This is a genomic window from Streptomyces sp. RK62 (genome assembly GCF_018070255.1).
Lineage (GTDB): Bacteria > Actinomycetota > Actinomycetes > Streptomycetales > Streptomycetaceae > Streptomyces > Streptomyces nigra.
In genome coordinates this window covers 339,896-395,320 of sequence record NZ_JAGPYD010000007.1, presented here as the reverse complement: position 1 = coordinate 395,320, position 55,425 = coordinate 339,896, and the positions used below count along the sequence as shown (strand labels likewise).

Below are 55,425 nucleotides of genomic sequence, written 5' to 3'. Positions count from 1 at the left end.
ACTGCTGTCGCCCGTTACCCCCAGCCCCCCGCACGCGCCCAGCGCGAGGGTCATCGTGGAAGCGGCGGCCACGGCGGTGGCGGTACGGCGCAGAGAGCGCAAGGGACGCATAGAGAAGCTCACTTCTGGTGCCTTCGGGACACGGGCGCTCCATTGCGCCCCAATGTCTGAAAAGACAACGCGCCGACGCCCCCCAGCGTCAAGCGGAACCACTTAACGAGTGCGCAACACTACGCTCCGTCGATCATGTAAAGACATTGCGGAACTTCGCGATTCACCTGTTACACCCCCTCCACCGGATCCCACACGGCCGGCAAGCGGAGGCGGTAGCGGAATCCGTACAACCAACCCCGTTCGTGATGAGTCCTGTTCAGGACGGCTCGCACCGCCGTCCCGTACTCGACCAGAGGATCGAATGAACCCAGCCAGACGCGCGACCGCCGCCGCGGCGACGACGGTCGCGCTCGCCACCGCGGGCACCCTGCTCACCACGGCCACCCCGGCGTCGGCCGCGGTGACCTGCACCTCGCCGGTCTTCAAACGGCAGTTCTTCGCGAACACGTCCTTCTCCGGGACCGCGAAGAAGACGGACTGCGACAGCGCGATCGACCAGAGCTGGACCGGCGCCCCCATCACCGGCCTGCCCAAGGACAACTTCGGCGTCCGCTGGAGCGTCACCCGCGACTTCGGCTCCGGCGGCCCCTTCACCCTCACCGCCTCCGCCCTCGACGGCATCCGTGTCTACGTCGACGGCACCCGCAAGATCGACCTGTGGAAGAACACCTCCACCACGGTCACCAAGACCCTGAACCTCACCATCCCCTCCGGCACACACACCCTGCGCGTCGACTACGTCAACTGGACCGGCAGCGCCAAGGTGAAGTTCACCTACACCCCCCGCACCACCGCCTCGGTGGACAAGACGAAACCCCTCGCCCCCACCGGCGCGAAAGCCGTCTACGACACCACCACCGGCAAGACGAAACTCACCTGGACCGCCAGCAAGGAGATGGACCTCTCCGGCTACCGCGTCTACCGCCGCCTGAAGGGCGCCTCGTTCGCCGCCACGCCCCTCGCGACGACCACCTCCACCTCGTACACGGACACGACCCTCCCGAAGACGGGCGCGACCTACTACTACGAGGTCCGCGCCAGGGACAAGGCGGGCAACGAGAGCACGGGCTCGACGGACCAGCCGGTGACGACCGTGGACCTGACGGCGCCGGCCGCGCCCACCGGGCTGACCACCTCGTCCGAGGAAAATGGCCTGCTGGTCGCCTGGAAGGCCGTCGACGGCGCCACGTCGTACCGCCTCTACCGGGCCGCGACCGCGGACGGCACGTACACGCGGGTCGCCACCACCTCCAAGGCCTCCTCCGTCGACACGACCGCCGTCGAGGGCACCACGTACCACTACCGGGTCACGTCGCTGGACGCCGCCGGCAACGAGTCGGCGCGCTCCGCCCCCGTCAGCGGCAAACGCCGCGACATGACGCCGCCCTCCCTCGTCACCGGGGTCACGGTCGCGCCGACCGACTACGGCTTCGAGGTGCGCTGGGACGCCAACCCGACGCCCGACCTGCGCAGCTACGTCGTACGCCGCGGCGAGCTGTGGGGCGACGAGGAGGAGCAGGTCTGCTCCCTCTACCCGGGCTACTACGTGTCGGCCGACACGACGTCGTACGCCTACACCACGCTCCCGGACGGCGAGGAGTCCTGCTTCATCGTCGACGCCGTGGACGACGCCGGGAACTCCGCCTTCCAGTGGACCGGCGACGCCCAGATCGTGGTGGCGACGGAACGGGACACCACCCCGTCCGTCGAGACGCCCGAGGGCTCCCCGCTCACGCTGGAGGCCACCGGCGCCGAGGGCGACGAGGGCAACCGGCTCACCTGGTACGGCCTCGGCGAGGACTCCCCCGAGCAGGCGGCCGGCTACCGCGTCTACCGCTGGAACCCCGCCGCCTCGGCCTACGAGCGCATCGCCGAGGCCGACCCGGGCGCCGTGGACTACTTCGACACCGGCGCCGCGCGCGGCACCACGTCCTACTACTGGGTCACCGCCGTCGCCGCCGACGGCACGGAGTCCCTCCCCACGGGCGACTACGCCATCACGGCCCCCGCCCAGTGACCGCGCGAGAACGGACCGAACGGATCCCATGAACCCAGCCAGACGCGCGACGGCGGTGACTGCCAACGCCGTCGTGCTCTCGTACGTCACCGTCACCGAGCCCGTCACCGGGCCTCCCGACGAGTGACGCCGTAGCACACACGAAAAGGGACCCGGAGAAGATCTCCGGGCCCCTCTTCCGTTTTCGTGGCTGTGCGTGGCCGGGCTAGTCCTTCGCGCGTTTCGGGCGCCAGACAACCAGGGCGCTGGTCTGCTGGACCTCCTGGTACGGGACCAGGTCGCGGCGGTACGACGCGTGCACCGCCGCCTCGCGCTGGCGCATCGTCGCCGCCGCGCCGTCCAGGGCCGACTGCAGTTCGGCGACGCGGGTCTGGAGCGCGGCGACCTGGTTCTCCAGTTCGATGATGCGCTTGATGCCGGCCAGGTTGATGCCCTCGTCCTGCGACAACTGCTGCACCTGGCGGAGCAGTTCGATGTCGCGGGCCGAGTAGCGCCGGCCCCGCCCGGGCGTGCGGTCCGGGGAGACCAGGCCGAGGCGGTCGTACTGACGGAGGGTCTGCGGGTGCAGGCCGGACAGCTGGGCCGCCACCGAGATGACGTAGACCGGGGTCTCCTCGGTCAGTTCATACGGGTTGCGCCGACGACCGTCCATCTGTCTCATGCTCCCTTCGCGGCCTGGAACAGCTCCGCCCGCGGGTCCTCGCCCGCGGTCGCCTCGCGATACGCCTCCAGCGCTTCACGAGCCTTCCCCGTCACGTCCTTCGGGACACTCACCTCGACGGTGATCAGCAGGTCCCCGCGGGTGCCGTCCTTGCGGACCGCGCCCTTGCCCCGCGCCCGCATGGTGCGCCCGTTGGGCGTGCCCGGCGGCAGCTTCAGGGTCACGGCGGGTCCGCCCAGGGTCGGGACCCTGACCTCCCCGCCGAGGGCCGCCTCCGCGAACGTCACGGGGACGGTCACCGTCAGGTTGTCGTCCTTGCGCCCGAAGACCGGGTGCGGGTCGACATGGACGGTGACGTACAGGTCACCGGCGGGGCCGCCCCGCTCGCCGGGCGCGCCCTTGCCGCGCAGCCGGATGCGCTGCCCGTCGGACACCCCGGCGGGGATGCGGACCTGCATCGTCCGGGACGACTTGGCCCGGCCGCTGCCCTTGCACTCCGCGCACGGGTGCTCGGCGATCAGACCCCGGCCCTTGCAGTCCGGGCACGGGTCGGTCAGCGAGAAGCCGCCGCCCGAGCCGCGGGCGACCTGGCCGGTGCCGACACAGGTCGGGCACACACGCGGGGTGCCGTTCTTGTCGCCGGTGCCGGCGCACGCCTTGCACGGCGACTGGGAGGACATCCGCAACGGGACCGTCGCACCCTCGATCGCCTCGGTGAAGCTGAGGCTGACCTCGGTGTCGATGTCCTGGCCGCGCCGGGGCTGGGTACGGGTCGTCCCCGGCCCGCCCCGGTTGAACAGGCCGCCGAAGACATCGCCCAGCCCGCCGCCGAAGCCGCCGGCTCCGGCCTGGCCGCCGCCCTGGGCGCCCCCGAAGAGGTCGCTCAGGTCGAAGTTGAACGAGCCGCCCGCGCCGCCCGGGCCCGGGCGGAAGCCGCCGTTGCCGAACAGGGCGCGGGCCTCGTCGTACTCCTTGCGCTTCTTGGGGTCGCCGAGGATGTCGTTGGCCTCGGAGATCTCCTTGAAACGCTCCTCGGCCTTGGCGTTGCCCTTGTTGGCGTCCGGGTGGAACTCGCGGGCGAGCTTCCGGTACGCCTTCTTGATCTCGGCCTCGGTGGCGTCCTTGGGGACGCCGAGGACCTTGTAGTAGTCCTTCTCGATGAAGTCCTTGGTGCTCATCCTCGACGTCCCTCCTTCCTCATCGGTTCAACGTCAGCCCTCGTCCGGGCCACCGCTCTCCTTGTCGTCGGCCGCCTCGGCGGACTCCTCCTTGACGGTCTGCGCGCCCGGCTGGGGCTCGGCGACGGCCACCCGCGCGGGGCGGATGGTGCGTTCGCCGATGCGATACCCCGGCTGGAGGATCGCGACGCAGGTCGTCTCGGTGACGTCCGGCGCGTAGCTGTGCATCAGCGCCTCGTGGATCGTCGGGTCGAAGGGCTCGCCCTCCTTGCCGAACTGCTGGAGGCCCATCTTCGCCGCGACGGTCTCCAGCGACTCCGCGACGGACTTGAATCCGCCGACGAGCTCGCCGTGTTCCCGCGCGCGGCCGATGTCGTCGAGCACGGGCAGGAGCTCGGTCAGGAGGTTCGCGACGGCGATCTCCTTGACCGTGATCCGGTCCCGCTCCACGCGGCGGCGGTAGTTCTGGTACTCGGCCTGGAGCCGCTGGAGGTCCGCGGTGCGCTCGCCGAGCGCGGTGCGCACCTGGTCCAGCTGGGCCACCAGGCCCGGGTCTGCGTGTCCGTCCCCGGCCGGGGCCGGCCCCTCCTGGGGGGCGGCCTTCGGCTCGGCGTCGTCAGGGGTGGCGCCGGAGGGGACGTCGGGCTTCTCGTCGAAGCCCGGGGTCTCCTCCGTCATTACGCGGCACCGTCCTTACGCTCGTCGTCCACGATCTCGGCGTCCACCACGTCGTCGTCGGCGGCCTTGGCGCCACCGGCCTCGGCACCCTCGGCGCCGGCACCGGCGGCCTGGGCGTCGGCGTACATGGCCTGGCCGACCTTCTGGGAGACCGCGGCGACCTTCTCGGTGGCCGTGCGGATCTCCGCGGTGTCCTCGCCCTTGAGCGCGGCCTTCAGCTCCTCGACAGCGGACTCGACCTCGGTCTTGACCTCGGCCGGGACCTTGTCCTCGTTGTCCTTGAGGAACTTCTCCGTCTGGTAGACGAGCTGCTCGCCCTGGTTGCGCGCCTCGGCGGCCTCGCGGCGGGCGTGGTCCTCCTCCGCGTACTTCTCGGCCTCTTCGCGCATCCGGTTGACCTCGTCCTTCGGCAGCGAGGAGCCGCCGGTGACGGTCATCTTCTGCTCCTTGCCCGTGCCCAGGTCCTTGGCGGTCACGTGCATGATGCCGTTGGCGTCGATGTCGAAGGACACCTCGATCTGCGGGACGCCACGCGGCGCCGGCGGCAGACCGGTCAGCTCGAACATCCCGAGCTTCTTGTTGTACGCCGCGATCTCGCGCTCGCCCTGGTAGACCTGGATCTGCACGGACGGCTGGTTGTCCTCGGCCGTCGTGAAGATCTCGGACCGCTTGGTCGGGATCGTGGTGTTGCGCTCGATGAGCTTGGTCATGATGCCGCCCTTGGTCTCGATACCGAGGGACAGCGGGGTCACGTCGAGGAGCAGGACGTCCTTGACCTCACCCTTGAGGACACCGGCCTGGAGCGAGGCGCCGATGGCGACGACCTCGTCCGGGTTCACACCCTTGTTGGCCTCCTTGCCGCCGGTCAGCTCCCTCACGAGCTCGGCGACGGCGGGCATACGGGTGGAGCCACCGACGAGGACGACGTGGTCGATCTCGTTGATGGAGACGCCGGCGTCCTTCATGACGTTGAAGAACGGGGTCTTGCAGCGCTCCAGCAGGTCGGCCGTCAGCTGCTGGAACTGAGCCCGGGTGAGCTTCTCGTCCAGGTGCAGCGGGCCTTCGGCGGAGGCGGTGATGTAGGGCAGGTTGATCGAGGTCTCGGTGGACGAGGACAGCTCGATCTTCGCCTTCTCCGCAGCCTCACGCAGACGCTGCAGAGCCATCTTGTCCTTGGACAGGTCCACGCCGTGACCGGACTGGAACTGCTTCACCAGGTAGTCGACGACACGCTGGTCCCAGTCGTCACCACCGAGGTGGTTGTCACCGTTGGTGGCCTTCACCTCGACGACGCCGTCGCCGATCTCCAGGAGGGACACGTCGAAGGTGCCGCCACCGAGGTCGAAGACGAGGATCGTCTGGTCGTCCTTGTCGAGGCCGTACGCCAGCGCGGCCGCGGTGGGCTCGTTGACGATGCGCAGGACGTTCAGACCGGCGATCTCGCCGGCCTCCTTCGTCGCCTGGCGCTCGGAGTCGTTGAAGTAGGCGGGGACGGTGATGACCGCGTCCGTGACCTTCTCGCCCAGGTACGACTCGGCGTCGCGCTTCAGCTTCTGGAGGATGAAGGCGGAGATCTGCTGCGGGTTGAAGGGCTTCCCGTCGAGCTCCATCTTCCAGTCGGTGCCCATGTGACGCTTCACGGAACGGATGGTCCGGTCCACGTTGGTCACCGCCTGACGCTTGGCGACCTCGCCGACGAGCACCTCGCCGTTCTTGGCGAAGGCGACGACGGACGGCGTGGTCCTGGCGCCCTCGGCGTTGGTGATGACGGTGGGCTCGCCGCCCTCCAGAACGCTGACGACGGAGTTAGTCGTGCCCAGGTCGATGCCGACCGCACGTGCCATGGTTGATTCCTCCAGCTGACTTGAGTGGAACGGACTCAAGTGTGCATGACGGCTCGCGACGGGTCAACAGAGCTGAGTCGACCTCACTCAAGTCTTATCCGTTCCTTACACGCAACTGCGCGCCTACCTGCGAGGATGCCATACGCCGGGATGCACGGACGGAGTCCTGCACCGGCACGCGAGGTTGACGCCTGGGGCCGTAGGGCTTGATGTGCAGCAGCGCGAGGACGACGAGGGCGGACCCCGCCCCGACCCACCACGCGGCCGTCGCGCCGAGCCGCCCCAGATGCACCAGGACGCCGACGACCACCCCGGGCAGCGCGACGGCGCCCAGCAGGACGGTCGTGCCCTGCGGGGTCAGCCCGGCCCGGCGCAGCCGGTGGGCCAGATGGTCCGGCGCGCCCCGCAGCAGCGGCCGTCCGGCCAGCCGGCGGGAGACGGCGACCAGGACCAGATCGGTGACGGCGAGCGCGGAGAGCCCGTAGAGGACCCCGGCGCTGGCGGCCGGGTCGTGCCCGGCGCGGGTGATCACCGCCGACGACGCCAGTACGAACCCGACGAAGAGCGAGCCGGTCGCGCCGAGCCCGACCCGCGCGGGATGCCAGTTCGGCAGCAGGAAGCCGGTCAGGGCGGCGGCCAGCACGCTCAGCAGCACCGCCAGCTCGTCCATCACCTCGGCCGCCGCGCAGACGCCCACCCCGAAGGCGGTGAGCACCCCGACGGTGCCGGCGAGCGCGTCGGCGTGGTCCAGCGCCTTGAAGCCGACGGCGACCAGGACGATCCAGGCGACGGCCGGCACCCCCAGCCAGAACCCCGTGTCCCCGTACGGCACCACGCAGGCCGCCGCGACGGCCGTACCGCCGACGAGGAACCGCGCCTTCACCCGCCGTACGTCGGCGACGAGCCCGAGCAGGGCGACGGCGCCCGCGGCGACCAGCAGCCGCATGGTCTCGGAGCCCAGCCGGGCGTAGCCGGTCCACTCCCCGGCGGCGGCGACCAGGCAGGTCACCAAGGCGACCGCCACTCCGCCGAGCAGAGGCAATGGGCGCTGTCGGCGCCGGTCGAGAATGCCGAACCGCAGAGCGGGCAGACGGAGCAGCGCCGCCAGCAGGGCGGTGACCAGGAGCGCGGTGGTGGCGGCGGTGATCCCGTAGAGCACGGAGTTAGATTAGTGCCGTATATACCATTTCGGGATGAATAACACGATCGGTTCATGATCGGATCGCAATCGGTTCCCGATCGGGAACCGATCGGTTCTTAAGGCAAGCCTCAGCGATCCAGATCACCCCGCCCCTGGCTACAGTGCGGCGGAGGATGCGGGTAGTCTCAGAGGACTGCATAAGTTACCGCTTAGTAATGTAGCCAGTAATGTCGAGGGACCCCCTCGAACCACCCCTCGCAGGCCCGAGGAGCCCCGAAATGCAACTCGCCGCGATCATCGTGTCGCTGGTGCTGACCGTGGTCGGCGTTGCGCTGCTCGCACGCGCCATCGGCCAGTTCGTCCGGTACTTCAAGCTCGGCCAGCCGGTCCCGGCCGGCAGCCGCACCGACAACCCCTACGCGCGCAGCGTCACGCTCGTGAAGGAGTTCCTCGGCCACACCCGGATGAACCGCTGGGGCATCGTCGGCGTCGCCCACTGGTTCGTGGCGGTCGGCTTCCTGACGCTCCCGCCGACCCTCGCCCAGGCGTTCGGGCAGCTCTTCCAGGCCGACTGGACGCTGCCGGTCATCGGCACGTTCCTGCCGTTCGAGATGTACATCGAGTTCATCGGCCTGATGACGATCCTCGGCATCGCCGTGCTCATCGTGATCCGGCTGCTGAGCCTGCCGTCCCGCCCCGGCCGCAAGTCCCGCTTCGCCGGCTCCAAGGCGGGCCAGGCGTACTTCGTCGAGTACGTCATCCTCACCATCGGCCTCGCGATCTACGTCCTGCGGGGCCTCGAGGGCGCGCTGCACCACGTCGACAGCTACGAGCCGGCGTACTTCGCGTCGTACCCGCTGGTGCTGGCCTTCAAGGGGCTGAGCGTCACCACGCTGCAGAACCTCGTCTACTTCGTCGCGATGATCAAGATCGGCACGTCCTTCGTGTGGATGATCGTCGTCTCGCTGAACACCAACATGGGTGTCGCCTGGCACCGCTTCCTGGCGTTCCCGAACATCTGGTTCAAGCGCAACGCCACCGGTGAGACCGCGCTCGGCGCCCTGCCCGCGATGACCTCCGGCGGCAAGCCGATCGACTTCGGCGACCCCGGCGAGGACGACGTCTTCGGCGTCTCCCAGGTCGAGCAGTTCTCCTGGAAGGGCCTGCTGGACTTCTCCACCTGCACCGAGTGCGGCCGCTGCCAGTCGCAGTGCCCCGCCTGGAACACCGGCAAGCCGCTCTCCCCGAAGCTCCTCATCATGTCGCTGCGCGACCACGCGCACGCCAAGGCGCCCTACCTGCTCGCGGGTGGCGGCAAGACCATGGAGGGCGAGGAGAAGGCGTCCGAGGAGCAGCTGAAGGACGTCCCCGCCGCCGCCCTCGCGGAGGCCGAGCGCCCGCTGATCGGCACCGCCGAGGAGAACGGCGTCATCGACCCGGACGTCCTGTGGTCCTGCACCACCTGCGGCGCCTGTGTCGAGCAGTGCCCGGTCGACATCGAGCACATCGACCACATCGTCGACATGCGCCGCTACCAGGTGATGATCGAGTCGGCGTTCCCGTCCGAGGCGGGCACGATGCTCAAGAACCTGGAGAAGAAGGGCAACCCCTGGGGCCTGGCGAAGAAGCAGCGCCTGGAGTGGCTCAAGGAGGTCGACTTCGAGGTCCCGGTCGTCGGCAAGGACATCGAGGACCTCACCGAGGTCGAGTACCTGTACTGGGTCGGCTGCGCCGGCGCCCTGGAGGACCGGGCCAAGAAGACCACCAAGGCCTTCGCCGAGCTGCTGCACATCGCGGGCGTCAAGTTCGCGATCATGGGCGGCGACGAGAAGTGCACCGGTGACTCCGCCCGCCGCCTCGGCAACGAGCCCCTGTTCCAGGAGCTCGGCATGGAGAACGTCATGGCCCTGAACATGGCGTTCGGCGAGGAGATGGACGACGAGGGCAAGGTGACGCCCGAGTCGAAGAAGCCGAAGTCGGCGAAGAAGATCGTCGCCACCTGCCCGCACTGCCTCAACACGATCGGCAACGAGTACCCGCAGATCGGCGGCGACTACGAGGTCATCCACCACACCCAGCTGCTCCAGCACCTGGTGGACGAGGGCAAGCTGATCCCGGTCACCCCGGTCGAGGGCATCATCACCTACCACGACCCGTGCTACCTGGGCCGGCACAACAAGATCTACACGCCGCCGCGCGAGATCATCGCCAGCGTCCCGGGTCTGCGGAACGAGGAGATGCACCGGCACAAGGAGCGCGGCTTCTGCTGCGGCGCCGGTGGTGCCCGGATGTGGATGGAGGAGCGGATCGGCAAGCGCATCAACAACGAGCGCGTCGACGAGGCCCTCTCCACCAACCCGGACATCGTCTCCACCGCCTGCCCGTTCTGCCTCGTCATGCTGACCGACTCGGTCAACGGCAAGAAGAACGAGGGCAAGGCCAAGGAGTCCATCCAGGTCGTCGACGTCGCCCAGCTGCTGCTGGAGTCGGTCAAGACGCCGGTCACGGACGACGAGCCGCCCGCGGGCGAGGCCGGAGCCGAGAACGAGCCGGAGCCGGCCCCGGCGAAGTAGCCGCGAGCTCAGGCACACGACGAAGCCCCCTGGACCCGTACGGGACAGGGGGCTTCGTCGTGGGGCAGGCTGGAGGAGGGCACCCGTTCGAAAGGAACCGTCGCGTGATCATCTTCGGCACCAAGGGCTACCTCTACCAGCTCGCCATACTGACGCTGGTGTGCGGCCAGTGCGGCAACCCCTCGGCCCATGCGCTGAGGAAGCGGATCACGAAGTTCACGCTGTTCTTCGTGCCGCTCTTCCCCGTCTCCACCCGGTACGCGACACAGTGCACGTTCTGCGGCGCGGAGCAGAAGGTCACCCAGGAGCAGGCCGACCAGCTTTTGGTGCAGGCCACCCCCGGGGGCCCCGGTCAGCAGGCGTACGGCGAGCCGCGGCAGCCGTACCGGCCCTGACGAAGCCCGGCGGACCGGGTTCCGGGACCCCCGGCGGAGGCCTACCCCTTCGGGGGCTGCTTCTGGGCGCCCACCGCGTCGGCGGCGTGCCGGGGGCCGGGCCGGGACGAGAACTGCCCGATCAGCTCGCGGAAGCACACCAGGGCGGTGATCGGCGGGATCCCCACGACCACCATCGCCAGCAGCGAGTGCGCCGACTGCCCGATGCACAGCGCCACGGCGGTGCCGGAGGCGATCAGCATGACGGCCCAGGACTTGCGGGCGGTCCGGCGCTGGACCGACGCCCGCAGGATGGACAGCCCCGCCAGCAGCCACGGGCCGTAGACCGTCAGCGGCCACCAGTGGGCCAGCTTGGGCGCCACCACGAGCAGCGCGATCGTCCGGAGCTGGTCGTACGAGTACGAGATGGACCAGGTGAGCATCGTCACCGCGCACAGGGTGATGAGGGTGACCAGGATCGAGACGGTGAGGACCTTCGGGTTCTTGGTGAGCGAGTGCGCTCCGGGCTGCGGCCGCTTGCGGTGCACCGGGCGGGGCGCGGGGCGGCGGTCGGCCTCCTGACGGGGCGGGGACGGGTCCGGGGCGCGGGCGGCGCCGAGCATCTGCGCCAGCTCCTCGTCCAGGTCCCAGGCCTCCGGCGACATGCTTCCGTCCGACGGCTGCCAGAGGTTCTGCATATCGAGCTGCTGGGTGTAATGAGGCTGCTCACCCACCGGCTCATAGTCGGTCCTCATTTCCTACGACCCCTCCCCTTCGCGCACCGCTCGCAGATATTCACGCTCCATCCGGCCGATGGTTCTCAGGAAGTCGTCGAGCAGATCAGAGCAATAGGTGATGCTCTCCGCAGTGATCTGATCAGCTGCCTGACGCGTCCGAAGCGCGCACTCCTCAGCTGCGTGTTTCTCCTGCCAAGTCACGCCCACCTAACGAGCGCCGTCCAGGGCAGGACATCTGGCATTCGGGGGAATATGCGTCAACGGTGATGATATGGAATATCCCATGACCGCCGCCGCCCGATGAAATTCGGAATATCGGAGACGGCACTTTTGCTTTGCGGATCATGGCCGAATTCCACACACGGTCCGCCGTGTGGGATCAGGCCCGTCCGGCGGTGGAGGCGAAGCCCAGCCAGGTGTGGCGGTTCCCCCACCAGCACCAGCCGACCTTCGGGGCGTCCTTGCGCTCACGGCCGTCCCGGCCGGTGCCGTTGCTGATCCAGATCGCCGGGGTGCGGGCGTCGAAGGTCCCGTCGGCCTTGCGCAGCCGGGAGGCGATCGTCATGAAGCAGCGGCCGCGCTCCAGGGCCGCCGGCTGCTGCAGCACCCAGTGCAGGCCCTCGGTGAGGGTCAGCGGCGTACGGCCCCGCCCGGTGAGTTCGGGCAGCGCCTCCTCGGGGCTCCAGTTGGCCAGATCGTCCCCCCGGTCCACACCGGTGACGAGGTAGAAAGGACCCTCCTCGGGCCGCTCGGGGAGTTCGACGCCGACGGGGGCGAAGTCGTCGACGTCGGGCATGTCGACGACCACGAAGCCGGGCTTGTCGCGCCGGCGCAGCAGGGGCGCGAGCGCGGAGGCCGGGACGTGGTCCGGGTGCACGGCGAGCAGGGCGCCGGGGTGGGCGTCCCCGGCCCGCCCGGCGAAGGCGCGCAGGGAATCGGCCGGGGTCTTGGCGAGGTCGTGCACGCCCAGCTCGATCAGGCGCTCCGCCTGCGCGGCGAGCGGCGGCAGGGCGGTGACGGCGGCGGTGGACGAGGTCTCGGGCACGGCTCTCCTCAAGGTGGTCACGGGTGGACCCCGGACCAACGAAACGCTTCGCACGGGCGTTCCCGCGCGGACGGCACGCGGCGCGACTCGGGCGTATTCAAGCCACATCCGTCCATCCCGCCACCGCGTCCGGACCCAGGGCTGTCGCCGCCTCTCGAACGCGTGCATCATTACCCAGTTGTTGTCCCTGGTAATGACGAGGTGAGCGGTGCGCGCGCGACGAAGCGGGTGGGGTACGGCGGCCGTGACCGGCACCCTCGCCACCCTCACGGCCCTGTCCCTGACGGCCTGCGGCCCCACCGCCCACGACGACGCGAAGGCCGAGCCCAGCCCGCTGCGGGTCGCCGACGCCCCCGCCAAGCTCCCCGTCCCGCGAGGAGACGGCAGCAAGGTCCCGGACGACTTCAACGGGGACGGGCACCGCGACCTCGTCCTGAACGACCTGGTGAAGGCGCAGGCGCACACCGACGACGCCGGCATCGGGATCGTCTACGGCAGCGCCCGCGGACTCGCGCCCGGCGCCCGGCAGTTGCTCGAACCCCGGCGGAACGCGGCCGCCACCGACGGGCAGCAGCCGGCCGTCTTCGACGCGGAGGCGACCTGCGACCTCGACGACGACGGCTTCACCGACCTCGTGGTCTCCACCGACCCGCCGTTCGACGGCCAGGGCCGGCCGCCGGTCCCGCTGCAGATCCTCTTCGGCTCGCCCGGCGGCCTGACCGGCAAGGGCGTCAAACTGACCGTCCCCGACAAGGCCCGTATCGGCAACGACTGGCCCGACCAGCCCGTGTGCGGGGACTTCGACGGCGACGACGCCCAGGACCTCGTCGTGCACGCCTCGGGCGGCCGGCTCAGCTTCCTGCGGGGCCCGTTCGACCGCGACGGCGCCCCCCGCGCGGCCGGCGCGCCCCTGCCCTCGCCCGGCAACCTCCCCACGGGACCGGCCGCCGACGTCGACGGCGACGGCTACGACGACCTGATCGTGCGTACGGCGGAGGGCTCCGGCAAGTCCGCGGTGGTCCTCGGCGGTCCCGACGGCCCGAACCGCACGGGCGTCACCCTGCCCGCCGGGATCGACCTCGCCCTCGGCGCCTTCGGGCGGGGCAAGGCCCTGGACGCGGCGGTCGGCGCGATGGGAGGAACGTCTCTGCGCTACGACCTCCCGGCCGTCGCCGCCCGCGCGTCGCTGGGCACGTCCGGCTCGATGCTGGACGCGGCCGACTTCGACGGCGACGGACTGAGCGAACTGCTGTCCAGCGGCTCGCAGTTGCGCGTCTTCCCGGGCCGCTCCGGCGGACTCCGCACGGCCGGCATGGTCACCGTCAAGCCGCCGGCCCGCGGCACCACGCGCGTCCTGGCCACCGGCGACTTCGACGGCGACGACCGGGCGGACCTGGTCGTACGGACGTATGTCGGCGAGACCAAGGACACGGTGGCCGTGTATCCGGGCCGCCCGGCGAAGGACGGCCTGCTGGCGGCCGAGCCGACGGTGACGTTCTCCAGCTCGGAGTTCCTGGTGCCCTGAGCGGTGCCGGTGCCCTGAGCGGTGCCGGTGACCTAAGCGGTGCCTGTACCGGTGCCCTGCGCCTGCTTCTCCGTGCTCCCCAGCAGCCGTGTCATGGCCTCGGCGGCCCGTACGGCCGCGTCCCCGCAGCAGTTGTTGAACAGCACGTGCAGGGCCTCCACGCGGCCGGACAGCGCCTCCAGCCGGGGCAGCCACTCGCGGAGCTCGTCCTCGTCGTAGCAGTGCCGGAAGCGTTCCTCCTTGCTGCCGGTCCCCCAGTGCGCGCTGCGGCCGTGGAACCGTACGACCGACAGCTTGGGCGAGGTGACCGGGGCGACCGGCGGCACGGACGCGGGCAGCGTCTGCGTCATGTCCACGGCGACCGCCGCCATCCCGTGCCGGGTGAGCAACGCCCGCGTGGCGTCCGCCTGTTCGCCTCGCCACCACGCCGGATGCCGGAACTCCACGCTCACCGGCCACCCCCGCGTCCGCCGCGCGGTCTGCTCCAGGAACGTCTCCGCGCGCGCCCCGGGCCGGAACCACGGGGGGAACTGGAACAGCACCGCGCCCAGCCGCCCGGCCCGCCGCAGCGGCGCGATCCCGGCCGTGAACCGCGCCCACACCTCATCCAGGATGCGCGGGTCCCGTGCGTCGGCCGGCCAGCCGCGCGGCATCAGGGCGGGCCGGGTCGGATGCCCGGTCAGCAGCGAGAAGGCCTTCACGTCGAACACGAAGCCGTCCGGCGTCCGCTCCGCCCACAGGGCGCTGTTCCGCTCCCCGGGCAGCGCGTAGTACGTGGCGTCGACCTCGACCACCGGGAAGCGCTCGGCGTAGTGCCGCAACCGCCCCTCGGCGTCCCGCCGCCCCACCGGGTACCAGCCGCTGCCGACCAGCGCCCGGTCCGTCCACGAACACGTGCCCACCAGGATGTCACCCATGGGACGGCGGTTACCCGAACGCCCGGCGGCCAGACGTGCGGGCCATCCGTCTGCGGATGTGACCTCCGGGGCCCGCGCGTAGTCTGGTCCGCGTACATCCGACGCGCCCCAGGCGCGAACTCGCAGGTCAGGTGTGCCCCCACCCGTTGTTGTGGCCAAGGCGCGCCCGGACGAGCGGAGGACCAACGATGGGTACAGTCACCACCGACGACGGCACCACGATCTTCTACAAGGACTGGGGTCCACGTGACGGGGAGCCGATCGTCTTCCACCACGGCTGGCCGTTGAGCGCCGACGACTGGGACAACCAGATGCTGTTCTTCCTGTCGCACGGCTACCGGGTCATCGCACACGACCGGCGCGGCCACGGACGGTCGACGCAGACCTCCGAAGGCCACGACATGGACACGTACGCGGCCGACGTCGCCGCCCTCACCGACGCGCTCGACCTGCGCGACGCGGTCCACATCGGGCACTCCACGGGCGGCGGCGAGGTCGCGCGCTACGTCGCCCGCGCCAAGCCCGGCAGGGTCTCCAAGGCCGTGCTGGCGGGCGCCGTACCGCCGATCATGGTCAAGTCGGAGAGCAACCCCGGCGGCACCCCGATCGAGGTGTTCGACGGGTTCCGCGAGGGTCTCGCCGCCAACCGGGCGCAGCTCTACATCGACGTTCCGGCGGGGCCGTTCTACGGCTTCAACCGTCCCGGCGCCGAGGTCTCGCAGGGACTGATCGACAACTGGTGGCGGCAGGGCATGATGGGCGCCGCCAACGCCCACTACGAATGCATCAAGGCGTTCTCCGAGACGGACTTCACCGAGGACCTGAAGCGGATCGACGTCCCGGTGCTGGTCATGCACGGCAGCGACGACCAGATCGTGCCGTACGAGGACTCGGCCCCCCTGTCGGCCAAGCTCCTGAAGAACGCGACGCTCAAGACGTACGAGGGCTATCCGCACGGGATGCTGACGACGCACCCGGACGTCCTCAACCCGGACATCCTGGAGTTCATCCGGTCCTGACGCCGACGGCTTCCGGGGCGGGTCACCGCACCGGGAAGCCGCAGGTGTAGCCCTGTGCCGCGAGCCACGGCAGGACGCGGCGCAGGGCTTCGACGGTCTGGGAGCGGTCGCCGCCGGCGTCGTGGAACAGCAGCGTCGGCCCGTTGGCCAGCTCGCGCTGCACGGTGGCGACGATGGCGTCCGCGCCCGGCCGTTCGAAGTCCTTGGTGTCGACGTTCCAGCCCAGCGGCCGCATACCGCGCGAGGCGGCGAGCTTGCGGCTGTACGGGGTGAACGCCCCGCCCGGCGCCCGGTAGTACATGGGCCGTACGCCCCCGGACGCCTCGGTGATCATGCGCTCGGCGTCCAGGATCTGCTGCGACTGGTAGGTCTGGGAGTTCTTGTCCATGGCGGTGTCGTGGGACACCGAGTGGTCGCACAGCCGGTGCCCCTCGGCGACGACCTTCTTCACGAGGTCCGGGTACGCCTTGGCCTGGGTGCCGACCATGCAGAACGTGGCCTTCACCCCGTGCTCGCGGAGCACGTCGAGGACCTGCGGGGTCCAGTTGGGGTCGGGGCCGTCGTCGATGGTGATGTTGACGCCGCGTGCCCCTTTTTCAGAGGCGTGCGCGATGGTCACGGCGACCGGCTCGACGGCACGTTCCGCCGCCGCAGGCGCCTTGGGGGCCGCCCCGCCCGTGGCCCCTGCCTGCGCGGTCCACACCGAGGCCCCCGTGGCCAGGATCGTCACGCCCAGCGCCGCCCCGATCAGCTTGCCGTACCAGCCCCGCCCGCCCCCGTGCCGTGCCATGTCCGCCCCACTCTCCCGCAGTTCCTCGCCGATGCCCGGTCACTGACGACCACATGGCATGACGAGGGCCGGCGGCACGGGGATCCGTCCGTTACCGATCACGGACAATCCCGGAGGAGTTCGGGGACAACTCGGCGGGGCGCAGGGCCCGGCGCCGTCGTACGGGGGCTCAGGCGGCCGTGGGGAGCGGGGCGCGGAGCGTGGGGTGCGTCAGGCGGCGCGCCGGCGTCGCGCGCCCCGGTTCTGCTGGGCGCCCCGGTTGTTCTGGGCACCGCGGTTGTTCTGGCCGCCGCGGCTGCTCTGGACGCTCTGGCTGTTCTGGGCGGTCTGGGCGGCGATCAGCTCGTCCTCCCGGTCGTCCTCGTCCTCCTCGGTCCAGACACCTTCGTCGTCCCCGAAGTCGGGGGCCTGGAAGGGCGTCGTGGTGGGAGGCGGAGAGGCCGCGCCGGCCGCGCGGGGCTGCCCTTCGAGGGCGGAGAACAGCGAAGTGGTCGATTCGATGGGAGTTCTGCCTTTCGTGCAGGTCCCACGACGGGACCTGGGGTGCCTCACCGGGCACCGGCGGCTACTAGAGCTTGGTCATCTTGGCGTACGGGCTCACGATCCGCATCTGGGAGGAGCCGAAATCCACAAGAGCCGCGACCCCGTCCTCGATGCCGACCACACGGCCGAGGCCGTACACATCATGGGTGACCTGATCGCCCATGGCGAAGTGTTTTGGAGCCGGCACGACCGGGGCCTTGAAGGGGCTGGTGGGCAGATGACGCTTCGGCGCCGGAGGCTTTGTCATGGCTCAGTATGCGCCTTCGGGCGCCCGGCCCGCTGTGGCCCCGGGCACAAGAAAGCCACAGATGGTGTCACGTACGCCCCTGACCTGCGGTTTCACAAATCCATATCGTCGGCCGGATCAGGACGCACGGGCGGTGATCATGGGGTTTCCGAACACGTCGTACACCGCCACACGACCCTGCTCCGCACCCTTCCACGCGGCGAACGCCTCGGCGACCGCGCCGGCGGTCGCGAGGGGGTCCCGTACCGGGGCCGGCGCCTGTACGGCTGAGGATGACGCTCTCCCCGTCCCCCGCACGGATGATCCGCCGAACGAGTCCGACGGCCTCCTTCTGCCGGGCGTCCCCGTGCCGCCGGACCCAGTCGCGCAGCTCCTCGGCGTTCTTCCGTGACTGCGTCCGGGAGGCAGGGTAACTCCCGTGTCGCAGCCGGTAGTTGACCCTTCCGCCGCCTACGGGGCACGCCGAGGGCATATCCCCCCAAGAAGGGAGCAAGAGGACGACTAGGCTTGTCCGGCATGGAGCCGCCCGAGGGACCCGAGTCCGGTGGGAAGAAGGCGTACTACGTCACCACCCCCATCTACTACGTCAACGACGCCCCGCACCTGGGCCACGCCTACACGACGCTCGCCGCCGACGTCCTCGCGCGCTGGCACCGGCAGCGCGGGGAGAAGGTCTGGTTCCTCACCGGCACGGACGAGCACGGCCAGAAGATCCTGCGCACCGCGACCGCGCACGGGGTCTCCCCGCAGGAGTGGTGCGACCGGCTCGTCGAGGAGGCGTGGCAGCCCCTGTGGCGGCACCTGGAGATCGCGCACGACGACTTCATCCGCACCACGCAGCGCCGGCACACCGACCGCGTCCAGGAGTTCGTCCAGGACCTGTACGACAACGGCGAGATCTACAAGGCGGACTACGAGGGCCCGTACTGCGTCCACTGCGAGGAGTTCAAGATCCCCGCCGAACTCCTCGACGGAGAGGGCGAGTACGCGGGCCAGAAGCTCTGCCCGATCCACCGCAAGCCGGTGGAGCTCCTCCAGGAGGAGAACTACTTCTTCAGGCTGAGCGACTACCCCGAGCGGCTGCTCGCCCACTACGAGGCCCACCCGGAGTTCATCCAGCCCGAGTCCGCGCGCAACGAGGTCGTGAATTTCGTCCGGCAGGGCCTCCAGGACCTCTCCATCTCCCGCTCGACGTTCTCCTGGGGCGTCCCGGTGCCGTGGGACGACCGGCACGTCATCTACGTATGGGTCGACGCGCTCCTCAACTACGCGACGGCGGCCGGCTACAACGAGAACCCGGCCAAGTTCGCGACGACGTTCCCGGCGGACGTCCATCTGGTCGGCAAGGACATCCTGCGCTTCCACGCGGTCATCTGGCCCGCGATGCTCATGGCCAACGGCCTGCCGCTGCCCGGCCGGATCGTCGCCAACGGCTGGCTGCTGGTGGGCGGCGAGAAGATGAGCAAGTCCAACCTCACCGGCATCAAGCCGCAGGACCTGACCTCGCACTTCGGCGTGGACGCGTACCGCTGGTACTTCCTGCGCGCGATCGCCTTCGGCCAGGACGGCGCGTTCTCCTGGGAGGACTTCTCCGCCCGCTACACCAGCGAGCTGGCCAACGACTACGGCAACCTGGCCTCGCGCGTGACGGCCATGATCGGCCGCTACTTCGACGGCGAGCTGCCCGCCTCCCCCGCCGAAGGCGACGCCGAGCAGGCGATCCGCACCGGCCTGACCAGGACGGTCGCGCAGGCCGACCGCAGGATCGGCGAGGACCTGGATTTCCAGGGCGGCATCGCCGCGATCTTCGACTTCGTCCGGCAGGTCAACGGCTACCTCACCGAGCAGGAGCCGTGGAAGGTGGCCAAGGACGACAGCCCGGCGGGCCGGGCCCGGCTCGCGACGATCCTCTGCACCGCCGCGGAGTCGCTCCGCGCGCTCGCGGTCCTGCTGCACCCGGTGATGCCGGAGACGTCGCGGCGGCTGTGGACCTCCCTGGGCGCGGAACCCGCCCTGGGCCCGCTCGCGGACCAGCGGATCCAGGCGGCCGGGGACTGGGGAAGCCTGCCGGCCGGGACGCGGGTGGTGAAGGGAACGGCGCTGTTCCCTCGGCTGGAGGAGGCGGAGCCGGGGGCCTGAGCCGGGCCGCACAGCCCCGCTTTCTCGCCGACGACAGCACCCGGCTCGTCGACCTGTGGGCCAGCGCCCGCGGCGAGCCCGCCGGCTCCGCCGCGGTGGCCGGGCTGAAGGCGGACGTGGCGAGCGACGCGGGCAGTGGGGCGGCGGATGCGCGGAAGGCGCTGAAGTGCACCAGGCGTCCGGCGGAGTGCGGGTAGCAGGATGGGCGGGGCGGCCGGCCGGGGCCCGATGTCCGAGCCGGCTGCCATGATCCCCGTATGCCGCTGATACCGGGATACGAGTACGGCCCCCTGGCCGACGGGCACGCCTACCTGGACGATCCCCTCTTCTGGCCGGTGCACCTCGGCAGTTGCCTGCGGGGCGAGGCCGCCGAGGAGGCCGCGTTCGGTGCCGACTGGGACGCGGCCATGGAGCTGTACCGCACCCTGTCCGCCGACCACGAGTGGCCCGTGTTCAGCGTGCCGTTGCGCTCGGGCCACATCCTGTACGTCGTCTACCGCAACCTCGACGGGGAGTGGGGCGTGGACTATCTGGTCCATCATCCGTCCTGGCCGAGCGCCGAGACGCTCGCCGTGGACGACGGTCACTTCATGGGGCCGGGGATGGCCTGGCACGAACTCGCGGGCGTGGCCGGTCAGTCGGTGTCGACGGGCGTCACCGATGCCGATGCCCGGCTGCTGCTTCTCTTTCCCACCCTCGGCGACGCGGGCCTGCCCGATGACGCGGCTTCCCCGCTCACGGCCGCGCTCGACGCGCTGACCACGATCGAGGAGCCCGCCGAAGTGGCGCGCATGCTGCTGGAGCACCAGGGGCAGTGGGGGCCCGCCCACTGGCGCCGCAGGGACGGTGTCTCGATCAACGACGGCGGGCACTCCTACCGCAACCCGGGCAACCCCTTCGCACTGCCGGAAGGGCGGTTGCGGGAGATCGGGGCGGCGCTGGACGGGGAGGGGCCGGCGCCGGGCGGGGCCGGGGACACCGGCACCGCGTGAAAGCGGCGATTGCGGCGATCGGGCGCGACGGAGCAGCGTCAGGGGGCAGGATTCCCGGGGGTTCGGCGACCGTCAGGGGGACCGCTCATGCCGTACGGCTCCGTGGAATGGCCCGCGCGCAGTCTGCTGGGGGTGCTGTCGCCGCGGGCGCGGCAGGAAGTGCTCGGGCTGGGCGTGCGGAAAGGGTTCGAGGCCGGGGAGGTGCTGCTGCGCGAGGGGGCGACCGACCGGCATGTGCTGGTGCTGCTCTCCGGCTTCGCCAAGGTGACGGCACGGGTGGAGAACGGCGAGACCTCGCTCCTCGCGGTCCGCGTCGGCGGTGACACCGTCGGCGAGATGGCGGCCGTCGACGGCTCGGCGCCGCGCTCGGCGACCGTGACGGCCTGCGGCCCGATGACGGCCCGGGTCCTGCAGCCCGGCACGCTGCACGAGCTGCTGATGCGGCGGCCCGAGGTGTCCGTGGCGCTGACCAGGATCATCGCCGACCGGCTCCGCTGGGCGAACCGGCGCCGTCTGGACTTCCGCGGCTACCCGGCGAAGGTCCGACTGGCCCGCCTCCTGGTGGAGCTGGCCACCGCCTACGGGCACCCGGTGGACGGCGGTGTCGTCGTCGGCTGCCGGCTGACCCAGCCGGAGCTCGCCGCGCTCACCGGCGCCGCCGAGACCACCATCCACAAGGGCCTCAGGGAACTGCGGCTGAGCGGGCTGCTGGAGACCGGCTACGGCACCACGACCATCCGTGACCTGCCCCGACTGACGGAGCTGGCGGACCTGCCCCACGAGTGAGACCCGGCGGGTCAGGTCAGCAGCGGGCGGGCCGTCACCAGCAGCCCGGCGCTCACGCCCATCACCGCCGTGCACACCACCGCCACCGTCAGACACCGGTACTTGCGCACGGCCACCCCGGCGAGGAACCGGATCGTGCAGGACAGCTCCTGGCGCAGCCGCTCCTCCTCGCCCCCGGCGCCGGCCGGCGGCAGAAGATCGGGACCGGCCGCCAGATGCGCGAAGCTGTAGCGGTTGACGCCGTGGGGCCGCAGCACCCGGGGCCGCAGCGTGGCCGCCAGTGATCCGGCGCCGCCCAGGAGCGCGCAGACGAACAGGGCCAGCAGACTTCCGGCCACTACGCCCCGTGGACCGCCGTTCTGCGCGGTGTGCAGGGCCTGTCCGCTCCATGATCCCGCCGTGCCGACCATCGCGGCCTGGGCGGCGGCCAGGATCCCGGCCTTCATGTCGGCGTGCTGGTGCGTGGCCTGCAGGGCGTCGAACATCGCCTGCTCGGGACGGCTCTGCGGTTCGGCGCCGATGGGCGGCATACGCGTTCCTCCTGCGGTGGGCGGTGCGGTCGGAACATCAGTAGGCACCGGGGCCGTGGCACGGCACCTCGCATTAATGCGGGATCTCCTATGACCGGATATCGCCCTCGCCGGACATGTACCAGCCCGTAACTTCTGTCACCCGCAGTATGTTTCCGCCCCTTCCGCATCCCGTAGTTCGACGGGGTCTCCCCCCTCATGAGGCGTGTACGACTGGCGTGCCGGCGTCCGCCCGTGGGGGGAAGCGGACGCCGGCGTGTCCGGTGCGCGCCCTGGACGCACGGGCACGGAGCGCGACTCCAAGCAATGAGCGGAGATTTCGATCATGGAAACGTTCGGTCGCAGACTGCTGCTGGCGGTCGACGCCAAGGGATACGGCGGTGTCGACGTACTGACGCAGCGCCAGTTCCAGGAGGCGATCCAGCGACTGCTCGCCGAGGCCGCCGAGGCCGCCGGCCTGGAGCGGGAGCGGTGGGACACCCAGGAGGGCGGTGACTCGGTGCTCGCGGTCCTGCCGGACGGGGCCTCGGAGCCGGCCCTCGTCGATCCCTTCATGCGGCGGCTCGACGCCGGGCTGCGGGCCTTCAACCACGGGCGGCTGCCCGAGGCGTGGCTGCGGCTGCGGGCCGCCGTGCACTTCGGTACGGCGTCGCCGGCGCCGACCGGGTTCGTGGGCCGGGCGCCGGTCGAGATCGGGCGCATCCTGGACAGCGCTCCGCTGCGGTCGGCCCTGGCCGCGGTGCCGGACGCCTGTCTGGCCGTGGCGGTCTCCGCGACCGTCTTCAACGACGTGGTCCGGGAGGCGTACACGACCTTCCGTGCGCAGGAGTTCCGCGAGGTGCGGATCGCCGAGAAGGAGTACGCGGGGCGGGCCTGGATCTGGGTGCCGGGAGCCGACCTCCAGGCGCTCGACCTGGGCGGCGGCGGGGACGCGGCCGCCGGGAGCGGACGTACGTCCGGCGACGGGGGTGGTGAAGCCGTCGGCGCGCGCCCCCCGAGTGCGCCAACTGCACCGAACACCACGGTGGTTACCGTCAACACCGGAACCATCCACGCGCAACGTGCCGTCTTCGGGATCCACAACTGAGTCCGCTGGAACCGAGTGACGGCTGAGGATGGACGAGCAAGCAAGCGCACAGACCGGCCGGGACGACGCCCCGGACGCCCCGGATCCGGCGGAGTCGGAGCGACAGGCTCCGCAGCCCGGAACCGGGCCCACCACTTCCGAGACCGAGACCGGGTCCACCGGACCGGCCCCCGGAACCGCACCCGCCGAACCGCCCCGGACGCCCGAGGACTCCGACGAGACCCCCGCCCGTGACAGCGACGGCGACAGTGCCGGCGCCGGTGACACCCCCGAGCGGACGACGACCGAGGAAGCCGCCGACGACAAGGCCCGCGCCGACTCGGCGAACCAGGTCCACCACAACAACGTCAACCAGTACTTCCTCGGCGCCCTGGACGCGCCGGAGATGCACTTCGGCATCGGCGCCGCCGACTCCGCCCACGCCCGGCGCCGTGCCGTCGGCCGCCTCGACGCCGGCGAGGCGGACGCCGTCCTCGCGTCGTACGTCGAACCCGACTGCTTCGAGGAGGCCGTGACCGCGCTGCAGCGCGACGGTGCCGTCGTCCTCGTCGGCCCGTCCGGCACCGGCAAGCGCGCCGGGGCCGTGGCGCTCGTCGCCACCGTCGCCGAGGGCAGCGACTACGTCGTCCTGTCGCCGGGCCGCAGCCTGGAGGAACTCGCCAACGGGCGCGTCGAGTTCACCAAGGGCGTCGGCTATGTGCTGCTCGACCGGATGCACGAGGGCACCACCGCCACCGCCGACTTCGACTGGCGGCGGGTCCGCGACACCGTGCGCGAGCACGGGGCGCACCTGGTGGTGACCACCGTCCACGAGCCGCAGGGCCGGGCCCCCGAGGCCGTACGCCATGTGCCCTGGCGGGCGCCGGACCCGGCGGCCGTGCTGCGGGTGCGGCTCACCCGGGCGCGGTGCGCGCCGGAGACCGTCGAGCGGGCCGTGGCGCTGCTGCCCGAGGGCTGCCGGACCGCGGAGGTCGTCGCGGCGGCCGAGCGGATCGGCGCGGGCGCCGAGGCCGACGTGGTCTGGAAGGAGTACGGCTCCAACGCGGCGGCACCCGTGCGGGAGTGGTTCGCCGAGGAGCGCACCCCGCAGGAGTGGGCCGAGGTCACCACGCTCGCGTTCGTCACCGGTGCGGGCTTCCGCGACTTCGAGACCTGCCAGCAGCGACTGGAACGGCATGTGGCGCGCGCCTTCGCCGAACCGACCGAGGAGGAGGCCGCCGAGGCCGCCCGGCGTGCCGCCGACCGACGCCTCGCGCTGGCCCGCAACGCCCTGGTCACCGTCGAGGAGCGCGAGAACGGCGCCCTCACCCGGACCGCGCTGGTCTTCGCCCACCAGCAGTACCGGGCGTGGGTGCTGCGCGAGCTGTGGACCATGCGCTCGACCGTGTACTGGGACGGTGTGCGGGACTGGCTGACCGAACTGCTCGGCGACGGCCGGGCCGACCTGGAGCTGCAGCTCTCCATCGCCCAGGGGCTGGCCCTGCTCACCCCCTCCGCCTTCGAGGAGGTCGTCCAGAACTATCTGCACCCCTGGGCGTCCGGTGCGGCGGGCCCCGCCGGGCAGTCCACCGCCACGCTGGTGCTGCACTGCATGTGCCTCGACGAGAGCCTCGCCGCCGTGGCACTCGGCGTGGCCCGTGACTGGGCCCGCTCCTACGACCCGGTGGTGCGCTCCACGGCCACCGCCGCGTTCAGCGGCCAGCTCGGCGTACGGTTCCCGACCGACGCCGTGCACACCCTGCTGCGACTGACCGGGCGGGGCGCCGGGGCCGCCTTCGCGCTGGCCGGGCTGGTCGCCGTACTGGCCGAATGCCGGCAGGACACCGGCGCGGTGTTCCGCCCGCTCGCCTACCGGCTGCGCGCCCAGCGCGATCTGCCGGCGGGCCGCTCCAAGGAGGGCGTCCTCGACGCCGCGCTGACCGTCCTGCGGGCACGCGACGCGCGCACGGGCCGCCCCGTCTGCGCCGACGTCCTGGTGCACAGCCCCGCGCAGACCGAGAAGGTCGGCGAGCTGTGGGCCGGTGTCCTCGGCAACCTGCCCCGCCGGCGGCGGGCGCTGGACGGCCTGTACGCCACGGTGGCCGCCCTGCCCTCCGCCTGCGAGAACCCCGACCCCGCCGCCGTCCGCCTGGGTACGGCCGTCGGCACCGCCCTGCGCCCCCAAGAAGGACCCGCGCTGCGGGCCGGCCTCGAAGCGGCCGTCCGCCGCGCCGAACGGGCCGGACCGGCGCCCACCCATCTGATCCACCTCTTCCTTGACGCCGTACTGAGCACGGAGGAATGACAGGTATGGCCGAGAATTACCCGCTCGTCGAGCAGCGGGAGTACACCCGCGCCGGAAAACGCGGAGGCTTCCTGAGCCGGCGCGTGTCCCGCACCGACGACGAACTGCCCACCGTCGCCGCGCACCATGTCCGCGTCTTCCGGGTCGGCGAGGAGTACGTCGAGGACCACGGGCAGCTGCGGTCCGACGACCGCACGGTGGTCGACGCCAGTTCCGTCACCGTCGTCGACCGGCGGGTCGAGAAACCCGTCGTGGTGGAGACCAGCATCCCGTCCGGCGAGGTCGGCGACTTCACCGTACGGACGACCTTCTACTGCACGGTCGTCGACGCCTGCGCGGTCGTACGCGACGGCGTCACGGACATCGAGGCGCTGCTCCTGGGCCATCTGCGCTCGGTGCCCGGGTTCACCGAGGACGGCAGCGACCGGCCCGTCGTCGACTCGCTCGCCGTCCGCGACCGTATCGACGCCCGGCTCACCGCGTACCAGGAGATGCGCCCGGCCGTGCTGTCCGGGATGCGCGTCCGGCACGGAGCGGTCGAGGTCCTCACCCCCGCGGAGCTCGCCGAGGCCCTCGCGAAGGAGGAGGAGAGCCGCCGCGTTCTGGACTGGACCCGCGAGCGGGAGGAACGGGAGCAGGAGGCCAACCTGCGCCGGGCCCTGCTGGAGACCGAGCTGGAGATCCGGCGCGAGGAACTGCGCAACATGAGCGCCGTGAGCAGGGAACGCAACCGGCAGGAGGAGGAGCGGCTGCGCAACCGCTACCAGCGCGACGAGGACGCCGTCCAGCAGGAGCACGAACTCGAACGGCAGCGCGTGCGCAACCGCGCCACCCGCGCCGAACTCATCGACGACCTGCAGATCGTCGGCACCGACCCCAGCGCCGCCGACTTCCTGGCCATGCGCTCCGGCGACATCTCCTCCGACGACCTCGCCCAGCGGCTGGACGGCAGGCGCCGGGCCGACCACGAGGCCGCGCTGCAGCGGCTCTCCGTCGACCGGGAGGACGAGCGCTGGAAGCTCGAACGCGACGACCGCCGGTACGAGCTGACCCACGCCGACCGCCGCGAGGACGCCATCGAGGAGCGCCGTGCGGAGCTGCGCCGCTGGGAGGCGGAGCGCGAGGACGAGCTGCGCAGCCGCCAGGAGGCGCGGGCCGACGCGGAGCGGCGCCGGCGCGACGACCGCGAATGGGCCGGCGAGGTGCTCAAGGCGAAGACCGCGCTCACCAAGGAGGCGTTCGCCCGCGGTCTGTTCGACGGCGTGGCGAGCGGCCCCGGCGAGTTCATCAACGGCGTCAGCGAGGTGACCGTCAAACCGCAGTCCGACGGGGACGCGCTGCCGGGCCAGGAGGAGGCCTCGGGCGAGCTGGAGGGAGCCGCGCGGACATCCGCCTCCGGCGACCGCGCCCGCCGAACGGCCGCGGCCGACCTCGACGACGACGACCTCGACCTCGGCGGCACCGACTCGGAGGCGAGCCTTGGCCACTGACACCCCGCTGCGCCCGTACGACAGCGCCCCACTGGACGACGACCGGGGCTCCGTACGCCCGATCCCGCCCGGCACCGGAGCGGCCGCGCGGCTGCGCCGGCTGATCGGCATCCGCGAGGAGCTCCTCGCCTGGGTGCCGGAGGAGCGCACGCGCTACACCTGGTACGGCGCGATCGTCCTCAACACGGCCCTGGTCGGCGCCCTGTCCATGTCCCTGGCGCTCGGCAGCTTCCGCTCCGACCTGCCGCTGGTGGTCGTGCTCCTGGTCGCGGCGGTCTGGTTCTGGGTCGTCCTCGTGATGGACAGCTGGCTGGTCTCCAGCACCCACGGCACCAAGGTCAAGAAGTGGTCGCTCGGTCTGCGCCTGCTGCTGTCGGTGCTGCTGGGCCTGTTCATCGCCGAGCCGATCCTGTTCCAGATCTTCGACAAGGAGATCCGCCAGGAGATCGCCGTCGGCAACGAGCAGAAGGTCGCCGACTACCGGGGCATGCTCGTCGCCTGCAACCCGACGGACGGCGCCTCCACGGCGGACCGCCCGGAGTGCCGGCGCTACCAGCTGAAGATCGCCGGGTCCCCGGCGGAGCTCTCCCAGCAGACGGAGAGCAACGCGTCCCGCGCGAACGCCCTCGAGACCCAGGTGGCGTCGATCAACCGGACGCTCAAGGGCAAGATGGCCGCCGAGCAGGAGCTGTGCGGCCGGGACAACTGGATCTGGCGGGGCGGCGTCCGGGACGTCACCATCACCTGCGAACGGGCCCGCGAGGACTCCTCGTCGTACCGCGAAACCAGCAAGATCGACACGTACGAGAAGCAGCTCGCGGCCCTCAGGGCCGAGGGCCAGACCCTCGCGGAGAAGAAGAACAAGGCCGCCGAGACCTACCAGCCGCTGCTCCAGCGGGCCATCGACACCCGCACGAAGGAACGCGAGGCCGCCCTGGACACGGACGGCATCCTCACCCGGGCGCACGGCCTGAAGACGGTCGCCGGCTCCGACGGCTTCGCCTTCTTCCTGACCATCGTCCTGCACCTGCTGCTCCTGGGCTTCGACGCCCTGCCCGTCCTGGCCAAGTTCATGAGCGGCAGCACCATGTACGACAGGATCCTCGGCTCCCGCTTCGAGGCCAGCCGCCGGCTGCACGCCGAGGAACTCCAGGTACGGCACGAGTGCGCGCGGATGGAACACGACGTACAGCGCCACCGCGTCGAGCTCGACGCCAACGACCGGATGCAGACCCTGGACCACCAGTACCGGACCGCCCAGGCGGAACGCGCCGTGAAGGAACGCGCCGAACTGGACGCCCGCATGGACCGCATCCTGCGCACCCGCCACGCCTGAACGCGGAAGGGGTGGTGTGCCGCCGGCTTCCGGCAGCACACCACCCCGTCCGGGCGTCACGCGTCTGTCAGTTGAAGGGAACGGCGTCGGCCGCGGCCGTGTGCCAGTTGGTGACGATCGGCTTGTCGACGGAGATCGTGCCGACCTTCAGGGAGACCGGGTTGGCGTCGGAGCCGTCGACGGCCACGATGATGGAGTCCAGCTCCTTGCCGTCGTTCGTGTTGGTGGTCTTCGGGTTCACACCGGCGTAGGCGGTGGTGCCGCCGGTCAGCTTGATCGGCTCACCGACGGACTGCTCCGCCGGGCCCGCCTCGGTGCCGTCCGACCCGAACGCCACGGTCGGGTGGGTGCCGGGCAGGTAGCAGGTGATCCCCGGCTTCGCCTTGGCGATGACCAGGATGTATCCGCCGGCCTGGGACTCGGACCGGGTGCTCCAGGTGATGTCGTTGGCCCCGCAGCCCTGCTCGACCGGCACCCGCGTGCCGTCCCCGGTGTCCACCCCGGACCCGCTGTCCCCGGCGTCGCCGGTCCCCTTGCCCTTGGCACCGCCCGCCTTCTCGCTGTCCCCACCCGCCGAGCCGGACGAAGCGGCGGACGAACCGGCCGTGTTCGAGGCGGGCGCGGAGCTCTGCGCGGCACCGGTGTCCTTGGCCGCGTCCCCGTCCTCACAGGCGGTCATCAGCAGGGCGCCGCCCAGGACGGCGGCGGAAACGAGAAAGGCCTTGCGGTGGTTGCGGAACATCAGATCCCCCTACATCACAGTGGTCAGTGGTGATTCATAACGAAGCCGCTTTCGGCTTTGCGGTCACTCGATCACTATGAGGGCCTCCGGCGCCCGAGGGCTCCCACCGCAGTCGTTCCAGGACACCGTTGTCACAGACTGGGGACATGGTGAAGGAGGTGTGCGGGAACGCGCCCACAGCGCGGCGCGCGAGGGGTGCGCTGCGGGAGGGGTGCGCTGCGGGAGGGCGTCTTGTCAGCGGGCGTCCGCGACACGGGGCGTCGCCGCGGGCCGTGGACTGCCGTGGAAGACCTGCCGCATGTGCCAGGAGCGATGATCGGCGGCGACAGGGGCCGCACCCGGCTGCGGGCCGATCAGCGGACGGCCGGAGAGTGCTGTGACGTGATCGCGGGCGGCGGGGCTGTGGCCGACGAAGCGCTGCGAAACCAGGATGCGGTGGCCGTCGCCGACACCGAGGACGCCCTTGTCGAACAGCTTGTGGTGCAGTGAGCACAGGCACAGCCCGTTGTCGACGTCGTCCGGCCCGTCGAAGGCCCACCAGCGCACGTGCGCGGCCTCCAGCCCGACCGGCACCGTGTCGATCCTGCCGTCGTAACCGCAGAAGGCGCACCGGTACTCGTAGGCGGTCAGCACCAGTTCGCGCATCCGCCGGTCCCGCTGCCTCCGCGCTGCGGAGAGCCGCCCGGTCTCCGCCGGCTCCAGGTCCAGGCCGACGGCTTCACACAACTCGCCGTGGAGGGAAGGCGGGAAGTGCAGGTCGAGCAGTGACCGTGCTATTCGGTGCAGCAGCACCGGCTCGCGCCGCAGCGCGTCCCTGAGGTCCGGTGCGAGTCGTCCGGCGGCACCCGATTCCCGGAGCTCCCGCAGGCCACTGCCCGGACTGCCGGGTCCGCGGTCGGTACGCACCTCCCAGACACCGTCGCTGACCAGATGGTGGAACGGGCGCGGGCGTCGTTCTGTTGGGCGGGCCGTACTCGGCCAGTAGCCGCTGCAGGTCACCCTCGACTGCGCTGTACCGCAGCTCGCGGTCGGCGTCCTCCTGGAACCGGCCGAGGGCGTACAGCAGCAGGAGTGGCTTGTGCGGCGCCCGCGTCCCGTTCCTGGTCCACTGCCGCAACCTCACGATGCGCTGGAGCCAGTCCATGCCCAGGGATCGTAGTGACGGGCTGCTCGTCGTGGCTGCCGACGTCCGTTCCGTACCGTCCTGTTCAACGAGTTACCCGCAGCCTGGCGGCTGCCGGTGCGGGTGTCCCACGTCTCCCCAGCCCCGTTGCCGGTGCTCACGGTCGCCAGGGTGTGGCCGTCCGGGCTGAACGCGAGGGACAGCGGGCTTCGGGCGCCCGGCTCGATGGTGCGCTGGGCGCGTCCGGTCGTGGTGTCGAGCAGGGTGACCCGGTCGCCGTCGTCCTCGATGGCCACGACGGCGAGGGTGCGGCCGTCCGGAGCGAACGCCACGGCCCTGAGCGGCTGGTCGTGACCGGCGCGCAGGGTGCGCAGGGCGCCTGTGGACAGGTGCCAGAGCCGCAGCGTTCCGTCCAGACCGACGACGGCGAGCCGGGTCCCGTCGGGGCTGAAGACCATGGTGTCGACGTCGCCCACTGCCTGGCTCCGCATCAGGCGGCGCGTGGCGACGTCCCGGACCTCGATCGTCCCGTTCGACGCGATCCGGGCGGCCAGGGCACGCCCGCTCCGGTCGAACCCGGCGGCCGCGGGGGTGGAGATCGTGACGGGCGGCTGTCCTGCGGGGGCCGAGTCGCCTGCACCGGTGGTGGAACCCGCCCCCGTGGTACGCCACAGCGAGATCGGCGCGATCTCCGTCTGGGACGGCCGGGAGCGGCCCGGCCGACCGGACGACCGGCCGACCCCTCCGGCTCGCCGTCCGCCACGAGCCCGGTGAAGCCCGCTCGTACTGAAACGGCAACAGATGAGGAGCCCGCCGAGGAGTCGGACGAGGGGGTCGATGCGGTACCCAGGACGGACGCCCCGGCCGCCGAGGGCTTGCCCGCGGAGCAGTCTGCGGCCGCTCACGGGAGGCGGCACCGAGGCCCCCCTCGGCCTCTCCGACCGGCGGATTCCCGTGTTCACACTGGGCGTGGGGCCGGCTCCGGTGGGCCTCGGCATCGGCTTCCTCGGGGTGCGGATGCGCCGCCGCCGAGCGGCTCGCGACGGCCCGGGTCCCCCTTGAGTCGGACCTCCGGCGTCCGCCTCAGGTCGGTTGTCCACCACGGACTTACTCGGTATACATACTCGGTATGTCCATCCGCCACGGGCTTCTCGCCCTCCTCGAACGCGGCCCGCGCTACGGCTCACAGCTCCGTACGGAGTTCGAGTCCCGCACCGGCTCCACCTGGCCGCTCAACGTGGGCCAGGTCTACACGACGCTCAGCCGGCTCGAACGCGACGGCATGGTCGTGCAGGACGGTGAGGACGAAGCCGGCCACGCGCTCTACGCGATCACCGACAGCGGTCGCGGCGAACTTCGCAGCTGGTTCGAGCACCCCGTCGACCGCACCAGCCCGGCCCGTGACGAGCTGGCCATCAAGCTGGCCATGGCTGTCGGGGCGCCCGGGGTCGACATCCGTGACGTCATCCAGTCCCAGCGCCGGCACACCGTGAAGGCCATGCAGGACTACACCCGGCTGAAGGCGCAGGCCCTCACCGCCGTGGAGAAGAACGGGGACCGGGAGCGGGACGACATCGCCTGGCTCCTCGTCCTGGAGCAGCTGATCTTCCAGACCGAGGCCGAGGCGCGCTGGCTCGACCACTGCGAGTCCCGGCTGATCCGTCTCTCGTCGACCGCCCAGGCTGCGGGACCGGAGCCGGCCTCGCCGGGGACGGTGGCGGGAGCGGCGGGGACGGGGGCGCGGGCGGCGGCCGGGGCAGAGGAGGCCGCACACCACCGCCCGTGACGTCCGACCTTCACGACCGGCCGCCCTCGCCGTACAGCGCGACGGCGCCGCCCGCGCCCGCGACACCTTCGTCCTGAGCGCCGTCCTGAGCGCCCGCACGACCAGGCCCACAGGGGCCGACCGAGCCCACCGGCTCCACCCGGCCCACGCGTAGCACCCGAAGACTCCGAACCACCCGACCAGACCCATACCGTACGCACGGGCTCCAACGACCGTCCGTCGCACCGACGTCCGGCCGCTCGTCGGCGTACGCCCGAGGGGGAACCATGTCCACACCACAGCAGCAGCCCGTGCTGAGTCTGCGGAACCTGACCCGCGTCCACGGCTCCGGCGCCACCGAGGTGCACGCCCTGCGCGGCATCGACCTCGACGTCCACCCCGGTGAACTCGTCGCCGTCATGGGTCCGTCGGGCTCCGGCAAGTCCACCCTGCTCACCATCGCCGGCGGCCTCGACAACCCCACCTCCGGGCAGGTCTTCGTCGAAGGCACCGACATCACCGCTCTCGGCATCAAGGGGCTCGCAGCCCTGCGCCGCCGCAGCATCGGCTACGTATTCCAGGACTACAACCTCATCCCGGCCCTCACCGCCGCCGAGAACGTGGCCCTGCCCCGCGAACTGGACGGCATATCGGCCCGCAAGGCCCGCACCGAGGCCCTCGCCGCCCTCGCCGAGATGGACCTCGGCCAACTCGCCGACCGGTTCCCCGACGAGATGTCCGGCGGCCAGCAGCAGCGCGTGGCCATCGCCCGCGCCCTCGTCGGCGACCGCCGGCTCGTCCTCGCCGACGAGCCCACCGGCGCCCTCGACTCCGAGACCGGCGAGTCCGTGCTGGCCTTGCTGCGCTCCCGCTGCGACGCCGGAGCCGCCGGCGTCATGGTCACCCACGAGCCGCGGTTCGCCGCCTGGGCCGACCGGGTCGTCTTCCTGCGGGACGGCGCCGTCGTCGACCAGACCCTGCGCAGCGACGCCGACTCGCTCCTGACCGGCCGGGCGGCCCAGCGGTGACGACCTGGTTCCACTCCTGGCGGGCCGCGGTCCGCATCGCCCGCCGTGACGCCTGGCGCTCCAAGGGCCGCAGCTTCCTCGTCCTCGCCATGATCGCGCTGCCGATCCTGGGCGTGAGCGCCCTGGACCTGACCGTGCGCAGCGCCGAACTCACCCCCGCGCAGCGGATGGAGCGCACCCTGGGCGCCGCCGACGCCCGCTTCTCCGACGCCCGGACGGGCGGCGTGGCCATCCTGCAGGACCCCGAGGGCGAGCAGAGCACCCCGGCCGGGGACTACTCCTCGCCGGACACCCCCTGGCCCGACGGCCCGACCGATGTCACCAAGACAATCCCGGCCGGTTCGACGGTGCTGACCGACAGCACCGGCACCGCCAAACTGACCACCACTCACGGTCTGCTCCAGACCGAGGTGCGTGAGCTGGCCGCCGCCGATCCCGTCGCCCGGGGCATCATGCGGCTGCAGGAGGGCCGCTTCCCCGAGAAGAACGACGAGATCGCCGCGACCACCCGGTTCCTGGAGAGCAGCGGGCTGTCCGTCGGCTCCACCCTCACCGCCCGCGGCTTCGACCGCACCTATGTGATCAGCGGCTCGTACGAGCTGCCCAGCGACCTCACGGCACAGCAGGTCAACGCCCTGCCGGGGGCCTTCCTGGCGCCGTACGCCAAGGCGGTCGAGAAGGCCGGACTGCCGAAGCCCGACATCTCCACCACCTACCTGGTGAAGAAGGCCGGTGGTTTCACGTGGAACACGGTCCAGGGGATCAACGCCAAGGGTGTCCTGGTCACCTCGCGCGTCGTGGCCCTCGACCCGCCCGCCGACTCCGAGGTGCCGCTCTACGAGAGAAAAGACTGGGCCAACTACAACAGCGGGGGTACCGACGCCGCCGCGCTCGCCGCCGTGGGCACGGTCGTCGGCCTGGCGATGCTGGAGATCTGCCTGCTCGCCGGTCCCGCCTTCGCCGTCGGCGCCCGTCGTTCCCGCCGCCAGCTCGGCCTGGTCGGCGCCAACGGCGGTGCCCGCAGCCATATCCGGGCCATCGTGCTGAGCGGCGGCCTGGTCATCGGCGTCGCGGCGGCCCTGGTCGGCATCGTCCTCGCCCTGGTCCTGACCTTCGCCCTCCGGCCGCTCCTCGAGGACTACATGGGGCAGCGGTTCGGCGGCTTCACCGTCAGGCCGCTGGAACTGCTCGCCATCGCCGCGCTCGCCGTCCTCACCGGCCTGCTCTCCGCGGTCATCCCGGCCGTCACCGCCTCCCGGCAGACCGTCCTCGCGTCCCTCACCGGCCGTCGCGGCGTGCGCCGCAGCAACCGGGTCCTGCCGCTGATCGGCTTCGGCGCCGTCCTGCTCGGCGCGGCCATCGGCCTGTACGGCTCGGTGGTCTCCGACCAGTTCGTCCTGGTCGCGGGTGGCTCGGCCATCGCCGAGCTGGGTGTGGTCGCCATGACGCCCGCCCTGGTCGGCCTGTTCGGCCGGACCAGCCGCTGGCTGCCGCTCTCGCCGCGCCTCGCCCTGCGGGACGCCGTCCGCAACCGGGGCCGTACGGCACCCGCTGTCGCCGCCGTCCTGGCCGCCGTCGCGGGCACCGTCGCCGTCTCGACGTACGCTGCGAGCCGCGACGCCCAGAGTCTGGCCGAGTACCGGGCCAGCCTGCCGTACGGGGCCGTCGCCGCGCTCGTCACCGAGGAGGGGGGCCGGGACGTCCCCTCGGTCCGCGACGCCGTGCAGCGGACGCTGCCCGTCGACGTCCGCGCCGACGTGTTCCGGATCGCCGTCGGCAAGCCCGGCTGCGCCCCGTACGACGAGGGCGAGGGCTGCGGCCGCTTCGACGTCGTCATCCCGCCGGCCAACGAGTGCCCGCTGTGGGCCGCCTCCCCCGACGGCTCCGACCCGGCGGAGAAGTACACCAAGGAGCAGCGGCGCGCCCTCGCCAAGGACTGGCGCTGCCTCTCGCCCGCCGGCAACGGCATCTATGTCGAGGAGGGTCTCCTCGTCGCCGACGCCCCGCTCCTGAAGGTCCTCGGCATCGACGACCCCGGTGCGGCCAAGGCCCTCGCCGACGGAAAGCTCCTCAGCTTCCACAGGCCCCAGGTCGACAGGAACGGCACCGTCGGCATCAGGCTGATCACCGACCCGAAGGCCGCCGACCGCGCCGCCGAGCAGAACAAGCCGGTCCCGGGCGAGCTGAAGTCCTTCCCCGCCTACCAGGTGCCCGGCTCGCCCGACTCCTACGGAGTGGAGAGCGTGCTCAGCCCCGCCGCCGCCAAGGCCGCCGGACTGACCACCGTCCCCCTCGGCGCCGTCTTCAGCACCGACCGGATGCCCAGCACCGAGCAGCGGCAGCGGCTCGACGCCGAGATCGCCAAGCTCGGCAGCAACGTCGAGCTGACCGTGGAGCAGGGCTGGGTCGACGAGAACAAGCTCGTCCTGCTCGCGCTGACCGTCTTCGCCGGCCTGGTCACCATCGGTGCGGCCGGCATAGCCACCGGTCTCGCCCAGGCCGACGCGGAGGCCGATCTCAAGACGCTCGCCGCGGTCGGCGCCCCGCCCCGGGTGCGCCGCATGCTCAGCGGCTTCCAGTGCGGTGTGATCGCCGCGATGGGTGTGGTCCTCGGCTCGGCGGCCGGTGTCCTGCCCGCGGTCGGGCTGCGGCTCACCGAGGAGCGCGAGCAGATGCGCTCCTACCAGGAGGCACTCGACCAGGGGTGGGTCGGCGTCGGTGACGCCCCGCCGTACGTGCCGATCGTCGTCCCCTGGGAGACACTCGCCGCCCTCCTGGTGGCCGTGCCCCTCGGCGCCGCCCTGCTGGCCGCGCTGGTGACCCGCTCGCGCGGGGCGCTGTCCCGCCGCGCCGCACACTGAGCCTCCGCTGCCGGATCGTGCCCCTGGACGAGGATGGATCACGATCACCTTCGTCCAGGGGCACCCCGACGTCTGCGTCGACCGGACTGCATCGCCTGGACCCGCGAATGTTGGTGACGTACCCTTCCATGTACATCACCAACATTGCAGGGGAGGCGCCTTATGTCCGTGACCCAGATCGACATCGACGATGACGCCCTGGAACGGGCCATGGCTGCGTCCAAGGTCAGGACGAAGAAAGAAGCGGTCAATCTAGCTCTGCGCTTCTACGCCGAACAGCAGGAGCGTGCCGCGCGCATCAGCCGCCACTTCGAGCGTGCGCGTGAGTGGGGTGCTGTCGAGGACGCCGAGCGCCTGCACCGAGCGGAGAAGAACAGCCGGTGATCTACCTGCTCGACACCTCCGGCCTGGTCCGCCTGCTCCGCGATCCGAAACTGCAGTCGGCCTGGTACGACGCGATCGACGCCGGAGCCATCGCATCCTGCTACGTACAGCGCGCCGAGTTCCTCCACAGTGCCCGGAACGGACGCGAGTACGACGAGATCACGGAGATGTTCACCGACCTCTACCCCGATGTGTCGGTGCCGAAGAATGCGGGGCGCTGGATCGGTGCGGTGCAGCACCGTATGGCTCGGGCAGGGGAGCATCGGAGCGCTTCGGCCGTGGACCTCGTCATCGCCGCGACCGCGGCCCATCACGGACTGGCAGTCCTGCACGACGACGCCGACTACTGCGCCATTGCCCGGCACGCAGCCGATCTGACCGAGCACAACATCCACGACATCGCCTGAGTGCCACCCGGCCTGTCCGTGCCCACTGTGGCGGACTCGTTGAAGTCCTTGCCGCCGAGCAGGAGTTGGGCAACGAACAGTGCTGCAGCGTCCGCGCACGCGATCCGTCCCTCCAACGGGACGGGCGGGCTGAGGGCTCACGGGTGTGACCTGCCCAATACATAAGCCCCAGGTCGCTGACCTGGGGCTTCAAGAAGAGCGGGTGACGAGAATCGAACTCGCGCTCTCAGCTTGGGAAGCTGATGTTCTACCATTAAACTACACCCGCGTAAGACGCCCGATCCGGGGTAACCGGAGGGGGTGTCCGATCGCCTCGTCACTGTACCTCATCTCCGGGCCCGGGCGCTGTCGCGTCGGGGCCTGAGTGGTTTTCAGGGGGGCGTTTTCAGGGGGTGGACGCGACTGCGGGGCACCGGAGTTGGGGCGTACCGTGGAGGGGTGGAAGAGGGTCCGGGCGGGGTCGGAGTGCCGCCTGGAGAGCCGTCCCTTTGATCCCGTAATGTGGCCTCTCGTCGTCCGGCAGGCAGCAGCCGGGCGCGGCTCTTGGGGAAGGGACTTCAGGACTTGATGGAGCGCACCGTCGTCCAGTGTGCCGAAGGGCACGTGTTCAGCACCGCCTCGTTCCCGATGCAGCAGGCCGAGCGGCTCGGCCCCGGCCGGCTCGTGCGATGTCCCCGTTGTGCCCGGCTCCGCAGCGCGGTGCCGGTGCAGGTGGAGAAGCGGTAGCCGGCAGCACGGACAGGCTTGGCGTGGGGCGCGCGGACGGTGCGGTTGTGGCCGGTACGCGCGCCTTGCGTATCCTCGGGGCGTGCTTCTCTCAGACAAGGACATCCGGGCCGAGATCGACGCCGGGCGGGTCCGGATCGATCCCTACGACCACTCCATGGTGCAGCCGTCCAGCATCGACGTACGGCTGGACCGGTACTTCCGGGTGTTCGAGAACCACCGGTACCCGCACATCGACCCCTCGATCGAGCAGGCGGATCTGACGCGGCTCGTCGAGCCCGAGGGTGATGAGCCGTTCATCCTGCACCCCGGGGAGTTCGTGCTCGCGTCGACGTACGAGGTCATCACTCTCCCCGATGATCTTGCTTCGCGGCTCGAGGGCAAGTCCTCGCTCGGGCGGCTCGGGCTCGTCACGCACTCGACCGCCGGGTTCATCGACCCGGGCTTCAGCGGGCACGTCACCCTCGAGCTGTCGAACCTCGCCACGCTGCCGATCAAGCTGTGGCCGGGCATGAAGATCGGGCAGCTGTGCATGTTCCGGCTGACCTCGCCCGCCGAGTTCCCCTACGGCAGCGAGCGGTACGGGTCGCGGTACCAGGGGCAGCGCGGGCCGACCGCGTCCCGGTCATTCCAGAACTTCCATCGGACCCAGGTGTGAGGACGGCATGAGCGACGCCCCCGTGCGGGAGAACCTGACCTACGAGGCCTTCGGCACCGCCGTCCGCGAGCTGGCGCAGACCATCGCCGACGACGGCTACCAGCCGGACATCGTGCTGAGCATCGCCCGGGGCGGCGTCTTCGTGGCCGGCGGGCTCGCCTACGCGCTCGACTGCAAGAACCTGCACCTGGTGAACGTCGAGTTCTACACCGGCGTCGGGACCACGCTGGAGATGCCGGTCATGCTGGCGCCCGTCCCGAACGCGATCGACTTCACCGACAAGAAGGTGCTGATCGCCGACGACGTCGCCGACACCGGCAAGACGCTCAAGCTCGTCCACGACTTCTGCGTCGAGCACGTCGCCGAGGTCCGCTCCGCCGTGATCTACGAGAAGTCCCACTCGCTCGTGAAATGCGAGTACGTCTGGAAGCGCACGGACGACTGGATCAACTTCCCGTGGAGCGTGCTGCCTCCCGTGCACCGGTCCGGGGAAGCGGCCAAGGACAACAAGGAAGCCCTCTGAGCCCTTCGGCGGCGTGCTAGGCGCCGGGGGCCCGGTAGCCGATCTGGCCTGCCTTCTGGAGGGCCTCGATCGTCTCGTCGATCGTCAGGAGCACCGTCGTCTCGAACGAGCTGAGCGCGCCGCCTCCGCTGATCGCCAGGGCGACCGCGGCCATGGAGACGTTGTCGGGGGCCTCCCACAGGTTGTAGCCGTCGCGGGTGCCGAAGGCGTACCAGAAGCCGTGGAGCCTGCCGCCGACGGACTCGATGTACGACTGGGCGGCCTGCGCGCGGTCCTCGGGGTGGGCGATCAGCCGTGCCCAGGTCTCCGGCGTGTAGCTGAACCTCGATAGATAGAGCGGCACCGTTCTCCCCTTTCTCCCGTTCCTTCCGTTTCGCCCTTGTACGTATGCGTACCCCCTGACGGCTGGGGCGTACGGAAAAGGCCCCCGCCGGCGATGCGGCAGGGGCCCTTTTCCGTTGGCTGGGGGCTAGAACGTGCCCAGTTTCACGATCGACAGGAGGGCGACCAGTTGGATCGCGCTCGCGCCCAGGGCCTTCGGCCAGGGGAGGTCGTGGGACTTGGAGACCATCAGGGTGAGCAGGGCGCCGCCCGCCACCCAGGTCGCCCAGCCGAGGATCTGGACGAAGGGGGCGTCGCCGCCCGCGAACATCGCGACGACCAGGCGCGGGGCGTCCGTGAGGGACATGATCAGCATGGAGAGGCCGACCGTGGGCTGCCAGGCTCCGTCGCCGCCCAGCTGGCGGGCCAGGGTGTGGGTGACGACGCCCAGGACGAAGGCCGACAGGACCATGGCGACGGCGGTGGTCAGGACGATCGGGACCGCGTTGGAGAGGGTCGCGTTGATCGCGTCCGCGCGGGCGCCGTCGAAGCCGAAGACCGCGAGCAGGCCGTAGAGGAACGTCACGATGAGGGCGGGGCCCCACATCGAGTAGTCCCGCATCTGCAGGAAGGTCTGCGCGGGCGAGAGGATCACGCCGCGCAGCAGGTCCTTCCAGTGCAGGCGGGGGCCGACCGGGCCGGCCGGGGCCGTGCCCGCGCGGTAGGTGTCGCCGTGCGTGTACGGGTCCTCGCCGACGGAGAAGGCCTGGGTGTGACCGGGGTTGTTCGCCGCGTACGGGTCGGCGGGGGCGCCCGGGTAGCCGCCGTCGCCGAAGTACTCCGGCTCGCCGTGGCCCGCGGGGCCGGGGCCGTAGCCGCCGGGGCCCCCGCGCCCGCCGCCGTGCGCCTGCGGCCAGCCTCCTCCGCCGCCCGAGCCGGTGTACGGCTGCTGCGGCGGCGGAGGGTAGCCGTACGACGGTCCCTGGGGCGTCTGCTGCGTGTGCGGGGTGCCGTTGTTCCGGCTGCCCCGTCCGATCCTGAATCCAGCCACGTCTTCGAACGTACCTGGTCCTGGCAAACGGCGTGCCGGGCCCCGGGCTTAGGGCCCGGCTTTGCTGCCGAGCTGTGACATCCCCTAGGGGTGCCCCCGAGGGGGCGGAGCAGCAGGAGTCAGCTGAGCATGTTCTGGCCGAGGCGCAGGTAGCCGGAGGGCAGGGCGAGCGAGCCGGGGCCGAAGCTGGTCGCGTTCGTGGTGGTCACGCCCGTGGCGGAGCCGCGCAGGCTGTAGATCGAGCCCGCCGGGTGGTTCTCGCCGTCGGCGCCGACGGACAGGTCGGCGCGGCCGTCGCCGGTCAGGTCGGACAGGCGCACCGAGGCCCCGAAGCGGTCGGCGGACTCGGCGGTGCCGGGGACGCCGGCCGTGTTCTGCGTGAACGCCTTGGCGCCGGTCGCGGTCAGGCCGGCGGCGGAGCCGCGGAGCACGGTGACGCTGCCGGCGATCTTCGCGTCGCCGATCGTCTCGTGGATCGTGCCGACGGCCAGGTCGGCGTAGCCGTCCTTGTCGATGTCGCCGAGGGAGAGGTCGTTGCCGAACCAGTCGCCTTCCTCGTCGGAGCCGGGGACGCCCGCGGTGTCCTGGGTGATCGTGGTCTGGGCGCGGGTGCCGACGCCGTTCGGGCTGCCCAGGTAGGCGCTGACGGAGCCGCCGAGGCTCTTCACACCGTCGCCGTACGTCGAGGTGACGATGTCGTCGTAGCCGTCGCCGTTGAGGTCGCCGGTGGCGGCGATCTCGTAGGCGCCGTCGACCAGGATCGTCTGGCGGGTGAAGCCGGACGAGGAGCCCAGGTAGACGAAGGCGCCCTCGTCGTAGGTGCCGGCCTGGGTGCCGCTGATGACCAGGTCGTCGGTGCCGTCGCCATTGACGTCACCGGCGGCGAGGTTCTGGGAGCCGTAGATGGCGCCGGTGTTCAGGTCGGTGGTGAGGACGTCGCGGGACGCGGCGCCCGAGGCCTTCAGGAAGCCGCCCTTGTGGATCCAGACGTCCTTGCCGGTGCTGCCGACGGCGAGGTCGGCCTTGCCGTCGCCGGTGAAGTCGCCGACGGTCAGGGACATGCCGTACTCGTCGTGGGCGGAGGGGGCGCCGTCGGGGACGGACTGGCCGCCGGACAGGCCGTTCTTGCCGCCCCAGAGGATCGTCACGGAGCCGCCGTCGACGTCGGAGCCGACGTCCTCGCCGGGGCTGGCGACCACGAGGTCGGCGTAGCCGTCCCGGTTGAGGTCGCCGGAGGTGAGGCCCCGGCCGAAGCGGTCGCCCTGCTCGGCGGTGCCGGGGACGCCGGTGGTGTCCTGCGTGATGACCGCGCGGCGGGAGGCGCTGATGCCGCTCGCGGAACCGTAGGTGATCACGACGGCGCCCGCGTCGGTCTTGCCGCCGACCGGGGTGTACGGCGCCGCCGTCGCGAGGTCGCGGTAGCCGTCGCCGTTGAAGTCGTCCGCGTACTTGGCGGGCGCGGCGGCCGCCGGGGCCGCGGTCAGCAGCGGGACGGCCGTGAGGGTGGCGGCGACGGTGGCCGTGGCGAGCGCGAGGGAGTGGAGGCGCGTGCGGTGGTGCCGGAGCATGTGGGGTCTCTCCTGCGGTGTCGGGGTGGCCGGTGGGACCGGCCGCCGCGGGGCGCGGGCGGCCGGCCCCCTCGGGAGGTCCGGGTGGTGCGGTGGGTCAGCCGGCCAGGACGTCGCCGAAGTAGGCGAGGCCGGAGGCGCCGCCGACCGTGGCGCTGCCGAAGGACTTGGCACCGGTGGCGGTGATGCCGGAGGCGGTGCCGCGCAGCGTCCAGACGGAACCGGCGCCGTCGTTCTCGCCGCGGGCGCCGACGACGAGCTCGGCGCGGTTGTCCTTGCTGGCGTCGGTGAGCAGCACGGAGTGGCCGAAGTAGTCGTACGACTCGGCGGTGCCGGGGACGTTGGTGGTGTCCTGCGTGAACGACTTGGAGCCGGTGCCGGTCAGGCCGGAGGAGGAGCCGCGCAGGACGACGACCGATCCGGCGTCCCGCTTGCTGCCGAGGTCCTCCTCGGCGACGCCGACCGCGATGTCGGTGTAGCCGTCGCCGTTGGTGTCGCCGGCGTCCAGGCTCCAGCCGAAGGCGTCGTTCTTCTCGGAGGCGCCGGGCACGTTCGCGGTGTCCTGCGTGATGCGGACGGGCGTGCGGGTGCTCAGGCCGCCGGACGCGCCGTAGGTCACGGTGATGGCGCCGCCGAGGCCGCCGTTGGGCTCGTCGGTGGACTTCTCCATGAAGTTGCCGGTGACGATGTCGCCGTAGCCGTCCTTGTTCACGTCGCCGATGACGGACGCGTAGCCGCCCGCGACCTTGGCGCCGGGGGTGAGGCCGGACGCCGAGCCCTTGTAGAGGACGCTGCGGGTGCGGTAGCCGCCGCTGTACTCCTCCTGGCCCATGACGAGCAGGTCGGTACGGCCGTCGCCGGTGACGTCGCCGGAGGTGATCCGGTCGGCGTTGATGCCGGTCTGCTCGTTGGTGTCGATGCCGGTGAGCGCGGCGGCCTTGCCGGTGCGGGTCAGCGGGCCCTTGAAGATGTTCAGCTCCGGGTAGGCCAGGTTCACCGCGGCGAGGTCGGTGGCGCCGTCGCCGTCGAAGTCGCCGGTGGCCACGGACCAGCCCAGCTCGCTGCGGTACTCGGGCAGCGGGGAGGAGACGTCGGTGCCGGACTCCACGCCGTTCGCGCCGCCCCACAGCACGGTCAGGACGCCGAAGTCGTCGGTGGAGCCGATCCGTTCGCCGTGCACACCGACGACGATGTCCGTGTAGCCGTCGCCGTCGAGGTCGCCGGTGGTGACGCGGTCGCCGAAGTAGTCGCCGCTCTCCGGGACGCCGGGGATGCCGGCGGTGTCCTGGCTGATGATCTGCCGCTTGCCGGTGTTCGGGCCGCTGGAGCTGCCGTAGACGACGGCGACGTAGCCGGCCTTGCTCTTGCCGGCCACCTTGGCCAGGGGCGCGGCGACGACGGTGTCGCGGTAGCCGTCGCCGTTGATGTCGCCGTCCAGGCCGGAGGGCGCGGCGGTGGCCGCGGTGGCCGGGAGCGCGGTCAGCAGGCCCGTGGTGACGGCCGCCGCCAGCAGAAGGGTGCGCTTGCGCACGGTGAGGTCCCCTTTCAGATGGGAAGGGTGCGGAAGTGGGGTGCGGGGTGGCGCGTCACTGGGCGATGTCCGAGCCGAAGTAGTAGCCCTTCACGGAGACGGCCGTGGCGGTGATGCCCTGGGCGCCGCTGGTGGTCAGGCCGGTCGAGGCGCCGCGCAGGGTCCAGACGCCGCCGGTGCCGTTCTCGTCGACGCCGACGGTGAGGTCGGCGCGGCCGTCCTTGGTGACGTCGGTGAGGTCCACGGAGGTGCCGAAGCGGTCGCCGGTCTCGGCGGTGCCGGGCACGCCCGCGGTGTTCTGGGTGTACGACGTCGAGCCGGACGTCTTCAGACCGGACGCCGAGCCGAACAGCACGGTGACCGAGCCCGCGTCCTTCGCCTTCTCGAGGTCCTCGCCGGGGGCGGCCACGACGACGTCGGCGTAGCCGTCGCCGTTGATGTCGCCGGTGCTCACCTCGGAGCCGAAGGAGTCGTCGGTCTCGCCGGAGCCGGGGACGCCGGTGGAGTCCTGGTGGACGACGGTCGGCTTCTGCGCGGGGTCGGGGCCGGTCGGACCGCCGTACCAGACGGTGATCTGGCCGCCCTTGTGTCCGCCGGGCTTGTCGGCGCTCGGGTCCGAGGCGTCGCCGAGGACGAGGTCGCCGTAGCCGTCGCCGTTGATGTCGGCGACCGAGCCGCTCATGCCGTCCGCCTGGGTCAGCTCGCCGAACTTGTAGCTCGTGCCGGTCCAGCGGTACGTGAGGATCGTCCCGCCGGTGTCGCCGTCCACCGACATCGGGTAGACGCGCTCGGCGGCGCGGTCGCCGCTTAGGTCGCCGGCGATGACGTCGTACGTGGTGCCGACCTCGCCGACGCGCTGGTGGCTGAGCGGGCCGCCGGTGCGGGTGAACGGGCCCTGGTAGAGGTGGGTGTGGTTCTGCCCGGTGAGCGTGACGTCGGTGTCGCCGTCGCCGTCGAAGTCGGCGGCCGCGGCACCCCACGAGTAGCCGCCGTACCGGGCGAGGCCGGACGGCTGGGGCAGGCCCTTGCCGCCGCTCGGACCGGACGTGGAGCCCCACAGGACGGTGCCGGAGCCGACGCTCACATTGGTGCCGACGGTCTCGCCGGACGCGCCGACGACGAGGTCGGAGTAGCCGTCGCGGTCGAGGTCGGCGGCGGCGACCGAGGAGCCGAAGAGGTCGCCGGACTCGGCGGTGCCGGGGACGCCGGCGGAGTTCTGGGTGATCACGGCCTTGCGGCTCGCGGAGAGGCCCGAGGACGAGCCGTACAGCACGACGACGGCGCCCGCGCAGGACTCGGCGCCCACCTCGGCGCACGGGGCGCCGACGGCGACGTCGCGGTAGCCGTCGCCGTTGAAGTCGCCGGCCAGCTTGGACGGCGCGGCCGAGGCGGCGGTCGCCGGGAGCGCGGTGAGCAGTCCCGTGGTGAGGGTGGCGACGAGGAGGAGGGGGCGCTTGCGCAAGGTGGTCGCTCCTGGTGAGGCGGGTCGGGGCCGGGCCCGTGGGGACGGTGAGGAACGGGCCCGGCGGGCGGCGGGACACCCGACCGTGCGGGTGACGCGGTACGGGCGTGGGGTCCGCCGCGGGGGTGGCCGTCCGTCTCCCCCGCCGGCCGCCACCGCCCGGTGGGCGAGGGGGTGTCGGCGGGGGGACGGGCGGCCGGTGGCCGGTGATCGGGCCGGTGGCCGGGCTTGGGTCAGGCGGCGAGGAGGACGCGCGGGGCCGGGCTTCCGGCGGCCGGGACGGCCGGGACGCCTGTGGCATCCGGGACGCGGCGATCGGTCCCGCGCGAAAAGACCAGGCGGGCGGCCGCGGTGGCCGTCCCGGGGGCACGGCGGAAACCGGCGGGCCGGCGCGGGCGCGCGGCCGCGTGCACGGGTACGTGCGCGTGGTGCATGCGAAATCTCCTGCGGCATGCGGGATGCCCGGCGGGGCATCGCAGACGGGGTGCGACCTGCCTCGTTCACCTGGCCTTGGCCATGGCTTTACGAACAGTCGACTCTCAGGAGACCTTCAGCGGGGTCCAAGGGTTGTACGCGAGTTCAACGAATTTCCCCGGGGCCCGACGGGTGAAAGCGCGGGCGCCGGGCGGTGGGCGTACGCCCGGACGGGAAGGCCCTCGGCCAGAGCGCTGCGACAACGAGCGAACGGCGAACGAGGTCAGGAGCGTCCGATGCCGAAGTTCCTCATCCAGGCCACCTACACCCCTGAGGGCACCAAGGGGCTGCTCAAGGAGGGCGCGAGCAGCCGCCGCACGGCGGTCGAGCAGGCCGTGGCGAGCCTCGGCGGGACGGTCGAGACGATGTACTTCGCCTTCGGCGAGCACGACATCATCGTCATCGTCGACTTCCCCGACCCGGTCGCGATGGCCGCCGTCAGCCTCCGGGTGAAGGCCAGCGGCGCCCTGCGCACCCAGGCCACCCCCCTGCTGAGCCTGGACGAGATCGACGAGGCGACCCGCCGCCAGGTGTCCTTCCGGCCACCCGGCGCGTAGCGTCCCGGGAGGTCGCTCAGCCGTCGGACCGCTCGGCCAGCGTGTGGGCGACGAGCGCGTTGGCGTGGCCGTGCCCGAGGCCGTGCTCGGTCTTGAGCCAGGCGACCAGCTCCATGTGCCGGGTCAGCGGCGAGGTGCGGATGAGGTCCTTCCAGTGCTCGACCGGACGGCCGTACTTCTTCTCGATCGAGGGGAAGTAGGAGGCGGGGCCCTTCACCGGTGCGCTCATGTGGTCCGTCCGTTCCGGTACTGGAGTGGCTGTGTCTGTCGTCATGGAGGACCGGCGGCGACGGCGGAACTGATCGCCCAGCGCATGTGAGCTGCGTCATGGCGCCCCGCACGTCACCTGACGGGGTGACGGCTTCCTGGAACTTCGCCGGAGCGGCGGGAGTTGTCACCGTGACGTGCGGGAGCGCGCGGCGACCGAGCCGACCGATACGAAGCCGAGGTGGCACGCATGGCGATGTGGGACCGGATCAAGGACCAGGCCAAGGGATTGCAGCAGCAGGCCCAGGGCCGCGGCTCCGGCGGGCACGGGCGCCCGGGCTCGGGGTCCGGGGGTTCGAAGGCGCAGCTGGTGAGCGCGCTGAAGTCCCAGCTGACCTCGCTGAAGACGGAGTTGAAGAGCGGCGCGTACAGAGACGCGAGCATGGCCGTGTGCGCCCTGGTGGCCGCCGCCGACGGGCATGTCGACCCGGCCGAGCGGCAGCATGTGGAGTCGCTGATCCTGAACAACGACGTCCTGCAGAACTTCCCGTCGGAGCAGCTGCGCCAGCGCTTCAACAAGCATGTGGACCAGATGGCCGCCAACTTCCAGCAGGGCAAGGCGGACGCGCTCCAGGAGATCGCCAAGGCCGCGAAGAAGCCCACGGAGGCCCGTGCCGTCGTGCAGACCGGGTTCGTCGTGGCGGGAGCTGACGGCTATGTGGCCCCGGCCGAGGAGCAGGTGCTGCGCGAGGCGTGCGGGGTGCTCAACCTGTCGCCGCAGGAGTTCGGTCTGTAAGAACTCCGGCGAGGTCGGTGCTACGGCGGACCCGGCGAGGTCAGTGCGGCGGCGCCCCCGGCATCGTCGTGAGCCCCGGCGCCGGCTCCGGCCAGACCAGCAGCAGCGGGCACGGGGCGTGGTCGACGACGAAGCGGCTGGCGGGACCCAGGCTGTGCGGGCCGAGCCGGCTGCGGTCGCCGTCGCGGGCCAGGACGAGCAGGTCGGCGCCCTCAGCGGCGGCGACGACCTCGCGTTCGACACGGCCGGTGCGCTCGGTGCGGGTGCAGGGCCGGCCGAGCCGTTCGGCGGCCGCGCCGAGGAGGCTCTCGGCGGAGGCGGCGGCGAGGTGCTCGACCCGGGTGCCGGGGTCGCGTTCGGGATGGCCGCGGCCCAGCAGCCCGGCGAACGCGCTGTGCGCGGCCTCGGCCACGTCGTCCCCGGTGACGTGCAGCAGGACGATCCCGTCGTCCTCGGACGTGTGCCGGCGCGCGGCGTCCACGCAGGCCGGCCAGGTGCCCTCGACGATCCAGACGACCACGGCCATCGGCTTCAGCCTCCTCCGATCACGGCCAGTGAGGCCCACAGTGCCACCACGGCGGCGCACAGGCTCGCGGGTACGGCGTACAGGCCGAGCCGGGTGAACTCCCCCAGCCGTACCTCGGTGTCGTGGGCGTGCACGATACGCCGCCACAGCAGGGTGGCCAGCGACCCCGCGTAGGTCAGGTTGGGGCCGATGTTCACGCCGAGCAGCACCGCGAGGACCGCGCCGGGCCCGGAGCCGGCGGTCAGCGGCAGCAGGACCAGCACCGCCGGCAGATTGTTGATGACGTTGGCGAGCACCGCGGCGAGCACGGCGATGCCGAACAGGGCGGCCAGGCCCGTGCCGTCGGGGACGAGGCGTCCGAGGGCCGTGTCGAGCCCGTTGTCCACGACCGCGCGGACGACGAGCCCGAGGGCCAGGACGAACGCGAGAAACGGCACCGACGCGGCGTTCAGCAGCGCCTTCGCGGTGGTGCGGCGCCGCAGCAGGGCCCGTACGGCGAGCACGGCCGCGCCCGCGAAGGCCGCCCAGGCCGGGTCGACGCCGATGGCCGAGGTCGCCACGAACCCGGCCAGCGTGCAGCCCACCGTCACCAGCGCGAACAGCGGCAGTGCGGGGGCGTCGCCCGCGGTCGGGGCCTGCGCGCCCGCGTCCAGGTCGGTGGCGAAGAAGCGCCGGAAGACCGCGTACTCCACGGCGATGGCCGCCAGCCACGGCAGCGCCATCAGCGCGGCGAACCGGGTGAAGGTCAGCCCGCTCGCCGCGAACGCCAGCAGGTTCGTCAGGTTGGACACCGGCAGCAGCAGGGACGCCGTGTTGGACAGATGGGTGCAGGCGTAGACGTGCGGTTTGGGGCGGGCGCCGAGCCGGGCGGCGGTGGCGAACACGACGGGCGTGAGCAGGACGACGGTGGCGTCCAGGCTGAGCACGGCCGTGATCGCGGACGCCGCCAGGAACACCTGGCCCAGCAGCCGGCGCGGCCGGCCCGCCGCCGTCCGCGCCATCCACGCCCCGCACGCCTGGAACAGCCCCTCGTCGTCGCAGAGCTGGGCGAGCACCAGGACGGCCGCGAGGAAGCCGATCACCGGGCCGAGGCGTTCGGCCTCGTCGAGCGCGTGGGCGGGTGAGAGGGCGCCGGTGGCGACGACCAGTGCCGCGGCCGGCACGGCGATCACCGCCTCGGGCAGTCCGAAGGGCCGGACGACGGCACCGGCCAGCACGAGCACGAGCATGGCCACGGACAACGTCTCCGCGAGCGAGGCGTTCAGCTTCCGGTCCTTCCGGGCGGGGCGGAGGGTCCGCCGGTCGATCTCGCCGCACGGTACTCCGCCGCGGGCGCCCCTCGGCCCTCCCACCCCGATCCCCACCAGGGGTCTTGCCCTCTCCCGCCCTACCGCCGCTGGGCCGTCTCGCGGCCGGGTGCCACCGTCGGCACCTCGCCCCGCGCGCTCGGGGACGCCGTGGGCCGGGCCGCCTGGTCCTCCACGGGTGCGTCCGTCACCCGTCGCCGGCTGTCGGCGGGCGCCGAGGTGCCGGTCCGCGACGCCTCGGACGGCGGCGCCGACGGTGTCCGCCGGGCGGACGGCTCCGTGCTCGGGCTCGGCACCGGTTCCGGGGTCGCCGGTGCCGTACGGCCGCCCGTGGGGGGCGCGAGCGGCGGGGCCGGGGACGTCGGCGTGTCCGCGCGCTGCCCGGTGAACGGCAGCGCGGCCAGCAGTGCCACCGCGCAGGTCACGCCCACCCCGACGGCCGTACGCGCCAGGCGGCGGCGGGACGCGCGGCGGCGGATCGCCTCGTAGTGGCCGGGCGGCGCGGCCAGATGCTCGGACGGCGGGCGCAGGACGACGAGCAGCGGGTCGTCGTCGGCGAGGGCGCGGCCGTCCGGTTCGTCGCCGTCAATGCGAGTGGTCAAGGCTTCTCCTCAGGTGGACGCGGAGCAGTTCGCGGGCCGCGTGCAGGTCGGCCTTGACGGTTCCTTCCTTGCGCCCGGTCAGCACGGACACCTCCCGGATCGGCATGTCAGCGTAGTAGTGGAGAAGGATGGGGATGCGCAGCCGTTCCGGCAGCGACTGGACCAGCAGCCGGACCGACGGGTCGGCCTGCTCGGGGTGCGGGGCGACGGCGGCCTCGGTGGTCGCGCGGCGCACGGCCCGACGTTCGCGCTCCAGCTTGCGCCAGTGGTCGCGGACCAGGTTGGCGGCGGTGACGTAGAGGAAACCGCGCGGTTCGTCCACCTTGCTCCAGCGGGCCCAGAGCCGGGTGAAGGCCTCCGACGCGATCTCGTGGGCCGTCTCGTCGTCGTCGACCAGCCGGCGGCACCAGCCGGCCAGACGGGGGTAGAGGGCGGCGAACAGCTCGGACGCCGCCTCGTCTCGGGACCGTTTCAACGCTCTCCATGGTCGGGCCGGCGACCGGGTCGCCGGCCGGGGTGTCACGGGGGAGGATGCCGGTCCGGCCGCGCGCGTTGCGCGGTCCGGAACCGGTTTCCGCCCCGGCGGCCGGTCAGAGGGACGGCGGGCCGGTCAGGGGGACGACGGACTCAGCACCGCGAACACGATCACGTTGTCGCGGTACTCCTGTCCCTCGCGGGGCCCGCCGCAGGTGATCAGCCGCAACTCGGGCCGGTCCACGTCCCCGTAGACGTCGTCCGAGGGGAACGCGGCCTTGGCGACCGTGCGGACGGAGCTGACCGCGAATACCGCGGTGCTGCCGTCCTGTCGGCGCGCCTCGATCCGGTCCCCCTTGCGCAGCCGGCTGAGGTCGTGGAAGACGCCGTCGCCGTACTCGCCCACGGTGACGTGGCCGAGGACGACCGACGGGCCGACCTCGCCGGGGGTGGGCGAGTGCCGGTACCAGCCGGCCCGGTCGTGGGCGGTGATGGGCGGCACCTCGACGGTGCCGTCCTTCTCCAGGCCCAGCCGGATCAGCGGGGTGTCGACCTCGATGGCGGGGATGCGCAGCCGGACGGGGGCCGAACGCCCCAGGGCGCGTGCGGCGTTCGCGGACGACCCGGCGGACCGCTCGCCGCTCCCTGCGGCGCCCCCGGTGCCCCGCGTCCGGCGGGCGGGCGCGCTCGCGGACGACTCCGAGGCGCCGCCGCCGCAGCCCACCAGGACCGAGGCGAGCGCGGCCGTGCCGAACGCGCGCCGGGACAGCGGCGTCATGCGCCGTGCGTCCGCCGGCGCCGGACGACGAACGTCGCGCCTCCGGCCAGGAGCACCGCGGCGGCGCCGGCGCCGGTCAGGGCGCCCGTGGAGGTGCCGGAGGACGAGTCGGCCACGCCCGTGTCGGGCGCCCCGGACGGGCGGACGGCGACCTGGCCGCGCTCCGCCGGCACCGGCGAGGCGGCGTCCCGCGCCGGCTCGCTGGGCACGGGCGAGGCGGCCTCCTGCGCGGGGTCGCTCGGCGCCGGGCTGGGGGTCCGGGTGGCGGCGCTGGGGGCGGTGCTCGGGGCGGAGCTGTCGGCGAGGGCCGGGGCGGCGCTCGCCAGCAGGGCGGTGCAGGTGAGTGCCAGGGCACTGAACACGGTTCGGCGCATCGGTCGCTCTCTTTCGTCGTTCGCCCGGTGGAACGCCGGGCGGGTGGTGACGGGTCGAGCGGAGAGACGACGCGACCCCGGGCCGGGTTGTAAAGAGCCGGCAAAGCCGGTGCGGGGCGCGTGCCGCGTGCGGGTGATGGAGCGTCAGCCCAGGGAATGCCGCGGCCGGCAGGGGAAGTTGACGGGACACAGCCCTCCGACGAAGGAGAACGCCATGCCCGAGGTCCCCGCCGAGCAGCCCGGCCGGGTGCGTGAACTCCGGCTCGTCGTCACGGCCGACGACTACGACGAGGCCCTGCGCTTCTACCGGGACGTCCTCGGCCTGCCCGAGCAGGCGGCGTTCTCCTCCCCGGACGGCCGGGTCACGATCCTGGACGCCGGCCGGGCCACCTTGGAGCTGACCGACCCGCACCACGCGGAGTACATCGACGAGGTCGAGGTGGGCCGCCGGGTCGCGGGACACGTCCGGGTCGCCTTCCAGGTGGACGACTCCCCTGCGGTCACCGCCCGGCTCGCGGCGGCCGGCGCCGAGGTGCTGGCCGAGCCGACCCGGACGCCCTGGAACTCCCTGAACTCCCGGCTTGAGGCGCCGGGCGCCCTGCAGCTGACGCTCTTCACGGAGCTGGGGGAGACGCCGGAGGAACCGGCGGAAGGCGATTCACCCCAGGCATAGCCTATTCGCCCGTTTTGGTGATAATTGAGACATGACTACGGCGACGCTTGAACTGGCGGCCACATCCACCGAGGTCCTTCGGTGGATCGCCGCTCTGGCGGGTGGGATTTTCATCGCCGGCGCACTGGTGTGGGCGGTGCAGTTCGGCATGCGGGTCCGCGACAAGGAGTCGCCGCGGCCCACTCCGGAGGAACAGACGCATCTGCCCGACGGCGGTGCCGTCCACGAGATCCGTGAGGTGCGGGAGCCCGACGAGGTGCCGCACGGCGAGGGCGGGGAACGTCTCCTGCCGCACGAGCTGCACGCCGCGAGCAGCAGGCGCAGCGAGGACCAGCACCGAAAGCGCTGGGATCCGGGGCACAGCGGGTCCTTCGGCGGCGGCGGCATCGGCCACCGCTGACCATCGATCGCTCCTGACCCGGCCCGCGCGCCGGGTCAGGTGGGGTCGGGCGCCAGGGCCAGCGCCATGATCACGAAGAAGTCGACGGCCACCATGATCACCGACCAGACCGGCGCGTACGGCAGGAACAGGAAGTGCGCGACCATGCCGAGCGACGCCAGGAAGATGCCGGTGAGCCGGGCCCACCAGGCGCCCCGCAGAATGCCGTGGCCGACGGACACGGCGACCACGCCGAGGGCGAGCAGCACCCAGCCCCAGGTCGTGAGGCTCCCCTTGAAGACGTAGTCGCCGACACGTGCGTACACGTCGTCGGCGGCGAGGGCCGAGATGCCCTGGAGGATGGCGAGGACCCCGTCGACCAGCATCAGCACACCGGCGAAGACCAGTGCGCCGGTCAGCCCCCCGGAAGGACGGCGGGGCCCGTACGACGGGGAGGCGGCCCTGGACGCGGACGGGCCGGCGGTGCTGTGGGCCGCGTCGGTGGCGTGCGCCTGCGACTGCTGCTGGGTCATGGCTGCCGTACCCCACTTCTCGCGTGGAACGCGATCGGTCGTGCCAACGGGTGCTGCGGTCGCTACGACGATCCGGGCGCCCGGGGCCGCCCACCAGGGGGCACGGGCCGATCGGGTGACGGCCGGGGTGCGGGCGGGGCCGCCGCGGCCTTCACTGGAGGGACCGCCGCACCTCCCTGGAGCCGTCATGCCCTCTCCCCGCACCCCCCGGACCCGGACCGCCGTGCTGCTGACGGCCGCCGCGCTCACCGTCGCGACGCTCACCTCGTGCTCGGACGACGACACCCCCGCCTCGGTGGCCAGCAAGGCGGCGTCCGCGTACGCCTCGGCGACGGCGGAGGCGGGCCGCGCGCTGGACGAGATCAAGGGCGGCGTGAACGCGAAGGACGCCGTACGGGTGGGCGGGGTGAGGACGAACGCGGACGGGCGCGCGGAGGCGGAGATCTCGGCGGAGAACACCACCGACTCGAAGAAGTCCTTCGCCGTCCAGGTCGACTTCAAGGACGACGACGGCAATCTGCTGGACGCGGCGGTGGTGACCGTGTCCGACGTGGCGGCGGGCGCCACCGGCAAGGCCACCGCCCGCAGCACCCGCGACCTGAGCGGCCAGGTGCGCGCGGAGGTGGCGCGGGCGGTGCGCTACTGAACCCCTCAGGCGGTCAGCCGGCGACCGTGATGGCGATCTGCTCGCTCGTCGCGGACACCCCGTTGAGCGTGGCCGTCGCCTGGAGCAGGCCAGGACCTGCGGGCAGCGCCACGCCCGGCACACACGACCAGCTGCCGTCCGGCGCGGCGGTGGCCGAGCAGACCTCCTGCTCCAGTGCGTCCACCACGGTGACCTGGGCGCCCGGGTAGGCGGTGCCGGAGGTCTCGGGCGCGCTACCCAGGGCCACTCCGGAGGGTGGACGGGACAGGGTCGGCGCGGGCAGGCCGACCGTCACCGCGCAGCCGCCGCGCTGGTGGACCGTGCCCTTGGCGTCCCTGAGGGCCAGGGTGCAGTCGGGGAGCCGGGTGCCCGGCTCGGCGTCCGGGGCCACCGTCAGCACGAACGGGAAGGTCCGCCCGTGCCAGGCGGTCGCGGCGGCCGTCCCCTCGAAGGCGTACGAGGCGCTGGCGCCGCCCACCGCCACCGTGCCCCGGAAGCCGGCCGCCGCGAACGGCATCCCCGTCACCCGGGCCCCGGCCGGTGCCGTCAGCGTCAGCACGCTGCCGGCGCCGAGCGGGGCGCCCTCGTAACCGCCGACGTGGACGATGCCCGCGCGGCCGGGCTCGATCGTGGCGCTCGCCCACAGCTCGTGCCCCACGGGGTCGGGTGAGCCGCCGGCCGCCTGCGCCATGCCGGTCAGTCCGGCCGCGAGCAGCGCGCCGGCGACGGCCGGCGCGGCGAGGATCGTCGTCTTCCAGGTCCTGCTCATCGTCGGGGGAGCTCCTCACATACCTCGGCGGTACCCCACCCTCGCCCGCGATTCTCGCGGCCGGGGCCCCGCCCGGCCCGCGCTCGGCGGCCGGACGGGGCCGGAGGGACGACAGCTACCACCCGTCCGGGCGCGGCGGCGGGCGCCTACGCGAGCCAGGCCGTCGTGTCCGGGGCGAGCCGGCCCGACTCCAGTGGGGCGCTGCTGAGCAGCACCTCCCCCGCCGGCAGGTCGACCGGCCCGGCGGAGAGGTTGGCGACACAGCGCCAGCCGTCGGAGCGGGCGAAGTGCAGCACCCCGGCCGGGGCGTCCGGGATCCAGCGCAGCTCCTCGCCGTCCAGGAGCTTGCGGCGCAGCCGCAGCGCCCGGCGGTACAGCTCCAGGGTCGAGCCCGCCACGCCGTCCTGGGCCTCGACGGCGTACGCGGCGAAGCGCTCCGGCTGCGGCAGCCAGGCCCCGCCCGCGCCGAAGCCGTACGACGGGCCGGTCGTCGTCCAGGGCAGCGGGACCCGGCAGCCGTCGCGGCCCTTGCGCACCCGCCCGGTCTGCTCCCACACCGGGTCCTGGAGTACCTCGACGGGCAGGTCGGCCACCTCGGGCAGCCCGAGCTCCTCGCCCTGGTAGAGGTACGACGAGCCGGGCAGCGCCAGCATGAGCAGGGTGGCGGCGCGGGCGCGGCGCAGGCCCGCCTCCTCGTCGACCTCGGGGGCGTGGCCGCCGGACAGCAGCCAGGCGTTGTCGTCGGTGCCGGGCGGCAGCATCAGCCGGGAGGTGTGCCGGACGACGTCGTGGTTGGACAGCACCCAGGTGGCCGACGCGCCCGCCGAACGGGCGGTGGCGAGCGAGTCGGTGATGATCCGGCGCAGCTCCTCGGCGTCCCAGCCGGCCTGGAGGTACTCGAAGTTGAACGCCTGGCCGAGTTCGTCCGGGCGGGCGTACAGGGCGCGGCGGGCGGCCGGGTTCACCCAGGCCTCGGCGACCGCCATGCGGGGCGGGCGGTAGGAGTCGAGGATCTTGCGCCAGTCGCGGTAGATCTCGTGGACCTCGTCGCGGTCGTAGAAGGGGTGGCTGCCGGGCGGGAGGTCGGGGAGCGCGTCCTCGCGGCTCAGCTCGGGGGTGCCGAGGTCGCGCAGCGGTTCGCTCAGGTCCTTGGCGAGCGCGTGCGCGACGTCGACGCGGAAGCCGTCGACGCCCCGGTCGGACCAGAACCGCAGGGTGGTCCGGAAGTCGGCGCGGACCTCCTCGTTCTCCCAGTTGAGGTCGGGCTGCTGCGGGGTGAACAGGTGCAGGTACCACTGCCCGTCGGGCACCCGCTGCCAGGCGCTGCCGCCGAACACGGACTGCCAGTCGGTCGGCGGGAGTTCGCCGTGGGCACCGCGTCCGTCGCGGAAGACGTAGCGTTCCCGGGCGGCCGAGCCCGGTCCGGCGCGCAGCGCCTCCTGGAACCAGACGTGCTGGTGGGAGCTGTGGTTGGGGACCAGGTCGACGATGACCTTCAGGCCGAGGCGGTGGGCCTCGGCGGCCAGCGCGTCGAAGTCGTCGAGGGTGCCCAGGCGCGGGTCGACGTCCCGGTAGTCGGCGACGTCGTAGCCGCCGTCGGCCAGCTCGGACGGGTAGAAGGGGCTCAGCCACAGGGCGTCCGCGCCGAGGGCGGCGATGTGGCCGAGGCGCTGGGCGATCCCCTTCAGGTCCCCGAGCCCGTCGCCGTCGCCGTCGGCGAAGCTGCGCGGATACACCTGGTAGATGACGGCCTGGCGCCACCAGTCGGGGTTGCTGGACGAGAGGTCGGGCGTGGTGGTGCGGACGGTCACGCGGTCTCCTCGTGGCTCGGTACGGCGACATCACCAACACTGTCCACTTGGCCGGAAAAGCGAACACCGCGCAGAGCGGATCGAATCATTCCTCCTGTGACGGGATCGTGATGGACGCTTGAACTCCCTTTGCGTTTCCGCAGGTTGACACGGGTGATCCGCCCCAAGACGATGTGCACACGCTGTGGCGCATGTGACCAGTGGGCCCAGTGTTTTCTTCTTCGACCACTCTCCACCCCACGAGGGGATACGCATGTCCATAGCGAGACGTGTCATCGGACGGCGCCTGCTGGGGGCGGGCGCCGCGTCGCTCGCCCTGTGC

General features: G+C 72.0%; 55 protein-coding genes, 1 tRNA gene and 1 pseudogene (2 of these 57 only partly in view). 25 read left to right on the top strand and 32 right to left on the bottom strand.

Annotated features, from left to right (window positions below; translation table 11 throughout):
• A protein-coding gene (locus tag KBY32_RS16415; protein ID WP_210980561.1) for a sugar ABC transporter substrate-binding protein crosses the window boundary here: on the bottom strand, positions 1-111 show its beginning. It extends 1,017 nt beyond the left edge of the window; 111 of the gene's 1,128 nt are visible here — the first part of the coding sequence; it begins with the start codon at positions 109-111; its stop codon lies beyond the left edge, outside the window.
• A 304-nt stretch (positions 112-415) separates the two neighbouring features.
• Here KBY32_RS16415 and KBY32_RS16410 point away from each other — a divergent pair, with 304 nt between their 5' ends.
• On the top strand, positions 416-2,131 hold the full coding sequence (locus KBY32_RS16410) for a PA14 domain-containing protein (protein ID WP_210980560.1): 1,716 nt from the start codon (positions 416-418) through the stop codon (positions 2,129-2,131).
• 205 nt (positions 2,132-2,336) lie between these two features.
• Here the strand turns inward: KBY32_RS16410 and KBY32_RS16405 are convergent, their stop codons facing one another.
• From KBY32_RS16405 to KBY32_RS16385, 5 genes are all read right to left on the bottom strand, one after another.
• Positions 2,337-2,783 carry a heat shock protein transcriptional repressor HspR gene (locus tag KBY32_RS16405; protein ID WP_055621219.1) on the bottom strand — a complete coding sequence of 149 codons (447 nt, stop codon included), beginning with the start codon at positions 2,781-2,783 and terminating at the stop codon, positions 2,337-2,339.
• A gap of 5 nt (positions 2,784-2,788) precedes the next feature.
• Positions 2,789-3,970, bottom strand: coding sequence for a molecular chaperone DnaJ (gene dnaJ / locus KBY32_RS16400; RefSeq protein ID WP_055621218.1), 1,182 nt, complete (start codon positions 3,968-3,970; stop codon positions 2,789-2,791).
• A 33-nt stretch (positions 3,971-4,003) separates the two neighbouring features.
• Positions 4,004-4,648: a nucleotide exchange factor GrpE gene (gene grpE, locus KBY32_RS16395; RefSeq protein WP_210980559.1), complete on the bottom strand. Its 645-nt coding sequence runs from the start codon at positions 4,646-4,648 to the stop codon at positions 4,004-4,006.
• On the bottom strand, positions 4,648-6,492 hold the full coding sequence (dnaK, locus tag KBY32_RS16390; protein ID WP_055621216.1) for a molecular chaperone DnaK: 1,845 nt from the start codon (positions 6,490-6,492) through the stop codon (positions 4,648-4,650). The genes grpE and dnaK overlap by 1 nt, the downstream gene beginning before the upstream one ends.
• A gap of 94 nt (positions 6,493-6,586) precedes the next feature.
• A complete protein-coding gene (locus KBY32_RS16385) occupies positions 6,587-7,651 on the bottom strand; it encodes an MraY family glycosyltransferase (RefSeq protein WP_210980558.1) in 1,065 nt (354 codons plus the stop codon).
• Between the two features lie 260 nt (positions 7,652-7,911).
• Between KBY32_RS16385 and KBY32_RS16380 the strand changes: the two genes are divergently transcribed.
• Complete coding sequence (locus KBY32_RS16380) at positions 7,912-10,206, top strand: (Fe-S)-binding protein (RefSeq protein ID WP_210980557.1); 2,295 nt, start codon at positions 7,912-7,914, stop codon at positions 10,204-10,206.
• 104 nt (positions 10,207-10,310) lie between these two features.
• Entirely contained in the window at positions 10,311-10,601 is a 291-nt protein-coding gene (locus KBY32_RS16375) for a zinc-ribbon domain-containing protein (protein WP_210980556.1), read from the top strand.
• 41 nt (positions 10,602-10,642) lie between these two features.
• Here the strand turns inward: KBY32_RS16375 and KBY32_RS16370 are convergent, their stop codons facing one another.
• Complete coding sequence (locus tag KBY32_RS16370; protein WP_055621212.1) at positions 10,643-11,335, bottom strand: DUF2637 domain-containing protein; 693 nt, start codon at positions 11,333-11,335, stop codon at positions 10,643-10,645.
• A 361-nt stretch (positions 11,336-11,696) separates the two neighbouring features.
• Entirely contained in the window at positions 11,697-12,362 is a 666-nt protein-coding gene (locus KBY32_RS16365) for a DUF5701 family protein (RefSeq protein ID WP_210980555.1), read from the bottom strand.
• A gap of 244 nt (positions 12,363-12,606) precedes the next feature.
• On the opposite strand from KBY32_RS16365, the gene KBY32_RS16360 reads away from it, so the two are divergent.
• Positions 12,607-13,887, top strand: a complete 1,281-nt coding sequence (locus KBY32_RS16360; protein ID WP_374224947.1) for an FG-GAP repeat domain-containing protein — start codon at positions 12,607-12,609, stop codon at positions 13,885-13,887.
• 32 nt (positions 13,888-13,919) lie between these two features.
• Here the strand turns inward: KBY32_RS16360 and KBY32_RS16355 are convergent, their stop codons facing one another.
• Complete coding sequence (locus KBY32_RS16355; protein WP_210980553.1) at positions 13,920-14,804, bottom strand: DUF72 domain-containing protein; 885 nt, start codon at positions 14,802-14,804, stop codon at positions 13,920-13,922.
• Between the two features lie 188 nt (positions 14,805-14,992).
• On the opposite strand from KBY32_RS16355, the gene KBY32_RS16350 reads away from it, so the two are divergent.
• The gene (locus KBY32_RS16350; RefSeq protein WP_210980552.1) at positions 14,993-15,823 is read left to right on the top strand and encodes an alpha/beta fold hydrolase; all 831 of its coding nucleotides are present in this window, start codon (positions 14,993-14,995) and stop codon (positions 15,821-15,823) included.
• Between the two features lie 22 nt (positions 15,824-15,845).
• On the opposite strand, the gene KBY32_RS16345 is transcribed toward KBY32_RS16350, so the two are convergent.
• The 3 genes from KBY32_RS16345 to KBY32_RS16335 all read right to left on the bottom strand — a co-directional run bounded on the left by KBY32_RS16345 (position 15,846) and on the right by KBY32_RS16335 (position 17,403).
• Positions 15,846-16,613: a polysaccharide deacetylase family protein gene (locus tag KBY32_RS16345; RefSeq protein ID WP_210980551.1), complete on the bottom strand. Its 768-nt coding sequence runs from the start codon at positions 16,611-16,613 to the stop codon at positions 15,846-15,848.
• Positions 16,614-16,823: 210 nt separating this feature from the next.
• Positions 16,824-17,165: a hypothetical protein gene (locus KBY32_RS16340; RefSeq protein WP_199835407.1), complete on the bottom strand. Its 342-nt coding sequence runs from the start codon at positions 17,163-17,165 to the stop codon at positions 16,824-16,826.
• A 16-nt stretch (positions 17,166-17,181) separates the two neighbouring features.
• A complete protein-coding gene (locus tag KBY32_RS16335) occupies positions 17,182-17,403 on the bottom strand; it encodes a hypothetical protein (RefSeq protein ID WP_055621205.1) in 222 nt (73 codons plus the stop codon).
• 516 nt (positions 17,404-17,919) lie between these two features.
• On the opposite strand from KBY32_RS16335, the gene metG reads away from it, so the two are divergent.
• The 3 genes from metG to KBY32_RS16320 all read left to right on the top strand — a co-directional run bounded on the left by metG (position 17,920) and on the right by KBY32_RS16320 (position 21,320).
• Complete coding sequence (gene metG / locus KBY32_RS16330; protein ID WP_210980550.1) at positions 17,920-19,542, top strand: methionine--tRNA ligase; 1,623 nt, start codon at positions 17,920-17,922, stop codon at positions 19,540-19,542.
• Between the two features lie 257 nt (positions 19,543-19,799).
• On the top strand, positions 19,800-20,534 hold the full coding sequence (locus tag KBY32_RS16325) for a hypothetical protein (RefSeq protein ID WP_210980549.1): 735 nt from the start codon (positions 19,800-19,802) through the stop codon (positions 20,532-20,534).
• Positions 20,535-20,621: 87 nt separating this feature from the next.
• The gene (locus KBY32_RS16320) at positions 20,622-21,320 is read left to right on the top strand and encodes a Crp/Fnr family transcriptional regulator (protein WP_210980548.1); all 699 of its coding nucleotides are present in this window, start codon (positions 20,622-20,624) and stop codon (positions 21,318-21,320) included.
• 11 nt (positions 21,321-21,331) lie between these two features.
• Here the strand turns inward: KBY32_RS16320 and KBY32_RS16315 are convergent, their stop codons facing one another.
• A complete protein-coding gene (locus tag KBY32_RS16315) occupies positions 21,332-21,850 on the bottom strand; it encodes a Pycsar system effector family protein (RefSeq protein WP_055621201.1) in 519 nt (172 codons plus the stop codon).
• Between the two features lie 325 nt (positions 21,851-22,175).
• On the opposite strand from KBY32_RS16315, the gene KBY32_RS16310 reads away from it, so the two are divergent.
• Genes KBY32_RS16310 through KBY32_RS16295 form a run of 4 tightly spaced genes read left to right on the top strand, consistent with a single transcriptional unit; the run spans position 22,176 to position 28,047 of the window.
• Positions 22,176-22,937 carry a hypothetical protein gene (locus tag KBY32_RS16310; protein WP_210980547.1) on the top strand — a complete coding sequence of 254 codons (762 nt, stop codon included), beginning with the start codon at positions 22,176-22,178 and terminating at the stop codon, positions 22,935-22,937.
• Between the two features lie 28 nt (positions 22,938-22,965).
• The gene (locus tag KBY32_RS16305; RefSeq protein WP_210980546.1) at positions 22,966-25,221 is read left to right on the top strand and encodes a hypothetical protein; all 2,256 of its coding nucleotides are present in this window, start codon (positions 22,966-22,968) and stop codon (positions 25,219-25,221) included.
• Between the two features lie 5 nt (positions 25,222-25,226).
• The gene (locus KBY32_RS16300; RefSeq protein WP_210980545.1) at positions 25,227-26,711 is read left to right on the top strand and encodes a hypothetical protein; all 1,485 of its coding nucleotides are present in this window, start codon (positions 25,227-25,229) and stop codon (positions 26,709-26,711) included.
• Positions 26,701-28,047 (top strand): DUF4407 domain-containing protein, encoded by a 1,347-nt coding sequence (locus KBY32_RS16295; protein WP_210980544.1) that lies wholly within the window; start codon positions 26,701-26,703, stop codon positions 28,045-28,047. The genes KBY32_RS16300 and KBY32_RS16295 overlap by 11 nt, the downstream gene beginning before the upstream one ends.
• 67 nt (positions 28,048-28,114) lie before the next feature.
• On the opposite strand, the gene KBY32_RS16290 is transcribed toward KBY32_RS16295, so the two are convergent.
• The 3 genes and pseudogenes from KBY32_RS16290 to KBY32_RS35440 form a co-directional block, all read right to left on the bottom strand.
• The gene (locus KBY32_RS16290) at positions 28,115-28,789 is read right to left on the bottom strand and encodes a DUF4232 domain-containing protein (protein WP_115504503.1); all 675 of its coding nucleotides are present in this window, start codon (positions 28,787-28,789) and stop codon (positions 28,115-28,117) included.
• Positions 28,790-29,023: 234 nt separating this feature from the next.
• A pseudogene (locus KBY32_RS16285) lies at positions 29,024-29,933 on the bottom strand (phosphorothioated DNA-binding restriction endonuclease).
• The gene (locus tag KBY32_RS35440; protein ID WP_247689505.1) at positions 29,909-30,403 is read right to left on the bottom strand and encodes a WD40 repeat domain-containing protein; all 495 of its coding nucleotides are present in this window, start codon (positions 30,401-30,403) and stop codon (positions 29,909-29,911) included. Before KBY32_RS35440 ends, KBY32_RS16285 begins: the two are co-directional and overlap by 25 nt.
• 638 nt (positions 30,404-31,041) lie before the next feature.
• Between KBY32_RS35440 and KBY32_RS16275 the strand changes: the two genes are divergently transcribed.
• The 5 genes from KBY32_RS16275 to KBY32_RS16255 all read left to right on the top strand — a co-directional run bounded on the left by KBY32_RS16275 (position 31,042) and on the right by KBY32_RS16255 (position 36,357).
• Complete coding sequence (locus tag KBY32_RS16275) at positions 31,042-31,698, top strand: PadR family transcriptional regulator (RefSeq protein ID WP_210980542.1); 657 nt, start codon at positions 31,042-31,044, stop codon at positions 31,696-31,698.
• A 266-nt stretch (positions 31,699-31,964) separates the two neighbouring features.
• The gene (locus KBY32_RS16270; protein ID WP_210980541.1) at positions 31,965-32,705 is read left to right on the top strand and encodes an ABC transporter ATP-binding protein; all 741 of its coding nucleotides are present in this window, start codon (positions 31,965-31,967) and stop codon (positions 32,703-32,705) included.
• Positions 32,702-35,566, top strand: coding sequence for an FtsX-like permease family protein (locus KBY32_RS16265; protein ID WP_210980540.1), 2,865 nt, complete (start codon positions 32,702-32,704; stop codon positions 35,564-35,566). The genes KBY32_RS16270 and KBY32_RS16265 overlap by 4 nt, the downstream gene beginning before the upstream one ends.
• 162 nt (positions 35,567-35,728) lie before the next feature.
• Complete coding sequence (locus tag KBY32_RS16260; RefSeq protein WP_055621174.1) at positions 35,729-35,950, top strand: type II toxin-antitoxin system VapB family antitoxin; 222 nt, start codon at positions 35,729-35,731, stop codon at positions 35,948-35,950.
• Positions 35,947-36,357: a PIN domain-containing protein gene (locus KBY32_RS16255; protein WP_210980539.1), complete on the top strand. Its 411-nt coding sequence runs from the start codon at positions 35,947-35,949 to the stop codon at positions 36,355-36,357. Before KBY32_RS16260 ends, KBY32_RS16255 begins: the two co-directional genes overlap by 4 nt.
• Positions 36,358-36,554: 197 nt before the next feature.
• Here KBY32_RS16255 and KBY32_RS16250 read toward each other — a convergent pair.
• Positions 36,555-36,625 (bottom strand) — tRNA-Gly (locus KBY32_RS16250).
• Between the two features lie 540 nt (positions 36,626-37,165).
• On the opposite strand from KBY32_RS16250, the gene dcd reads away from it, so the two are divergent.
• A complete protein-coding gene (dcd, locus tag KBY32_RS16245; protein ID WP_055621172.1) occupies positions 37,166-37,741 on the top strand; it encodes a dCTP deaminase in 576 nt (191 codons plus the stop codon).
• Positions 37,742-37,748: 7 nt separating this feature from the next.
• Positions 37,749-38,264: a phosphoribosyltransferase gene (locus KBY32_RS16240; protein ID WP_210980538.1), complete on the top strand. Its 516-nt coding sequence runs from the start codon at positions 37,749-37,751 to the stop codon at positions 38,262-38,264.
• Positions 38,265-38,280: 16 nt separating this feature from the next.
• On the opposite strand, the gene KBY32_RS35700 is transcribed toward KBY32_RS16240, so the two are convergent.
• From KBY32_RS35700 to KBY32_RS16215, 5 genes are all read right to left on the bottom strand, one after another.
• Entirely contained in the window at positions 38,281-38,607 is a 327-nt protein-coding gene (locus KBY32_RS35700; protein ID WP_210980537.1) for a GYD domain-containing protein, read from the bottom strand.
• 126 nt (positions 38,608-38,733) lie between these two features.
• Positions 38,734-39,636, bottom strand: a complete 903-nt coding sequence (locus KBY32_RS16230) for a Yip1 family protein (protein ID WP_210980536.1) — start codon at positions 39,634-39,636, stop codon at positions 38,734-38,736.
• A gap of 119 nt (positions 39,637-39,755) precedes the next feature.
• Positions 39,756-41,204, bottom strand: a complete 1,449-nt coding sequence (locus tag KBY32_RS16225; protein WP_210980535.1) for a VCBS repeat-containing protein — start codon at positions 41,202-41,204, stop codon at positions 39,756-39,758.
• 97 nt (positions 41,205-41,301) lie between these two features.
• On the bottom strand, positions 41,302-42,735 hold the full coding sequence (locus KBY32_RS16220) for an FG-GAP and VCBS repeat-containing protein (RefSeq protein ID WP_210980534.1): 1,434 nt from the start codon (positions 42,733-42,735) through the stop codon (positions 41,302-41,304).
• 55 nt (positions 42,736-42,790) lie between these two features.
• Complete coding sequence (locus KBY32_RS16215) at positions 42,791-44,197, bottom strand: FG-GAP-like repeat-containing protein (protein ID WP_210980533.1); 1,407 nt, start codon at positions 44,195-44,197, stop codon at positions 42,791-42,793.
• 710 nt (positions 44,198-44,907) lie between these two features.
• Between KBY32_RS16215 and KBY32_RS16210 the strand changes: the two genes are divergently transcribed.
• Positions 44,908-45,228 (top strand): GYD domain-containing protein, encoded by a 321-nt coding sequence (locus tag KBY32_RS16210; protein ID WP_055621165.1) that lies wholly within the window; start codon positions 44,908-44,910, stop codon positions 45,226-45,228.
• Positions 45,229-45,244: 16 nt separating this feature from the next.
• On the opposite strand, the gene KBY32_RS16205 is transcribed toward KBY32_RS16210, so the two are convergent.
• Entirely contained in the window at positions 45,245-45,457 is a 213-nt protein-coding gene (locus KBY32_RS16205) for a DUF4287 domain-containing protein (RefSeq protein WP_210980532.1), read from the bottom strand.
• A 228-nt stretch (positions 45,458-45,685) separates the two neighbouring features.
• Here KBY32_RS16205 and KBY32_RS16200 point away from each other — a divergent pair, with 228 nt between their 5' ends.
• Positions 45,686-46,231, top strand: coding sequence for a tellurite resistance TerB family protein (locus KBY32_RS16200; RefSeq protein ID WP_210980531.1), 546 nt, complete (start codon positions 45,686-45,688; stop codon positions 46,229-46,231).
• Between the two features lie 40 nt (positions 46,232-46,271).
• Here the strand turns inward: KBY32_RS16200 and KBY32_RS16195 are convergent, their stop codons facing one another.
• The 6 genes from KBY32_RS16195 to KBY32_RS16170 all read right to left on the bottom strand — a co-directional run bounded on the left by KBY32_RS16195 (position 46,272) and on the right by KBY32_RS16170 (position 50,292).
• On the bottom strand, positions 46,272-46,757 hold the full coding sequence (locus KBY32_RS16195) for a universal stress protein (RefSeq protein ID WP_115504482.1): 486 nt from the start codon (positions 46,755-46,757) through the stop codon (positions 46,272-46,274).
• A gap of 5 nt (positions 46,758-46,762) precedes the next feature.
• Positions 46,763-47,986, bottom strand: coding sequence for an SLC13 family permease (locus KBY32_RS16190; protein ID WP_374224949.1), 1,224 nt, complete (start codon positions 47,984-47,986; stop codon positions 46,763-46,765).
• Positions 47,987-48,144: 158 nt separating this feature from the next.
• Complete coding sequence (locus KBY32_RS16185; protein WP_210980530.1) at positions 48,145-48,666, bottom strand: hypothetical protein; 522 nt, start codon at positions 48,664-48,666, stop codon at positions 48,145-48,147.
• Entirely contained in the window at positions 48,650-49,141 is a 492-nt protein-coding gene (locus KBY32_RS16180; RefSeq protein WP_055621161.1) for an RNA polymerase sigma factor, read from the bottom strand. The genes KBY32_RS16185 and KBY32_RS16180 overlap by 17 nt, the downstream gene beginning before the upstream one ends.
• Before the next feature lie 135 nt (positions 49,142-49,276).
• Positions 49,277-49,918 (bottom strand): class F sortase, encoded by a 642-nt coding sequence (locus KBY32_RS16175; RefSeq protein ID WP_210980529.1) that lies wholly within the window; start codon positions 49,916-49,918, stop codon positions 49,277-49,279.
• Complete coding sequence (locus KBY32_RS16170) at positions 49,915-50,292, bottom strand: Tat pathway signal sequence domain protein (protein ID WP_115504479.1); 378 nt, start codon at positions 50,290-50,292, stop codon at positions 49,915-49,917. The genes KBY32_RS16175 and KBY32_RS16170 overlap by 4 nt, the downstream gene beginning before the upstream one ends.
• Before the next feature lie 214 nt (positions 50,293-50,506).
• Here KBY32_RS16170 and KBY32_RS16165 point away from each other — a divergent pair, with 214 nt between their 5' ends.
• Together KBY32_RS16165 and KBY32_RS16160 are read left to right on the top strand one after the other, a co-directional pair.
• Positions 50,507-50,965 carry a VOC family protein gene (locus tag KBY32_RS16165; protein WP_210980528.1) on the top strand — a complete coding sequence of 153 codons (459 nt, stop codon included), beginning with the start codon at positions 50,507-50,509 and terminating at the stop codon, positions 50,963-50,965.
• A 31-nt stretch (positions 50,966-50,996) separates the two neighbouring features.
• Positions 50,997-51,365: a DUF6479 family protein gene (locus KBY32_RS16160; RefSeq protein WP_055621157.1), complete on the top strand. Its 369-nt coding sequence runs from the start codon at positions 50,997-50,999 to the stop codon at positions 51,363-51,365.
• A 35-nt stretch (positions 51,366-51,400) separates the two neighbouring features.
• Here the strand turns inward: KBY32_RS16160 and KBY32_RS16155 are convergent, their stop codons facing one another.
• A complete protein-coding gene (locus KBY32_RS16155) occupies positions 51,401-51,877 on the bottom strand; it encodes a hypothetical protein (protein WP_115504476.1) in 477 nt (158 codons plus the stop codon).
• A 187-nt stretch (positions 51,878-52,064) separates the two neighbouring features.
• Here KBY32_RS16155 and KBY32_RS16150 point away from each other — a divergent pair, with 187 nt between their 5' ends.
• Positions 52,065-52,523 carry an FxLYD domain-containing protein gene (locus KBY32_RS16150; RefSeq protein WP_210980527.1) on the top strand — a complete coding sequence of 153 codons (459 nt, stop codon included), beginning with the start codon at positions 52,065-52,067 and terminating at the stop codon, positions 52,521-52,523.
• 13 nt (positions 52,524-52,536) lie between these two features.
• Here the strand turns inward: KBY32_RS16150 and KBY32_RS16145 are convergent, their stop codons facing one another.
• Both KBY32_RS16145 and KBY32_RS16140 read right to left on the bottom strand, forming a co-directional pair.
• Positions 52,537-53,292, bottom strand: coding sequence for a carboxypeptidase regulatory-like domain-containing protein (locus tag KBY32_RS16145; protein ID WP_210980526.1), 756 nt, complete (start codon positions 53,290-53,292; stop codon positions 52,537-52,539).
• Positions 53,293-53,438: 146 nt separating this feature from the next.
• The gene (locus KBY32_RS16140; protein WP_055621153.1) at positions 53,439-55,103 is read right to left on the bottom strand and encodes an alpha-amylase family glycosyl hydrolase; all 1,665 of its coding nucleotides are present in this window, start codon (positions 55,101-55,103) and stop codon (positions 53,439-53,441) included.
• 253 nt (positions 55,104-55,356) lie between these two features.
• Here KBY32_RS16140 and KBY32_RS16135 point away from each other — a divergent pair, with 253 nt between their 5' ends.
• A protein-coding gene (locus tag KBY32_RS16135; RefSeq protein ID WP_210980525.1) for an LAETG motif-containing sortase-dependent surface protein crosses the window boundary here: on the top strand, positions 55,357-55,425 show its 5' end (the start). Its footprint extends 861 nt past the window's final position; the window shows 69 of its 930 coding nt (coding positions 1-69); it begins with the start codon at positions 55,357-55,359; its stop codon lies beyond the right edge, outside the window.

Bases quoted from the DNA above. Each gene is read 5' to 3' on its own strand.
- KBY32_RS16305 (WP_210980546.1), top strand. From the start codon at position 22,966: ATGGACGAGCAAGCAAGCGCACAGACCGGCCGGGACGACGCCCCGGAC.
- KBY32_RS16170 (WP_115504479.1), bottom strand. From the start codon at position 50,292: ATGCGCCGAACCGTGTTCAGTGCCCTGGCACTCACCTGCACCGCCCTG.
- KBY32_RS16200 (WP_210980531.1), top strand. From the start codon at position 45,686: ATGGCGATGTGGGACCGGATCAAGGACCAGGCCAAGGGATTGCAGCAG.
- KBY32_RS16205 (WP_210980532.1), bottom strand. From the start codon at position 45,457: ATGAGCGCACCGGTGAAGGGCCCCGCCTCCTACTTCCCCTCGATCGAG.
- KBY32_RS16260 (WP_055621174.1), top strand. From the start codon at position 35,729: ATGTCCGTGACCCAGATCGACATCGACGATGACGCCCTGGAACGGGCC.
- KBY32_RS16410 (WP_210980560.1), top strand. From the start codon at position 416: ATGAACCCAGCCAGACGCGCGACCGCCGCCGCGGCGACGACGGTCGCG.
- KBY32_RS16405 (WP_055621219.1), bottom strand. From the start codon at position 2,783: ATGGACGGTCGTCGGCGCAACCCGTATGAACTGACCGAGGAGACCCCG.
- KBY32_RS16325 (WP_210980549.1), top strand. From the start codon at position 19,800: ATGCCGCTGATACCGGGATACGAGTACGGCCCCCTGGCCGACGGGCAC.
- KBY32_RS35440 (WP_247689505.1), bottom strand. From the start codon at position 30,403: ATGCGGAGCCAGGCAGTGGGCGACGTCGACACCATGGTCTTCAGCCCC.
- KBY32_RS16145 (WP_210980526.1), bottom strand. From the start codon at position 53,292: ATGAGCAGGACCTGGAAGACGACGATCCTCGCCGCGCCGGCCGTCGCC.
- KBY32_RS16190 (WP_374224949.1), bottom strand. From the start codon at position 47,986: ATGCTCGTGCTCGTGCTGGCCGGTGCCGTCGTCCGGCCCTTCGGACTG.
- KBY32_RS16275 (WP_210980542.1), top strand. From the start codon at position 31,042: ATGTCCATCCGCCACGGGCTTCTCGCCCTCCTCGAACGCGGCCCGCGC.
- KBY32_RS16380 (WP_210980557.1), top strand. From the start codon at position 7,912: ATGCAACTCGCCGCGATCATCGTGTCGCTGGTGCTGACCGTGGTCGGC.
- KBY32_RS16210 (WP_055621165.1), top strand. From the start codon at position 44,908: ATGCCGAAGTTCCTCATCCAGGCCACCTACACCCCTGAGGGCACCAAG.
- dnaJ (WP_055621218.1), bottom strand. From the start codon at position 3,970: ATGAGCACCAAGGACTTCATCGAGAAGGACTACTACAAGGTCCTCGGC.
- KBY32_RS16155 (WP_115504476.1), bottom strand. From the start codon at position 51,877: ATGACCCAGCAGCAGTCGCAGGCGCACGCCACCGACGCGGCCCACAGC.
- KBY32_RS16175 (WP_210980529.1), bottom strand. From the start codon at position 49,918: ATGACGCCGCTGTCCCGGCGCGCGTTCGGCACGGCCGCGCTCGCCTCG.
- dnaK (WP_055621216.1), bottom strand. From the start codon at position 6,492: ATGGCACGTGCGGTCGGCATCGACCTGGGCACGACTAACTCCGTCGTC.
- KBY32_RS16345 (WP_210980551.1), bottom strand. From the start codon at position 16,613: ATGGCACGGCACGGGGGCGGGCGGGGCTGGTACGGCAAGCTGATCGGG.
- KBY32_RS16315 (WP_055621201.1), bottom strand. From the start codon at position 21,850: ATGCCGCCCATCGGCGCCGAACCGCAGAGCCGTCCCGAGCAGGCGATG.
- KBY32_RS16370 (WP_055621212.1), bottom strand. From the start codon at position 11,335: ATGAGGACCGACTATGAGCCGGTGGGTGAGCAGCCTCATTACACCCAG.
- KBY32_RS16335 (WP_055621205.1), bottom strand. From the start codon at position 17,403: ATGACAAAGCCTCCGGCGCCGAAGCGTCATCTGCCCACCAGCCCCTTC.
- KBY32_RS16240 (WP_210980538.1), top strand. From the start codon at position 37,749: ATGAGCGACGCCCCCGTGCGGGAGAACCTGACCTACGAGGCCTTCGGC.
- KBY32_RS16350 (WP_210980552.1), top strand. From the start codon at position 14,993: ATGGGTACAGTCACCACCGACGACGGCACCACGATCTTCTACAAGGAC.
- metG (WP_210980550.1), top strand. From the start codon at position 17,920: ATGGAGCCGCCCGAGGGACCCGAGTCCGGTGGGAAGAAGGCGTACTAC.
- KBY32_RS16165 (WP_210980528.1), top strand. From the start codon at position 50,507: ATGCCCGAGGTCCCCGCCGAGCAGCCCGGCCGGGTGCGTGAACTCCGG.
- KBY32_RS16160 (WP_055621157.1), top strand. From the start codon at position 50,997: ATGACTACGGCGACGCTTGAACTGGCGGCCACATCCACCGAGGTCCTT.
- KBY32_RS16150 (WP_210980527.1), top strand. From the start codon at position 52,065: ATGCCCTCTCCCCGCACCCCCCGGACCCGGACCGCCGTGCTGCTGACG.
- KBY32_RS16225 (WP_210980535.1), bottom strand. From the start codon at position 41,204: ATGCTCCGGCACCACCGCACGCGCCTCCACTCCCTCGCGCTCGCCACG.
- KBY32_RS16355 (WP_210980553.1), bottom strand. From the start codon at position 14,804: ATGGGTGACATCCTGGTGGGCACGTGTTCGTGGACGGACCGGGCGCTG.
- KBY32_RS16290 (WP_115504503.1), bottom strand. From the start codon at position 28,789: ATGTTCCGCAACCACCGCAAGGCCTTTCTCGTTTCCGCCGCCGTCCTG.
- KBY32_RS16310 (WP_210980547.1), top strand. From the start codon at position 22,176: ATGGAAACGTTCGGTCGCAGACTGCTGCTGGCGGTCGACGCCAAGGGA.
- KBY32_RS16320 (WP_210980548.1), top strand. From the start codon at position 20,622: ATGCCGTACGGCTCCGTGGAATGGCCCGCGCGCAGTCTGCTGGGGGTG.
- KBY32_RS16195 (WP_115504482.1), bottom strand. From the start codon at position 46,757: ATGGCCGTGGTCGTCTGGATCGTCGAGGGCACCTGGCCGGCCTGCGTG.
- grpE (WP_210980559.1), bottom strand. From the start codon at position 4,648: ATGACGGAGGAGACCCCGGGCTTCGACGAGAAGCCCGACGTCCCCTCC.
- KBY32_RS16270 (WP_210980541.1), top strand. From the start codon at position 31,965: ATGTCCACACCACAGCAGCAGCCCGTGCTGAGTCTGCGGAACCTGACC.
- KBY32_RS16300 (WP_210980545.1), top strand. From the start codon at position 25,227: ATGGCCGAGAATTACCCGCTCGTCGAGCAGCGGGAGTACACCCGCGCC.